Origin of the sequence: Carboxydothermus islandicus (assembly GCF_001950325.1) — a bacterium.
GTDB lineage: Bacteria > Bacillota > Z-2901 > Carboxydothermales > Carboxydothermaceae > Carboxydothermus > Carboxydothermus islandicus.
The window spans coordinates 228-43,134 of sequence record NZ_BDJL01000141.1 but is presented as its reverse complement, the minus strand read 5'-3'; the positions used below and the strand labels follow the sequence as shown (position 1 = coordinate 43,134).

At 43.1% G+C, this 42,907-nt stretch carries 41 protein-coding genes, 8 tRNA genes and 1 other annotated feature; of the genes, 3 read left to right on the top strand and 46 right to left on the bottom strand.

The features are described from left to right. The 12 genes from mrdA to ciss_RS12095 form a co-directional block, all read right to left on the bottom strand. Positions 1-1,304, bottom strand: a 1,304-nt coding sequence (mrdA, locus tag ciss_RS13055) for a penicillin-binding protein 2 (protein WP_201787807.1), incomplete at its 3' end; no start/stop codon positions are given. Next, the gene (gene mreD, locus ciss_RS12145; protein WP_075866553.1) at positions 1,301-1,786 is read right to left on the bottom strand and encodes a rod shape-determining protein MreD; all 486 of its coding nucleotides are present in this window, start codon (positions 1,784-1,786) and stop codon (positions 1,301-1,303) included. The genes mrdA and mreD, both read right to left, overlap by 4 nt. Positions 1,787-1,803: 17 nt before the next feature. Then, positions 1,804-2,625, bottom strand: a complete 822-nt coding sequence (gene mreC / locus ciss_RS12140) for a rod shape-determining protein MreC (RefSeq protein WP_075866552.1) — start codon at positions 2,623-2,625, stop codon at positions 1,804-1,806. Between the two features lie 5 nt (positions 2,626-2,630). Then, a complete protein-coding gene (locus tag ciss_RS12135; RefSeq protein ID WP_075866551.1) occupies positions 2,631-3,677 on the bottom strand; it encodes a rod shape-determining protein in 1,047 nt (348 codons plus the stop codon). Positions 3,678-3,692: 15 nt separating this feature from the next. Further along, positions 3,693-4,373 carry a RadC family protein gene (gene radC, locus ciss_RS12130; RefSeq protein ID WP_075866550.1) on the bottom strand — a complete coding sequence of 227 codons (681 nt, stop codon included), beginning with the start codon at positions 4,371-4,373 and terminating at the stop codon, positions 3,693-3,695. Beyond that, positions 4,373-4,933 (bottom strand): Maf family protein, encoded by a 561-nt coding sequence (locus ciss_RS12125; protein WP_075866549.1) that lies wholly within the window; start codon positions 4,931-4,933, stop codon positions 4,373-4,375. Before ciss_RS12125 ends, radC begins: the two co-directional genes overlap by 1 nt. Positions 4,934-5,028: 95 nt before the next feature. Then, entirely contained in the window at positions 5,029-5,655 is a 627-nt protein-coding gene (locus ciss_RS12120; RefSeq protein ID WP_075866548.1) for a redox-sensing transcriptional repressor Rex, read from the bottom strand. 163 nt (positions 5,656-5,818) lie between these two features. Further along, positions 5,819-6,034, bottom strand: coding sequence for a hypothetical protein (locus tag ciss_RS12115; protein ID WP_075866547.1), 216 nt, complete (start codon positions 6,032-6,034; stop codon positions 5,819-5,821). Between the two features lie 13 nt (positions 6,035-6,047). Beyond that, positions 6,048-7,205 (bottom strand): Ger(x)C family spore germination protein, encoded by a 1,158-nt coding sequence (locus ciss_RS12110; RefSeq protein WP_075866546.1) that lies wholly within the window; start codon positions 7,203-7,205, stop codon positions 6,048-6,050. After that, positions 7,202-8,800, bottom strand: coding sequence for a spore germination protein (locus ciss_RS12105; protein WP_075866545.1), 1,599 nt, complete (start codon positions 8,798-8,800; stop codon positions 7,202-7,204). The genes ciss_RS12110 and ciss_RS12105 overlap by 4 nt, the downstream gene beginning before the upstream one ends. Before the next feature lie 139 nt (positions 8,801-8,939). Then, a complete protein-coding gene (locus ciss_RS12100; RefSeq protein ID WP_075866544.1) occupies positions 8,940-10,238 on the bottom strand; it encodes a bifunctional folylpolyglutamate synthase/dihydrofolate synthase in 1,299 nt (432 codons plus the stop codon). Beyond that, the gene (locus ciss_RS12095; RefSeq protein WP_075866543.1) at positions 10,228-12,858 is read right to left on the bottom strand and encodes a valine--tRNA ligase; all 2,631 of its coding nucleotides are present in this window, start codon (positions 12,856-12,858) and stop codon (positions 10,228-10,230) included. Before ciss_RS12095 ends, ciss_RS12100 begins: the two co-directional genes overlap by 11 nt. Positions 12,859-12,914: 56 nt before the next feature. After that, positions 12,915-13,138, bottom strand: a binding site (T-box leader). A gap of 148 nt (positions 13,139-13,286) precedes the next feature. On the opposite strand from ciss_RS12095, the gene ciss_RS12090 reads away from it, so the two are divergent. Next, positions 13,287-14,135, top strand: coding sequence for a hypothetical protein (locus tag ciss_RS12090; RefSeq protein WP_143298570.1), 849 nt, complete (start codon positions 13,287-13,289; stop codon positions 14,133-14,135). Positions 14,136-14,160: 25 nt separating this feature from the next. On the opposite strand, the gene lon is transcribed toward ciss_RS12090, so the two are convergent. The 25 genes from lon to ciss_RS11970 all read right to left on the bottom strand — a co-directional run bounded on the left by lon (position 14,161) and on the right by ciss_RS11970 (position 33,120). Then, the gene (gene lon, locus ciss_RS12085; protein WP_075866541.1) at positions 14,161-16,545 is read right to left on the bottom strand and encodes an endopeptidase La; all 2,385 of its coding nucleotides are present in this window, start codon (positions 16,543-16,545) and stop codon (positions 14,161-14,163) included. A gap of 61 nt (positions 16,546-16,606) precedes the next feature. Then, positions 16,607-18,250: an ATP-dependent protease LonB gene (gene lonB / locus ciss_RS12080; protein ID WP_075866540.1), complete on the bottom strand. Its 1,644-nt coding sequence runs from the start codon at positions 18,248-18,250 to the stop codon at positions 16,607-16,609. A 44-nt stretch (positions 18,251-18,294) separates the two neighbouring features. Beyond that, entirely contained in the window at positions 18,295-18,435 is a 141-nt protein-coding gene (locus tag ciss_RS13405; protein WP_166504030.1) for a hypothetical protein, read from the bottom strand. A gap of 297 nt (positions 18,436-18,732) precedes the next feature. After that, on the bottom strand, positions 18,733-19,989 hold the full coding sequence (clpX, locus tag ciss_RS12075) for an ATP-dependent Clp protease ATP-binding subunit ClpX (protein ID WP_075866539.1): 1,257 nt from the start codon (positions 19,987-19,989) through the stop codon (positions 18,733-18,735). A 16-nt stretch (positions 19,990-20,005) separates the two neighbouring features. Next, on the bottom strand, positions 20,006-20,593 hold the full coding sequence (clpP, locus tag ciss_RS12070; RefSeq protein ID WP_075866538.1) for an ATP-dependent Clp endopeptidase proteolytic subunit ClpP: 588 nt from the start codon (positions 20,591-20,593) through the stop codon (positions 20,006-20,008). Positions 20,594-20,615: 22 nt separating this feature from the next. Beyond that, complete coding sequence (gene tig, locus ciss_RS12065; RefSeq protein ID WP_075866537.1) at positions 20,616-21,899, bottom strand: trigger factor; 1,284 nt, start codon at positions 21,897-21,899, stop codon at positions 20,616-20,618. A gap of 190 nt (positions 21,900-22,089) precedes the next feature. Further along, positions 22,090-22,164: transfer RNA gene (locus tag ciss_RS12060), tRNA-Gly, on the bottom strand. Positions 22,165-22,178: 14 nt separating this feature from the next. Continuing rightward, positions 22,179-22,261, bottom strand: a tRNA-Leu gene (locus ciss_RS12055). A gap of 118 nt (positions 22,262-22,379) precedes the next feature. Beyond that, a tRNA-Lys gene (locus ciss_RS12050) sits at positions 22,380-22,455 on the bottom strand. A gap of 43 nt (positions 22,456-22,498) precedes the next feature. Continuing rightward, a tRNA-Gln gene (locus ciss_RS12045) sits at positions 22,499-22,573 on the bottom strand. A gap of 117 nt (positions 22,574-22,690) precedes the next feature. Continuing rightward, positions 22,691-22,768, bottom strand: a tRNA-His gene (locus tag ciss_RS12040). Between the two features lie 107 nt (positions 22,769-22,875). Beyond that, positions 22,876-22,951 (bottom strand) — tRNA-Arg (locus ciss_RS12035). 11 nt (positions 22,952-22,962) lie between these two features. After that, positions 22,963-23,036: transfer RNA gene (locus ciss_RS12030), tRNA-Gly, on the bottom strand. A gap of 79 nt (positions 23,037-23,115) precedes the next feature. Then, positions 23,116-23,586 (bottom strand): metallophosphoesterase family protein, encoded by a 471-nt coding sequence (locus ciss_RS12025; RefSeq protein WP_075866536.1) that lies wholly within the window; start codon positions 23,584-23,586, stop codon positions 23,116-23,118. Further along, positions 23,571-24,179 carry an XTP/dITP diphosphatase gene (locus ciss_RS12020; protein ID WP_075866535.1) on the bottom strand — a complete coding sequence of 203 codons (609 nt, stop codon included), beginning with the start codon at positions 24,177-24,179 and terminating at the stop codon, positions 23,571-23,573. The genes ciss_RS12025 and ciss_RS12020 overlap by 16 nt, the downstream gene beginning before the upstream one ends. Beyond that, the gene (rph, locus tag ciss_RS12015; RefSeq protein ID WP_075866534.1) at positions 24,154-24,918 is read right to left on the bottom strand and encodes a ribonuclease PH; all 765 of its coding nucleotides are present in this window, start codon (positions 24,916-24,918) and stop codon (positions 24,154-24,156) included. Before rph ends, ciss_RS12020 begins: the two co-directional genes overlap by 26 nt. Continuing rightward, positions 24,918-25,820 carry an alanine-tRNA synthetase second additional domain-containing protein gene (locus tag ciss_RS12010; protein ID WP_075866533.1) on the bottom strand — a complete coding sequence of 301 codons (903 nt, stop codon included), beginning with the start codon at positions 25,818-25,820 and terminating at the stop codon, positions 24,918-24,920. The genes rph and ciss_RS12010 overlap by 1 nt, the downstream gene beginning before the upstream one ends. Further along, a complete protein-coding gene (locus tag ciss_RS12005; protein ID WP_075866532.1) occupies positions 25,817-26,545 on the bottom strand; it encodes an MBL fold metallo-hydrolase in 729 nt (242 codons plus the stop codon). The genes ciss_RS12010 and ciss_RS12005 overlap by 4 nt, the downstream gene beginning before the upstream one ends. Next, positions 26,545-27,300, bottom strand: a complete 756-nt coding sequence (locus ciss_RS12000) for an acyl-CoA dehydratase activase (protein WP_075866531.1) — start codon at positions 27,298-27,300, stop codon at positions 26,545-26,547. The genes ciss_RS12005 and ciss_RS12000 overlap by 1 nt, the downstream gene beginning before the upstream one ends. 12 nt (positions 27,301-27,312) lie before the next feature. Continuing rightward, a complete protein-coding gene (locus tag ciss_RS11995; protein ID WP_075866530.1) occupies positions 27,313-28,287 on the bottom strand; it encodes a 2-hydroxyacyl-CoA dehydratase family protein in 975 nt (324 codons plus the stop codon). A gap of 8 nt (positions 28,288-28,295) precedes the next feature. Further along, on the bottom strand, positions 28,296-29,744 hold the full coding sequence (locus ciss_RS11990; RefSeq protein WP_075866529.1) for a methylaspartate mutase subunit E: 1,449 nt from the start codon (positions 29,742-29,744) through the stop codon (positions 28,296-28,298). A gap of 21 nt (positions 29,745-29,765) precedes the next feature. Continuing rightward, positions 29,766-31,118, bottom strand: coding sequence for a methylaspartate mutase accessory protein GlmL (gene glmL / locus ciss_RS11985; protein WP_075866528.1), 1,353 nt, complete (start codon positions 31,116-31,118; stop codon positions 29,766-29,768). 12 nt (positions 31,119-31,130) lie between these two features. Further along, on the bottom strand, positions 31,131-31,544 hold the full coding sequence (glmS, locus tag ciss_RS11980; protein WP_075866527.1) for a methylaspartate mutase subunit S: 414 nt from the start codon (positions 31,542-31,544) through the stop codon (positions 31,131-31,133). Next, positions 31,541-32,338 carry a glutamate racemase gene (gene murI, locus ciss_RS11975; RefSeq protein WP_166504029.1) on the bottom strand — a complete coding sequence of 266 codons (798 nt, stop codon included), beginning with the start codon at positions 32,336-32,338 and terminating at the stop codon, positions 31,541-31,543. The genes glmS and murI overlap by 4 nt, the downstream gene beginning before the upstream one ends. 206 nt (positions 32,339-32,544) lie before the next feature. Further along, positions 32,545-33,120: a GerMN domain-containing protein gene (locus tag ciss_RS11970; protein WP_075866526.1), complete on the bottom strand. Its 576-nt coding sequence runs from the start codon at positions 33,118-33,120 to the stop codon at positions 32,545-32,547. Between the two features lie 94 nt (positions 33,121-33,214). Here ciss_RS11970 and ciss_RS11965 point away from each other — a divergent pair, with 94 nt between their 5' ends. After that, complete coding sequence (locus ciss_RS11965) at positions 33,215-33,859, top strand: L,D-transpeptidase family protein (RefSeq protein ID WP_075866525.1); 645 nt, start codon at positions 33,215-33,217, stop codon at positions 33,857-33,859. Here the strand turns inward: ciss_RS11965 and ciss_RS11960 are convergent. From ciss_RS11960 to ciss_RS11920, 9 genes are all read right to left on the bottom strand, one after another. Next, positions 33,856-34,761 (bottom strand): DUF8754 domain-containing protein, encoded by a 906-nt coding sequence (locus ciss_RS11960; protein WP_075866524.1) that lies wholly within the window; start codon positions 34,759-34,761, stop codon positions 33,856-33,858. The two genes, ciss_RS11965 and ciss_RS11960, sit on opposite strands and share 4 nt — an antisense overlap. Before the next feature lie 62 nt (positions 34,762-34,823). After that, a complete protein-coding gene (locus ciss_RS11955; protein WP_075866523.1) occupies positions 34,824-35,201 on the bottom strand; it encodes a hypothetical protein in 378 nt (125 codons plus the stop codon). Next, the gene (locus tag ciss_RS11950; RefSeq protein WP_143298568.1) at positions 35,179-36,876 is read right to left on the bottom strand and encodes a two-component system sensor histidine kinase NtrB; all 1,698 of its coding nucleotides are present in this window, start codon (positions 36,874-36,876) and stop codon (positions 35,179-35,181) included. The genes ciss_RS11955 and ciss_RS11950 overlap by 23 nt, the downstream gene beginning before the upstream one ends. 120 nt (positions 36,877-36,996) lie before the next feature. Then, positions 36,997-37,071, bottom strand: a tRNA-Arg gene (locus tag ciss_RS11945). Between the two features lie 84 nt (positions 37,072-37,155). Then, complete coding sequence (dut, locus tag ciss_RS11940; RefSeq protein WP_075866521.1) at positions 37,156-37,596, bottom strand: dUTP diphosphatase; 441 nt, start codon at positions 37,594-37,596, stop codon at positions 37,156-37,158. 131 nt (positions 37,597-37,727) lie between these two features. Beyond that, positions 37,728-38,579 carry a hypothetical protein gene (locus ciss_RS11935; protein ID WP_075866520.1) on the bottom strand — a complete coding sequence of 284 codons (852 nt, stop codon included), beginning with the start codon at positions 38,577-38,579 and terminating at the stop codon, positions 37,728-37,730. A gap of 263 nt (positions 38,580-38,842) precedes the next feature. Further along, positions 38,843-40,111, bottom strand: a complete 1,269-nt coding sequence (locus tag ciss_RS11930) for an HD domain-containing phosphohydrolase (RefSeq protein WP_075866519.1) — start codon at positions 40,109-40,111, stop codon at positions 38,843-38,845. Between the two features lie 51 nt (positions 40,112-40,162). Further along, positions 40,163-40,471, bottom strand: coding sequence for a helix-turn-helix domain-containing protein (locus ciss_RS11925; RefSeq protein WP_075866518.1), 309 nt, complete (start codon positions 40,469-40,471; stop codon positions 40,163-40,165). A gap of 60 nt (positions 40,472-40,531) precedes the next feature. Next, positions 40,532-41,422, bottom strand: coding sequence for a methyl-accepting chemotaxis protein (locus ciss_RS11920; protein ID WP_075866517.1), 891 nt, complete (start codon positions 41,420-41,422; stop codon positions 40,532-40,534). A gap of 226 nt (positions 41,423-41,648) precedes the next feature. On the opposite strand from ciss_RS11920, the gene ciss_RS11915 reads away from it, so the two are divergent. Further along, positions 41,649-42,500 carry a tyrosine-type recombinase/integrase gene (locus tag ciss_RS11915; protein ID WP_075866516.1) on the top strand — a complete coding sequence of 284 codons (852 nt, stop codon included), beginning with the start codon at positions 41,649-41,651 and terminating at the stop codon, positions 42,498-42,500. Positions 42,501-42,907: the final 407 nt, after the last annotated feature.

Genomic DNA, 42,907 nt, shown 5'->3' with positions numbered 1-42,907 from the left:
GCGGTATTGGTTTCCTTTTTCCACTCGGGAGTCGGTAAAAGTCCCGAACTTTCCCCGGGAAGGTCTATGCCGGTCATCATTCCCAGACCAAATTGTTTACCCACTTCCACAATTTTTTCTACTCCCACCCGCCGGGCCATCGTCCAGAAATAAACGTTGCAAGACTCTTTAATGGCTTTAACAAAGTTTACAACCCCGTGGCCCCTTGGGTTCCAATCTTTAAAAGCACGATTTCCCAGTTTGTAATACCCCGGGTCGAAAATTGTTTCGGAGGGTGTAGTTACCCGATTTAAGAGGGCAGCCATGCCGGTGACCATTTTAAAGGTAGAGCCGGGAGGATAGGTGGCTGAGACCGCGCGATTATAAAGCGGCCGATCGGGATTTCTAATATACTCATCCACCTGTTTTTGGGTTAACCCTTTGGGAAAAGCTGCCGGATCAAAAGTGGGGTAACTGGCCAGGGCCAGTACTTCCCCGTTTCTCACATCAAGGACCACTACCGCACCCGCTTTAGCATCGGGATAACGGTTTTGTAGCGCTGAAATGGTTTTTTGCAAACTTTCTTCCGCAGCTTTTTGCAGGTCGACATCAATTGTTAAAACCAAGGAATTACCCTGCTCCGGTCGGGTTTTTATCCCTAAGTCCCGGACAGGATTACCCCGGGCATCCACTTCGATTTCCCGCCCACCATTTTTTCCGCGTAAAACCGATTCATAAAAACTTTCCAGGCCCGTTTGTCCGAACATATCCCCCAACTTATATCCTTCAGCTTGATGTTCCTTTAACTGGGTATCTTTGATCTCCTGGATATATCCCACCACATGTGCCAATAAAGTACCGTACGGATAATCCCGGGCAGGCTCGATATTTACCGTAACTCCCGGAAGTTCGTATCGTCGCTCTTCAATTTTCGCCACCACTTCCCAGGGTACCTCAGAAGCCAGGCGAATTGGTTCATACGGCCGTGCTTTAGAGTTTTTAATTTTTAACCGTAGTTCCTCTTCGGAAACCTGGAGGATTTGCGCCAGTTTGGGTAAAATTACATCGGCATTTTTTAATCCGGTAAACAATAAAGAAACGGTATAAACGGCTTTATTGGTAACTATTTTTTTGCCATTCCGGTCCAATATTTCTCCCCGGGGGGCTTTGACATCAATTATCCTTATAGCGTTTTTGCGGGCCATAGTCTGATATTTGGCCGTAGCATATACTTGAAGATAAAAAAGCCTTCCCCATAAAATAAACAGGAAAAACGTTACCACCACACCCATCCAGCCCAAATTGGCTTTGCTGTTTTTTTTCAAGGCTTATTCCCCCTGACGGCGCGGTAAAAAAAGAAATAAAAGACAGGCGTTAGGAAAAAGTTGTATAATGCTTCTACGGGCATTATCCTGCCAAAGGCTTCGGTGAAGGTAATACTTATACCCAGGAGATTTAAAAAAGCTACGTAGAGAAAATCCTTTACAAAAGTTAAAACAAAAACAATAACCCCCGGAAACCACCAGTTTTCCGGATATATTTTTCCTTCTAACACCCCCGCCAGAAAACCGGCAACCATTTTTACCAAAGTATTAAGCCCGATAAAGTGGCCGGTAAAGAGGTCTTCAATAAGGCCTCCTTGCATACCGAAAAAGGCCCCCCGGGGGGGACCATATAAAAAGCTTAAAATTACCGTTAAAATTAAAATTAAGTCCGGTTTTACTCCATTTACCGCCAGGCGGCTAAAAACCGTTTGCGCTATTATATAAAAAAATAAAAAATACAGCATAGCCTTTAGATTTGACATACCATTGCCCCCAGGTGTCAACGACTGCCTTTTAAAATAAAAACTTCCTCTAACCGGTCAAAATCCACATAAGGACGAACCTTCGCCACCTGTACCAAACCCGACGGATCTTTGGTTACACTTACAATGTAACCGATAGGTATACCAGCGGGAAATACTCCTCCCTGCCCGGAGGTTAGCACCTTCTCTCCGGTACGAACTTCAAGATTTAGCGGAATGTTATCCATAATAAGCTCGGAGGATAAAGCCGTTCCTTTTATTATCCCCGGAACCCGTCCCTGGTAAGTAACCGCCGCCACACTGCTCCGCGGATCGGTAATTAGCAATACTTCACCGTTTAAAGCGGCCACATTCATCATCCGGCCCACCAGACCGTTTTGGTCCAAAACCGGCATGTCTTTCTTAATTCCGGAACTTTTTCCCTGATTTACCGTAAAAGACTTATACCAGTTGGCCGGATCCCGCTCGATAATTTTGGCCACAATAAGTTCATAATTTGGGTGTTCCTGACTGTAGCCCAGCAGTGCTTTAAGCCGCAGGTTTTCCCTCTCTACTTCCTGTAAACGATTTAACTGGTATTTTAAAGCAGTATTTTCCTGAAGAAGCCTATCTTTTTCCCGCCGCAGCTCATTAATATCTTTAAAGTATTGGGTAACATTGCTAACTCCACCCCAGAGAAAACTAACCGCCCGGGCAAAAGGGTAAGTCAAGTCTTTAAGTCCGGACTTAACTTCGGAAAAAAAAGGAAGCTCCCGGGTGGTATAGCGGGCAAGAGACAGGAGAAGCACCGTCAGCAATACCCCAACTAAAAGAGTCTTGCCCCAGTATCTCTTAGCCAACTATATCACGCCTCTTTTATGGATTTTTTGGGGGTTTTTAAAACATTTCTTAAAACATTGAGGTTTTCCAAAGCTTTTCCGGTACCGTAAGCTACGCAAAACATCGGTTCCTCCGCCACGTGGACCGGCATGTGGGTTTCGGCACTTATTAACTTATCAAGACCTTTTAGCAATGAGCCTCCCCCGGCCAGCATAATCCCGTGGTCCATGATGTCCGCCGCCAGTTCCGGAGGTGTCTTCTCCAAAGTGGCTTTAATGGCCTCCACAATGGCCGAAACCGGTTCTTTTAAAGCCTTATAAATTTCCTCGGAACTCACTTCAATTGTTCGCGGCAGTCCGGTAATTAAATCCCGGCCCTTTACCTCATAAGTGGTAACCGTATCCTGAGGGTAAGCGGAACCAATGTTAATTTTAATTTCTTCCGCTGTACGTTCGCCAATCATTAAATTGTAGGTTTTCTTAATGTGATTAATAATCGCTTCATCCATTTCATCCCCGGCAATCCTTAAGGACTGGCTGGTTACTATCCCCCCAAAAGAAATTACCGCAACTTCGGTGGTACCTCCGCCGATGTCCACAATAAGATTGCCGGTAGGCTCTTCCACCGGTAATCCCGCTCCAATCGCTGCAGCCATGGGCTCTTCAATTAAATACGCTTCCCTGGCCCCTGCGGCCAAAGCTGCATCCCGGATTGCCCTTTCTTCCACCGCTGTAGCTCCTGAGGGTACACACACCACCACGTTGGGCTTAATTAAATAGGTCTTATCGCCCAAAGCCTTGTTAATAAAATGTTTTAACATGTTATATGTAATGTCAAAATCGGCAATAACTCCATCTTTCATCGGCCGGATAGCCACAATATTTCCCGGAGTCCGGCCAATCATCTGCTTGGCTTCGTTGCCTACCGCCAGCACTTGCCCCGTTTCCTTTCTAATCGCCACCACCGAAGGTTCTAATAAAACTACGCCCCGTCCCTTTACGTATACCAAAGAGTTAGCAGTTCCCAGGTCAATGCCTAAATCCTTTGCTACCAATCCAAATTTAAAGGCCATCTTAACTTCCCCTTTCTAAAATAACCGCTCGGCTTTCATACTGATATATTTATTTTCTCCGAGAATTAGATGATCTAAGAGTTTAATCCCTAAAATTTCGGAAGCCTTTTTCACCCGGCCGGTAAAATCTATGTCTTCTTTGCTGGGAGTTGGGTCGCCGCTGGGATGATTATGGGCAATAATTACCGCATAAGCCCCAATTTTTACCGCTTCCCGAAAAATATCTCCCGGCGACACCCCCGCATGATTTACCCCACCAATGGCAACTACATTTTCACCGCAAAGCTGGTTTTTGGTATTTAAATATAACACCACCACTTGTTCCTGCTTTTTGTGGCCAATTTTGTATCTTAAATAATTATAAACATCATCGGGATTTAAAAAATTTAGCTTATCCTCACCGGTAAGCTCGTAATAGCGCCGGGCTAATTCTAAAGCCGCTAAAAGTTTTGCTGCTTTGGCCTGGCCAATTCCTTTAAAGCTTTTTAACTGTTCGGGATGCACCTCTATTAGCCCCTTTAACCCGCCAAAAGTAGTTAAAAGTCGTAACGCCAATTCCAGAGCATTTTCCTGGGGCGTACCGCTTCCAAGAAGCACCGCCAGGAGCTCAGCCGGGTTTAAACTCTCCGGTCCATGGCGTAAAAGCCGCTCCCTCGGTCTGAGCTCCTCTGGCAGGTTTTTGATTTTTTCCCCCATTAATATCCCCACTCTCTAAGTTCACGATACAATCGGGCCACCGGAAGCCCCACCACATTAAAATAACATCCTTCAATTCTTGCCACAAAAAGAGCACCTTTGCCCTGTATGCCGTAAGCCCCCGCTTTATCAAAGGGCTCCCGGGAATCTATGTAATTTTTTATTTCTTCATCGGTTAAAGGGTAAAACCAGACTCTGGTAGCCTCGACAAAACTTTTTTCCCGTTTTTGCGGCTGTTCCATTAAGGTTACTCCGGTATAAACATCGTGTTCCCGCCCGGACAGGGTTTTTAACATGAAATAAGCCTCCTCTTCATCCCGGGGCTTACCCAGTACTTTTCCCTCTACCGCTACCACCGTATCGGCAGCAACGATGACTCCTTCCTTTATTTTTGCAGCCACATTCTCGGCTTTTTGGCGGGAGAGGGTTAGCGCCAATTCCATGGGATTTAACGAATAGCCCTCTTCCTTTACCTCCGGCGGAATTATTTCAAACCGGCTGTAAATTTTTTTTAATAACTCCTGCCGGCGCGGTGATTTTGAAGCCAGGTAGATTTTCAAGAAAAATCCCCCTTCTTTCACAAAAAGTTTATCATCTTTATAAAACCCATGCAATTACTTTTTTCAAACAAAAAACCCCGGTAAACACCGGGGTCTTAGTCGCGGCGAATATTAAAGGATAGAACTTCTAAATTAACCGTTAGGTCCACACTTCTAACGATAATCTTATCGGGAACGTTTAAAACCGTCGGAGCAAAGTTCAAGATCCCCTTCACCCCCGCTTTTACCAAACGGGTAGCAACATCCTGAGCATAAGCTGCCGGAACGGCAATAATTCCAATCTCCACGTTGTTTTCCCTGATCACTTCTTCTAACTTGTCAATCGGTAAAACTTCGTACTCGTTAATTTTTTTACCGATTTTGGTCAAATCGTTATCAAATACCCCTACTATGTAAAAACCCCTCTCTCTAAAGCCCCGGTAAGCACAAAGAGCCGAGCCGAGATTTCCAGCACCCACCACTACCATATTCCAGGTAGTATTTAATCCGAGAATTTTTAAAGTATGGTCTAAAAGCTCCTTAACATTGTACCCAACCCCCCGGGTACCAAACTCGCCAAAATAAGCAAGGTCTTTTCTAACCTGAGCTGAAGTTACCCCTACCCCCTGGGCAATGTCCGCCGAAGACACGGTAGTAATGCCTTTACGGTACAGGTTTTCCAGATAGCGGGAGTATACCGAAAGCCTTGAAATTGTGGCTTCTGGAATTTTAAACCCTTTCATACCGCTCCCCTCCTTATAGGTGAATTATAACACAAAGAAAAAAAAATAAACAATAATCCTTAATAATAAAAGTTTTTTATAGGTAATTTTCCTTGTTCCAAAAAATTTACCTGCATATACTCAAATTTTTTTATTTAAAGAAAAAACCAAAAACTATCGAAAATTATTCAAAGAAACCGCTAATAATTTTACCAATTTTCATGACCGGTAAAGCCGGATTTATTAAGGGCCAGCCTAACACAACCGCTAATACGTAATAAAAGGAAATTAACATTAAAACGGAAAATACGATTAATTCCCGGTACTCCTTTTCCCGCAGGAGGGGATAGCCAAAAACACCCAATATTAAAAAATATAACCCTACCAAAAGATATGCCAAGGAAATCACCACCCTACTGGGGTTTAATTGAAGCGGCTGTCATCCCCGTTCGAACAATTTTAGCCTGAACCTTTACCTCAATCGACAAATTTTTAATTTCCTCCTCCCAGTCATCTTTTATCTCCTGCCAGAGCCCGGGGTTTTCCCGGTAGATAAAACGGCCAAAACCGGCAGGATCTGCACCAATTTCCCTGGTTTTATTAATAAACTCCAAAATATCGCGCCGGACCGACTTGGCATACTCCCGATTTAATTTTTGAAAAGTTTCCTTTTTACTAAAATCAAGGCCGTTTTGGACCTCGGTTATAATCCCTTCTGTTTCCACCTTAAGTCTTATTATAGGCTTATTCTCCACCACCTTTAGTTCCCACTTCGCTTTTGATTTTTCCAATTCTACCGAAAGCTTATCTTCGGGATTAAAGGGGTTAGTAACCTCAGTAATCCCGCCTTTTACTTTGTTGGTAACAATCAACAAACCCCGGGACTGTTTCTCATCAAGCCAGCCCACAAATTTATCTTTTTTAAAAAGAGCCGTTTGAAATACCCGAATATCTTTTCGCCCTTTCTTGAGCAAAATCTTCACCCCAGGTGCGTAAGGATCCACCCCTTCTTCCTCCATAAGCTCAATAAAATCCCCTAACTCAATAATCCCAGCTTCCGCAGTAAGATACGACTTTTGCGCTAAATCATAAATAGCAATTGCCGGAACTTTCACCAGTCCAGGAAAACCATCCCAAACATCAACCGCTTTACCTTTTACTATTAAGACATAATTATCCCGGCGAAACTGCGGGTTTCTCTCAAAAAAATCCAAAAGGTTTTTTAATCCGTCGCGGGCTACTTCTTCGGAGATAAGTATCACCCGGTTGTGGGCATAATACAGGCGCAAAGCCGTTTCCATATTAAGTTCCCGCAAAGAGGTAAAAAAAAGTTCGCCACTAATAAGCCTTATGACGTAAGGCTTTTCTCCACCGCCACCTCCTTTACTGGTAAGAGCACTGGGATTAACCACCTGCACTGAAAATAAGTACCGGTCTTTTTTTAAACCTTTTTTATTTTCATCCACCCCTATGCCCTGTACAATCGCTAAATCTTCCAATTCCATCCGGCTCCAGCAACCTGTAAAGAAAATTTGCCCGATAATTAACAAAGCCGCTAAGACCTTTTTCACCGCCGCTTCTCCCCTTTATGATAGCCCGGTCTTAATCCTTCTTTTACCCGCCGCTCATCCCGGGGACGAAAGTGTTTGGGCCTCTTGACCATAAGCCACCGGGGCAGTCTTACAACAACGTCTCGCTGGTCGGGAATGCTTAAAGGTGCTATCGGGGCCAGGTAAGGAACCCCAAAGGAACGGGTATTGCAAAGCAAGATCACTAAAAAGATAAAGCCCATCATCAGCCCGAACATGCCAAAAGTTGCCGCCAAAATCATCATCCCAAAGCGGTAAATCCGGGCCGCTACGGCCATGTTAAAAGCCGGAATGGCAAAGGAAGCAATTCCGGTAATGGCAACGGTAATAACCATGGAAGTAGATACAATTCCCGCTTCAACCGCCGCCTGCCCGATTATTAATGCTCCAACGATACTCACCGCCTGACCAACGGGACGCGGCAGGCGCACCCCCGCTTCCCTGAGAGCTTCAAAGGCAATCTCCATGATTAACGCTTCGACAAAAGCGGGAAAAGGTACTCCCGAGCGGGAAGCCCAGATATTTATTAAAAGCTCCGTTGGAATCATTTCCTGGTGATAGGTAATAATCGCAATGTAAAGGGAAGGTAAAAACATAGCAATAAAAAAAGCTAAAAGGCGAATTAAGCGTAAAAAGTTTCCGATGAAATATTTTTCATAATAATCTTCCGCTGCTTGAAAGAACTCGGGAAAGGTAGCCGGTACTATCAAGGCTAAAGGAGTTCCGTCGGTTAAAATTACCACCTTTCCCTCTAACAAATCCGCTACCGCTTTATCCGGTCGCTCGGTATGTTTAATCTGGGGAAAGATATTAAATGGATCGTCTTCTATAAACTCTTCAAGATAACCGCTCTCTAAAATAGCATCCACATCAATCCGGGAAAGCCTGTTTCGTACTTCCTCCACAATTTGGGGATTAGCAATGTCTTCGAGATACGCTATTACCACATCGGTCTGAGAAATCCGCCCGATTTTTAAAGCTTCAAACCGGAGGTAGGGCGAACGGACCCGCCGCCGGATTAAGGTTGTATTTACCCGGATGGTTTCGGTAAAACCTTCCTGTGGACCCCGCACCACCACTTCATTCATCGGTTCGGTTACCGATCGGGTTGCCCAGCCCTTGGCGCTGGCCAAAAGTGCCACCGGACAATTTTCCAGAAGAAGCCCAACTTCACCGGACAGCACCGCCAGCAGAAACTCATCCAGGGTTTGCACCTCTTTAATTTCCGCAATAGCCAGCATTTCTTCTTTCAAACTTTTATAAGGGTCAGCGGGCTTTTCCCTGGCAATTTTGGCCTCAACCATTAAAGGCTTTAAAATCCCATCGATAACCACCATTTTATCTACCAAACCATCAATCATTACCGCCGCCGCCGCAACCCCGTAATAGCTGAATTCTCTGATAACAAGGTCCGAAGGATCCCCTAAAATTTTTCTTATTTCCGAAGCGTCAACCGTAACCTTCCCGGAAAATCTTTTTTCTTTATACTCCGAAAGCCTGGTTGGCTTTTCTTCGTTAAAAGATGAATTTTTTCCTTTACCCTTAAAAATTTTTGTAATTTTTCCCCATAAGCCCATTTTGCCCCTCCTTTCCTCTTTATAGTATTGAAGAAAGGAGGAAAAAATATGCATTAACTGTCGTAAGTCGTCGGTGGTCAGTGGTCGGAAAAACATCTATACCTACACAATAAAAAAGAAAAAACGGGCAAAAGCCCGTCTAATCTCTATCCTGCAAAAGTAAAGGGCGGATTTCGCCAATCATATAAAGGGAACCGGTAATTAATAAGAGGGTTTGGTGTTCTTGCGCAATTTCCAGGCCGTAAGATAAAGCTTTGGTCGGTTCTTCAATAACCTTCACCTTAACCCCTTTTTCTTTAAAAAGTCGTGCTAAGACGGTGATATCTCCCGCCCGGGGAGTTGGAGGTCGGGTCACTACCACTTCCAAGGGTAAATCCAAAAGCTCCGCCACCACTTTTTCCCGCTCTTTATCGGCTAAAACTCCCAGGAGCAGTACCGGCTTTACCCCGGGAAAATAGTCAGCAAAAGCTTTCCTTAAAGCTCTAACTCCATCGTGATTGTGCGCCCCATCGATAAGTACCGGCGGATTTCCCGGAATATACTCAAAACGCCCCGGCCAAATGGCCTTGCTAAATCCCCGGTAAATTGCTTCCACCGGTATGTTGTATTTTTCCCGCAGGATATTAAGAATACCAAAAGAAATTTTGGCGTTTAGAAGCTGATGAGCTCCTAAAAGGCGAATTTTAACCTCGGGATAGGTTTCACCCCGGTAAATAAGGTCAAAAATCTGCCCTTTTAAGCTTTTTTCTTTTAAATTCAAAACGATTTCCTCATTAACATCCAAAAGAGGGCTGTTTTTCTCTTTTGCTACCTCTTTGATAACTTCCAGAGCCTCCCCTGTTGCCGCCGTTACCACCGGCACTCCCGGCTTTATTATCCCCGCCTTAACCCGGGCAATTTCGGTAATGGTATTTCCCAGATAATCCATGTGATCCATTCCCACATTGGTAATGGCGACAACTTCCGGACGGGAAACCACATTGGTAGAATCAATTAAGCCTCCCAGTCCTACTTCTAAAACCACAAAATCAACTTCCTCTTCGGCAAAATACTTAAAAGCCATCGCCGTGGACACTTCAAACTCGGTGGGATGTTCAAAACCCTCATCGACCATCGCCAGAAGCACCGGTTTTATTTCCGTTACTAACTTAGAAACCCTTTCCGGCGAAATTTCCTTACCGTTTATTTGATAGCGCTCGGTATACCGGGAAAGGTGGGGCGAGGTAAAAAGCCCCGTTTTATACCCCGCCTCCTTTAACACCGTAGCCGTTAACGAACAAACCGACCCCTTACCGTTTGTTCCCCCGATGTGAACTACCTTTACCTTTTCCTGCGGATTGCCAAGCCTTCTTAAAAGTTCGGAAATCCTCCCCAACCCCAAATTAATTCCAAACTTGGTAAGGTTACTTAAAAATTCCAGTGCTTCACTATAGTTCATGGGAAAGCATCCCTATCCTTTGTTCTAAGATTTCCTTTTCCCGGTAAAAGCTTGTTAGCTTCTCCCGTTCTTTATTGACCACTTCTGCAGGAGCTTTAGCTAAAAATCCAGGATTATTTAATTTCTGATTAAGCCGTTCGATTTCCGCCAGAACTTTTTTGAGCTCTTTATTGAGTCGCTCTTTTTCTTTTTCCAGGTCAATTAAATCCTTAAGCGGTAAATAAACAGTTACTCCTGCCGCAACTCCGGTTAAAGCTCCCTCCGGCGCCTCCATCTCCGGAACGACCCGCGGTTCGCTTTGGGCTAAAGCTGCTATTGCCCAGGCGTTTTCGTTAAGTAAGCGGGTTAATTCCTGGTCCGCAGTCACTAAAATAACTTCACCGCGCTTTCCTGGCGGAACGTTAACCTCGGCCCTGAGCCTTCTTATTTCCCGGATAACCTCCATTAAGCTGCTCATTTGTTTAACGGCCTCGGGGTCTTCATAATCCCCCCGCCCTTTTGGCCAGGGCGCCAGCATTATCGTCTTTCCTTCGTGGGGAAGTCTTTGCCAGATTTCTTCGGTAATAAACGGCATAAAGGGATGGAGTAACTCCAGGGTAGTCTTTAAAACCACATACAGCACTTCCCGGGCAGTATCCCCTCCGGGCATTTTCCCGTATAAACGGGGCTTGGTAAGCTCCACATACCAATCGCAAAACTCATCCCAGATAAACTCGTACAGTTCCCGGGCCGCTTCCCCTAACTCATACTCGTCCAGATACGAAGTTACTTTCGAAATTACAGCGTTTAACCGTGCTAAAATCCAGCGGTCCGCTAAGGTAAGCTCTTCTTGCTTAATTCCCTGAGGAGCAAATCCTTCGAAATTCATTAACACAAAGCGGGAAGCATTCCAGAGTTTATTGGCAAAATTCCGGGCCCCATCCAGGCGTTCAAAGTGAAATCTTAAATCATTCCCGGGAGTATTGCCGGTTACCAGCATAAACCTCAAGCTATCGGCTCCGTGGCTTTCAATAACCTCTACCGGATCAACTCCGTTACCCAGGGACTTACTCATTTTTCTCCCCTGGGCATCCAGGACAAGGCCGTGGATTAAAACTTCCTTAAAGGGTACTTCTTTCATGAATTCCAGGCCCATAAAAAGCATCCGGGCTACCCAGAAAAAGATTATATCCCGGCCGGTAACCAAAACCGAAGTTGGATAGTAGTACTTCAGGTCTTCGGTATTTTGGGGCCAGCCCAGGGTGGAAAAAGGCCAGAGAGCCGAAGAAAACCAGGTATCTAACACATCGGGGTCCTGATGGACCCTGGTACTCTGGCATTCAGGACAGCTTTTTACCTCTTCCCGGGAAGGGATAACCTCACCGCACTCGTCGCAGTACCATACGGGAATCCGGTGACCCCACCAGAGCTGCCGGGAAATACACCAGTCCCGGATGTTATACAGCCAGTTAAGATAAATTTTGGTAAAGCGTTCCGGCACAAACTTCACCTTTCCCGTTAAAGCCGCTTCTATGGCCGGCTCCGCCAGAGGCTTCATTTTTACAAACCACTGTTTGGAAAGCCGCGGTTCGATAACCGTATCGCAACGGTAACAATGACCAACCGAGTGGGTTATCTCTTCCTCCTTCACGAGAAGGCCTAAATTTTTTAAATCCTCAACTATTTTCTTCCGCGCTTCATACCGGTCAAGCCCCCGGTACTTGCCAGCGTTTTCGTTCATTACCGCATTATCATCTAAAACTACTACCTGTGGCAGCTTGTGCCGAAGCCCCACTTCAAAATCGTTGGGGTCGTGAGCCGGAGTAATCTTTACCGCTCCGGTGCCAAACTCCTTATCCACATACTCATCGGCAATAACCGGTATCGGCCGGTTTACCAGGGGTAAAATCACGTTTTTGCCGATAAATCCCCGGTACCTTTCGTCTTCCGGATGAACCGCCACCGCCGTATCGCCTAACATGGTCTCCGGCCGGGTAGTTGCCACGGTAAGATAACCGCTACCATCTTCTAAAGGATACTTAATATAGTATAGCTTGCCATCTTTTTCTATATGCTCCACTTCAATATCGGAAATAGTGGTTTTACAGTGGGGACACCAGTTGGTAATGTAGTAGTCCCGGTAAATAAGTCCCTTTTCATAAAGCCGTAAAAACACCTCTTTAACTGCTTCGGAGCAGCCTTCATCCAGGGTAAAACGCTCCCGTTGCCAGTCGCACGAAGCCCCAAGAGTTCTCAACTGCTCGGTTATGCGGTTACCGTATTTTTCCTTCCAGGCCCAAACCCTTTCTAAAAACTTTTCCCGGCCCAAATCGTCCTTGGTAAGTCCCTCTTTGCGCAGTTCTTCCTCTACTTTAGCCTGGGTAGCAATCCCCGCATGGTCGGTTCCCGGAAGCCAGAGGGTATTAAAGCCCTGCATTCTTTTGTAACGGGTAAGTATGTCCTGCAGAGTGTTATCCAGTGCGTGCCCCATGTGAAGCTGACCGGTAACATTGGGCGGTGGCATAACAATACAAAAAGGCTTCCGTTGATCGGGTTCGGTATGGAAAAAGCCGTTTTCCTCCCAGTATTTATACCATTTTCTTTCCACTTCCCGGGGAGAATAAACCGAAGGCAAGGTCATTGTATATTCCTCCTTTTCTTAAGGTATAACTCTATCATATAAAAAAGCCCCTTCCACCCAAGGGCGAAAGAGGCACTTTCCGCGGTACCACCTTGCTTCCGGGAAATAACGCTCCCGGCACTTTGTAGCTATAACGGGCATAACCCGGTGAAAGGTACTGGCTTCCCCTTCACAATCTTAGGGGCGACGTTCCCGAAGCCTGCCAGGAAAGCCTTTCAGCCCAGGGGCTTTCCTCTCTGCATGGAGGCATTTCGGTACTCCTCCCCGGCATCATTTTTTCCTTTTCACTTGGAAATTATTTTATATTTTTCCCGGGAAACTGTCAACTTTAAACAAGTTGCTGCATAACAGTTTTTAAGGGTGATATTATGAAAAAAATTATTGGGAGCGTTTTTTTGCTGGTTTTAATTACCACAGGAGTTTTTCTTATGCAAATCTTAAATAAGCAAATCACCTATGGACTTTACTTGCCGAAAAACTCCCCCCATTTTTGGCTTTTATACTATTTAACCGACAAAGGTTACTGGGATTTTTACGGAACCAGAGTTAAAATCGTAGACAAATTAGTTAAGGCTGATCTCATCGCGGTAAAAGCCTCGGAAAAAATCCCTCCCGGCTATAAAATACTTATAAAATTGTCAAATTTCGAACCGTACTCAATTTATCTAAGAAATCCTGCGCAAAATTTTTCTTTCAAAAATAAAGCGATAATCCTTCCCTCCAAGGGGAGTAAGCAGTACCGGGATTTAGTAGATTTTTTATCCCGGCAGGGTCTAAAACCTTATAAAGACTACACCCCTTATTTTGATTTACCGGAAGAAATAAAAGAAGAAGCATTTATGGCCGGCATCGGAAATCTCTACATTACTTCTTCCTTAACTCCCCTGAAAAAATTAAACCCCTTTGCGGTTATTAAAGCCCCGGACCTTGCTGTTTTAGCAGTAAAAGACGATATCAAATTCAAGGAATTACAAAAAATTATTTCCGCCCTTTATCACGGACAAAAAGCTTTTTACCAGAACCCTGAAACCACCGGTTTTTTATCCCTTGCCCCCGCAACCCAGCAAAAGCTTTTTCTTTTCCTGAATAATGAGGGGTTTTTCTCAAAAAACCTTTCCTTTAACCCGGTTACCGTAGCCTTAGCTCAGCAATACTACAATAACCCCCAGGGCCCTTTTTTCCCTGAATCTTTTTACCAAAAACTTTTTAACCAAATCAGGGAAAAAGTTAGTTTTACCGACCTTCTCCTTTTTGTTTTTAACAAAATCTTTTCATAAAAAGACCACCGAATAACGGTGGTCTTTAATGCACGGAAAGTTCCGATGGTTCGGTGACTTCCTTTTCTTCCGCCGGCACCGGCGGTTCAATTTCAGGTTTTTCTTCCCGAATTAAGGCTGCCTCCAAAACCTCATCCATATGCTTTACCAGGATAAATTTTAGGCCTCTTTTTACCTGCGGGGAAATTTCCTCTAATTCTTTCCGGTTTTCATGGGGAATAATGATGGTTTTTATTCCTGCCCGCTTGGCCGCTAAAATTTTTTCTTTAAGGCCGCCAATAGGCAGCACCTTTCCTCGCAGAGTAATTTCTCCGGTCATGGCTACGTCCTTACGCACCTTTTGTCCCGATAAAGCCGAAACCATAGCCGTTGCCATCGTTATCCCTGCCGATGGGCCGTCCTTGGGAATTGCCCCCTCGGGGACGTGGATGTGCAAATCGTATTTTTCGTGGAAGTTTTCTTCAATACCCAGCTCTTTTGCCCGGGAGCGAATGTAGGAAAAACCTGCTTGCGCCGATTCCTTCATTACTTCCCCTAATTTACCGGTAAGGTAGAGCTTGCCGCTCCCCTTAAGTACCGAAACTTCAATAAACATTACATCGCCGCCCACTTCCGTCCAGGCAAGGCCTGTAGCAACCCCAACCTCATCCTCCGCTTCCGCAATACCGTACCGGAACTTGGGTATGCCCAGATACCTCTCCAGGTTGCTTACGGTAATTTTTACTTCCTCTACGTTGTCGGTAACGATTTCTTTAGCAGCTTTCCGGCAAAGGGAGGCAATTTGCCGTTCTAAATTTCTAACTCCCGATTCCCGGGTATATTCCCGAATAATTTTTAAAAAAGTATTGGTAGAAATTTTGAGATTTTTCGGTTTTAAACCGTGTTCCTTTAGCTGCTTGGGCAAAAGATACTTTTCCGCGATGACTAACTTCTCTTCCTCGGTATAGCCAGGAATATGGATGACTTCCATCCGGTCTAAAAGCGGACGGGGTATGTTGTATAAATTATTAGCAGTCGTAATAAACAGGACATGGGATAAATCAAAAGGCAGTTCAATATAGTGGTCCGAAAAACTGTTATTTTGTTCCGGGTCCAGAACTTCTAAAAGAGCCGCCGAGGGGTCACCTCTAAAATCCATACTCATTTTATCAATCTCATCCAGGAGAAATACCGGGTTCTGACTTCCGGCATTGCGCATTCCCTGAATTATGCGTCCCGGTAAGGCACCAACATAAGTCCGCCGGTGTCCCCGGATTTCCGCTTCATCCCGTACGCCCCCCAGAGAAATACGCACAAACTTCCTTTCCATTGCCCGGGCTATAGATTTAGCCAGGGAGGTTTTACCCACCCCAGGCGGTCCCACAAAGCAGAGAATGGGCCCCTTCATTTTCCTGGTAAGCTTTCGTACCGCCAAATATTCCAAAATTCGTTCTTTAACCTTTTCCAACCCGTAATGGTCTTCCTCCAGTATTTGCTCCGCAAGTTTAATATCCAGGCGGTCCTTGGTGCGACGATTCCATGGAAGGGCCAATATCCAATCAAGATAGTTTCGCACCACCGTTGCTTCAGCCGCCATCGGTGGCATTTTTTCTAACTTTTCCACTTCTTTTAAGGCCTTTTCCTCAACTTCTTTTGGAAGCTTAGCTTCTTTAATTTTTTCCCGGTACTCTTCCCCTTCGGCAACCCTTTCATCTTTTTCCCCTAATTCCCGCTGAATGGCTTTAAGCTGTTCCCGCAGATAGTACTCCTTCTGGGTTTTTTCCATTTGCTTTCTAACCCGCAAATTGATCCGCCGCTCTATTTCTACTATTTCCAGTTCCCGGGCTAAAATTTCCAGCAAAATTTCCAACCGTTTCTTTACGTCCAACGCTTCGAGGATTCTTTGTTTATCTTCAATTTTTAAAGGCAAATGGCTTGCCACTACATCCGCCAGGCGTCCCGGTTCCTCCAAATTGACAACGGTTATGGCCGTTTCCGGCGGTATTCTTTTGGAAAGTTTAACGTACTGCTCAAACTGGTAAATTAAGCTGCGGGTTAACGCCTGGATTTCCGGGGTTTTACTTACCTCTTCCTGGGTCACCTCCACTTCCACCCGGAAAAAAGGTTCCATTTCTATGTACTTTTTAATTTTAGCCCGCTGGATACCTTCAACTAAAACCCTTAACGTTCCTCCTGGAAGTTTTAAAAGCTGCTTTATTTCGGCGATAGTGCCTACCGTAAATATATCGTCCGGAGCTGGCTCATCTATTTGGGCATCTTTTTGGGTAGCCAGACAAATAATGCGGTCGGAAATCATTGCTTGATCTATAGCAGCAATTGATTTTTCCCGGCCCACATCTAAATGTATAACCATATAGGGAAAAACCAAAAGGCCCCGTAAAGGCAAAAGCGGTAATTCCCGTGTTTCCACCTCTAACCACCTCCCTTTTTGAGTATCATTATTCTACCATAAAATAATCTAAAAAGTAAGTTCAAGCTAAGGAGGAAGGAAGGGTTTGGTCCTTTTCTGCAAATAAATAATTTAACGCTTCATCAACACTTTTTACGGGAACCAGGTTTATTTTTTTATTTCCTTCTACTTCGGGGTAATTACCCCGGGGCAAAAAAACAGTTTTAACTCCGGCCCGGACTGCAGCTTCAATTTTATCGGGAATTCCGCCTACGGGACAAATTTCACCTAAAAGGGAGATTTCCCCGGTAAAAGCGGTTTTGGCCGGAATTAAACAGCGGAAAATTGCCGAATAAAGGGCCACTAATAAGGCAAGCCCGGCCGACGGACCATCCACCGGCCAGGGAGCCGGAAAGTTAAAATAAATATCGTATTTTTGGGGATTAATTCCCGTTTGGCTGCGAAAAACCGCAAAAACATTATCAAGCGCCCCGCGAATTTTACTGCGGGCAATGAGTTCGGTATGACTTTGGGAAAATTTTTCTTCTTCAATTATACCGGAAACGTTGATACTTCCGGGCAGGTTTTCGGCGGGTTCGGCCAATGCTTCTACGGCTAAAACCGCACCGTTTTTGGGTCCCGTCACCGCAAGACCCAGAGCCCTTCCTATCGCCGGTTCATCGGGTAAAACAATCTGGGGTTTGGGATGATAATTACCCGCCCGGGCCACAAACAGCACATCTCTTGCCAGAATTCTTTTTCTTCCCTCCCCTATCGCCAGCCCCGCCGCCAGCTGGACGATATTAACCGCTTCGCGCCCGGAGTTGGCGTATTTAACAATTGTTTGTAAGGCATGCTTTCCCAGGGAAATTCCTATTTTTTGGGCAGCATTTTGAACAATTTTCCGGATTTCTTCATCTCCAAGGGGTTTAAAAAATATTTCCACGCACCGGGATCTTAAAGCCGGTGGCAGTTCTTCCGGATTTCGGGTGGTTGCCCCAATTAAACGAAAATCCGCAGGTAAACCTTTTTGGAAAATTTCATGAATGTGTTTGGGAATTTCCGGGTTTTCGGAAAAGTAATAAGCGCTTTCTAAAAAAACCTTCCGGTCTTCTAAAACCTTTAAAAGCTTATTCATCTGTACCGGATGAAGTTCCCCGATTTCATCGATAAATAAAATCCCCCCATGGGCTTTGGTTACCGCCCCGGGCTTGGGCTGGGGAATTCCGGCAATTCCTAAAGGGCCTGCCCCCTGATAGATAGGATCGTGAACGGAGCCCAGAAGAGGATCGGCTATTCCCCGCTCGTCAAACCGGGTACAGGTGGCATCCACCTCAACAAAGGCGGCCCCTTCTTTAAAAGGAGAAGCGGAACTTTTAATTGCTTCCTTTAACACCAGCCGGGCAGCAGCCGTTTTCCCTACTCCCGGTGGTCCGTATAAAATTACGTGCTGGGGATTGGGACCGCATAATGCGGCTTTTAAAGCTTCAATCCCTTCTTCCTGACCGACAATTTCCGAAAACTTTTCCGGCCGTGTCTTTTCCGCTAAGGGTTCCGTTAAAGAAATTTTGCGTAAATGATTTAATTTAGCCAGCTCCTTTTCACTTTCCCGTTCTAGATAACTCTTATTTACCTGCTGGGCTTTTCCCTGAGAAAAGAGAAGGGCCAAAATTGCTATTAAAAGAATAATTTGGCCCACCGCTAAAATTCCGCTAAACCCGTCCATTTCACTCACCTCTTTCCTATTATTACCGGAAAGAGGCAGTTTATTTAAAGGTCTAACTCATTTTCGTCACGAAAGACCAGATACGTTAGGATTCCCGTTAATGTCAGTCCCGTTAAATGTACAATCCACCAGCCCGGCTCTAAAAAACGAAATTTTTGGGGAAGATTCTTCTTTAAGTGGTGCATTAAAAATCATCTCCCTGTCCAAGTTTTTTTAATAAGCTTTAAAAAATAAATACACTAACAATCCAATCCCAACCAAATGAACCACCCACCAGCCCGGTTGAAAAAAACGCAGCGTTTCCGGAAGTTTTTCCACACTAACACCTCCTCGCTAAATTTACTCTTAGTTTTCCCCATCTTTTTTATTTTACTTGCCAACCCTATTCCGATATCTGCTTTTAAACAATAAAAAAAGAAGTGGTCCTTGCTTAAACACCAAGAACCACTTCCAACTTCCAAACTCTAATCTCCAACATCCAATTAGGCTGTTTCCTCTTTTTTGCCCTTTTTCCGCTTTTCCGAAGTTCCCACTAAAATGGGTTTTGCTTTATTTTCAATAACATCCCGCGTTATTATGCATTTTATAATGTCTTTGCGGGAGGGTATTTCGTACATAACATCGAGCATAACTTCTTCTAAAATAGCTCTAAGGCCCCGAGCCCCGGTATTTCTTTTAATAGCTTTCTGGGCAATAGCTCTTAAAGCATCTTCTTCAAATTCTAAAGTTACCCCATCTAATTCAAACAGTTTCTGATACTGCTTTATTAATGCATTCCTGGGCTCGGTGAGGATTCTAACCAGAGCATCTTCATCCAGTGCATCTAAAGTCACAATAATTGGCAGACGGCCAACAAACTCGGGAATTAAGCCAAATTTCAGTAAATCTTCCGGCATAATATGTTTTAAAATTTCGCCAACATTTTGCTCTTTCCTGGGTTTTATTTCCGCTCCAAACCCCAGACCTTTCTTCCCGATTCGGTTCTGAATTATTTTCTCTATCCCTTCAAAAGCTCCACCAACGATAAAGAGGATGTTGGTAGTATCAATTTGAATGAACTCCTGATGCGGATGCTTCCGCCCTCCCTGGGGCGGTACGGAAGCAATGGTCCCTTCTAAGATTTTTAAAAGAGCTTGCTGGACCCCTTCTCCGGATACGTCCCGGGTAATGGAAGGATTTTCCGACTTCCGGGCTATTTTATCTATCTCGTCAATGTAAACAATTCCCTTTTCGGCCCGCTCAATATCATAGTCGGCGTTTTGAATTAGTTTTAAAAGAATATTCTCCACATCTTCGCCTACGTAACCGGCTTCCGTTAAGGCAGTCGCATCAGCAATGGCAAAAGGTACATTTAAAAATCTGGCTAAAGTTTGAGCCAATAAAGTCTTTCCGGAACCGGTAGGCCCTAACATAATGATGTTACTTTTGGATAACTCTACATCATCAATTTTCCCACCAAGGTTAATCCGTTTGTAGTGATTGTAAACTGCTACCGCCAATACTTTCTTGGCTTCTTCCTGACCAATAACATACTGGTCAAGATAAGCTTTGATCTCCTGGGGTTTGGGGAGTTCTTCCAGGGAAATTTCCAGGTCGTCAGCTAATTCTTCTTCTATAATTTCGTTACACAGTTCAATGCATTCATCACATATATAAACTCCTGGTCCAGCCACAAGCTTTCGCACCTGATCCTGATGCTTACCGCAAAAGGAACACTTTAGCTGATTTTTATCAAACATTTCATCACCTCAAAGATTATTTCCGAACGGTAATCACCTCATCGATGATTCCGTATTCTTTAGCTTCGGCAGCCGACATAAAGAAGTCCCGCTCGGTATCCCGTTCAATCTTCTCTTTCGGTTGTCCGGTATGTTTGGTCAATAATTCATTAAGTATATCTTTCATTCTTAAGATCTCCCGGGCATGAATATCGATATCGGTTGCTTGCCCCTGTACTCCCCCCAAAGGCTGGTGAATCATAATCCGGGCATAGGGCAGAGAAAAACGCTTACCCTTGGCCCCGGCCGCTAAGAGAAAAGCACCCATGCTTGCCGCCTGACCTATGCAAATAGTAGAAACATCCGGTTTAATATACTGCATGGTATCGTAGATGGCCATTCCAGCGGTTATTACTCCTCCGGGAGAATTAATATATAAGTGAATATCTTTTTCCGGGTCTTCCGCTTCCAAGAAAAGCATTTGCGCTATTACTAAATTGGCAACGTGGTCATCTATAGGTCCTCCAATAAATATTATGCGGTCTTTTAATAACCTTGACCAAATGTCGTAACTTCTTTCTCCCCGGCTGGTTTGTTCTACTACAATGGGAACAAGATAGCTCATAACCACACCCCCTTATGCTAATTTAAACGGCTTTGGCATTTTCCACCAAAAAGTCAATAGTTTTTCGGCGAACAATGGAATAGGCAATATCATCCATTCGCTGAGCAAAAAGCTTTTTAATTTCCTCTACCGGTTGCTGGTAAAGTTCGGCGATTTTACCAAGCTCCTTATCTAATTCTTCATCGGTAGCGGTAATTCCTTCTTTTTTGGCAATAGCTTCTAACACTAATTCGGTTTTAACATTGCGTTCGGCTCTTGGTTTTAATTCTTCCTTTAATTCATCCAGGGTTTTCTTCTGGTATTCCAGGTACTGTTCCAAGGTTAACCGCCGGTACTTAAGCTCTTCCTCAAAATGATGAAGAATATGATCAACTTCGTGGTTTACCATGCTTACGGGAATTTCCACATTAGCATTATCTACCACTTTTTCAATTACTTCTGCTTCCATTTTTTCCCGGGAAATATTTTCCTTGGCTTGAGCAATCTTTTTCTTGAGGTCTTCTTTTAACTCCGCCAGAGTTGAAAATTCGGAAACATCTTTGGCAAACTCATCATCAAGGGGCGCTAACTCTTTCCGTTTAATTTCTTTTAAAGTTACGGTAAAGACTGCCGGTTTTCCAGCAAGGTCTTCTTTCTGGTAATCCTCAGGAAAGGTAACATTAATATCCCTGGTTTCTCCCGGTTTCATACCCACAATTTGCTCTTCAAATCCAGGAATAAAAACCTTTGAGCCCAGTTCTAACCGGTAATTGTCCGCACTTCCCCCTTCAATGGGTTCCCCATTCATTTTCCCGGCAAAATCAATTACCACCATATCACCAAGTTTTGCTTCACCATCTTCAACGGTAATAAGTTTCGCATACCGATTCTGGAGATAGGTCAGTTCTTTTTCTACTTCTTCATCGGTAACTTCAACGGGCATTTTGGTTACTTCCAGGCCGGTATATTGACCCAGCTCAACCTCGGGTTTTACATCTACAACCGCTTTATAAACCAGCGGTTCATTAATCCCGTAGGAAACCAAAGATACTTCCGGTTTATCTACCGGTTCGATTCCTGCCTCATTAACCGCTTTAACATAGCTCTCCGGCAACAGTTCCTCCAGGGCTTCTTCTAAAATATACTCTTTACCCACATGTCTTTCCACTAAAACCCTGGGAGCCTTTCCTTTTCTAAAACCAGGGATAACTACTTTTTGGGCAATTTTTTTATAAGCTTTTTCGTAAGCTTTAGAAACTTCCTCCGCCTCTACCTCAACGGTTAATTCCACCCGACTCTTTTCTAAAGTTTCTTTGGTAACTTTCATCTTGATCCTCCTTGCAATATGTATTTAATCTCTTGTTGCCTTTTTTTGGCATATTCCGCTAAAAACAACATATTCAATTACTATTATATTCTACACAGAATCTAAACAATGTGCAACTAAAAACTGTCTTTAAGAAACAGCCCGGCCAAAAAACAAATAACCCTGCACGCTAACTGCAGGGCTTACTTTCTGGAGCGGAAGACGGGATTCGAACCCGCGACCCTCGCCTTGGCAAGGCGATGCTCTACCACTGAGCCACTTCCGCAGCTAAAGTTAAAATGGTGCGGGTGGAGGGACTTGAACCCCCACGGTTACCCACTGGATCCTAAGTCCAGCGCGTCTGCCAGTTCCGCCACACCCGCCCTTTTGGAAGTTAGATGTTGGAGGTTAGAAGTTAGAAATAAAAAAAAACAAAACATAAATAAAAAGTTAAAGGTTTTTCCAAAATCTAACCTCTAACTTCTAAATTTCCAAATAAAATGGTGAGCCATGAAGGACTCGAACCTTCGACACCCTGATTAAAAGTCAGGTGCTCTACCAACTGAGCTAATGGCTCACAACAAAACTTTATTGTAACAGCTTTTGCTGTTTTTATCAAATGGCTGGGGCGGCTGGATTCGAACCAACGAATGGCGGTTCCAAAGACCGCTGCCTTACCGCTTGGCGACGCCCCAATTTAGAAATTAGATGTCGGAAGTTGGAGATTGGACAAACAAAAGATAAAATTCTTTATTTTTATTTTAGGGTTAGAAGTTCTCCAATTTCTAACTTCTAACCTCTAACTTCTAAAATGGGGTGGGTGATGGGATTTGAACCCACACTGTCATGATCCACAGTCATGCGCCTCCTAACCGTTGGGCTACACCCACCATATTGGAAATTGGATATTGGAGATTGGAGGTTGGAAAATAATTTATTAATTAACTGAAGTTAGATGTAATCTAACCTCTAACTTCCAACTTCTGACCTCCAGAAATGGCGTCCCCGGAGGGACTCGAACCCCCAACCTACGGATTAGAAGTCCGTTGCTCTATCCATTGAGCTACAGGGACACAGGAATAAATGGAGCGGGTGATGGGAATCGAACCCACGCGACTGGCTTGGAAGGCCAGGGCTCTACCATTGAGCTACACCCGCTCGTTCCTCCGTGCATCAAATAGTATAAATAATTAAACGACTTTTGTCAATAAATAATTTGATGGTGAATTTTGGTTTTTTAGAGATAAATTAGATCTGCTGTAAAATTTCTTTCCTCCATTTTTATAACCGCCAAACTTCCCCCTTGCTCCTCCCGGGGTCTTTCCGGACTTCCGGGATTTAACAACCAGACACCATTAAGCTTGGTAAAAGTCGGCACGTGACTGTGTCCAAAAACTGCCAGATCTACTTTTAGTTGGGCAGCCTTTTCGGCTATCTGTTTTAAATCGTGCTTTACATAGTATAAGTGACCGTGGGTTAAAAATATCTTTATTCCGTTTAATTCCAATAATTCTTCTTCTATCCCATTCCAAACCCCATCACAATTTCCGTGAACCGCAAACACCGGAATACCGAGCTCCGTCCCCAGGGCTATACCATCCCGGTAGTAGTCCCCGGCATGGATTATCCCGGCAAAATTCCGGCCCCGCGCATATTTTATCACCTTTTCAATGCGTCCGTGAGTATCGCTAACTACCAGGTACTCCACCTATAATCCTCCTTTAGCTTCCTTAAAAGCTCCTCTAATGCCCGGGCTCGGTGACTTATTTTGTTTTTTACCTCTAAAGGAAGTTCCGCCATGGTTTTACCGTAATCCGGAAGATAAAAGACCGGGTCATAGCCAAAACCACCGCTACCCCGCATTTCCTCTAAAATATAGCCCTCACATTCCCCCCGGGCCGTAATAAAAGAGCCGTCAGGGAAATAAAGGCAAAGTACCGCTACAAAGCGAGCCGTTCTCTTTTCCCAGGGGACACCTTCTAATTCTTTTAGCAGTTTTTGGATATTTTTAAAATCATCTTTGGGCTCACCGGCATAACGAGCAGAAAACACCCCCGGTCTTCCATCCAGGGCATCCACCACGAGGCCCGAATCATCCGCCAGGGCCGGCAAACCGGTAAACTTGGAAACCGTAGAAGCTTTTTGCCAGGCGTTTTCTTCGAAGGTTGTCCCCTCTTCGGGTATTTCCCCTATTTCCGGGAAATCCAAAAGACTAACTAAAGAAAAACCCGGAAAACTTAAAAGCGACGAAAATTCTTTAAGCTTTCCTTGATTTTTACTGGCTATTACTATCCGCTGCATTTTCCATCCCTATCCTTCGGGCAATATCTCCCAGAGCCTGTTTTTGAAGCTCTATTAACTCCCTGATCCCCTTCTGGGCCAGTGTTAATAGCCTTTGCAGTTCTTCCATGGAAAAAGTTGCTTCTTCACCGGTCCCCTGCACTTCCACAAAACGGTTAGAACCGGTCATCACCACGTTCATATCCACTAAAGCCTTCGAATCTTCCTCAAAATTTAAGTCCAAAACTTCCTCGCCTTCAACTATTCCCACACTTACCGCCGCCACAAAATCCTTTAAGGGAATTACCGGTAAAATTCCGTCCTCAACGAGCTTATTTAACGCTAATGCTAAAGCCACAAACGAACCGGTAATCGCTGCAGTTCTGGTACCTCCATCCGCCTGAATTACGTCACAATCAATCCACAAAGTTCGCTCCCCCAAAGCTTTTAAATCAACCACTCCCCTTAAGGCTCGACCAATTAGCCGTTGAATTTCCAGGGTCCGACCCGATTGCCGACCTTTGGTCGCTTCCCGGACATTGCGCGTTTCGGTGCTCCGGGGAAGCATCCCGTATTCCGCAGTAATCCATCCTTTGCCTTCGCCCTTGGCAAAGGGAGGCACCTTATCTTCTACGGTGGCGGTACAAACTACCCGGGTATCACCCATTTCAATTAAAACCGAACCTTCAGCATGTTTTATGTAGTTTGTGGTTATTTTAACCGTTCGTAACTGGTCTTTTTCCCTGCCATCAATCCGCATTAAATCACCTCATTTTCGTTATCCTGCTGACCAACAACCCCGGCAATTATATAAAGTTTTTCAATAGGATCGTATTTTAATTCTTTAAGTATTTTAAAACCTTTTATCTCACCGGTTCTGGAAACGTGAATCCTTGGGCCGGTACATTCAACCTTTTCCTGGCCAAGCTTGATATGTTCTTCATCATAATAGCAAATTGAAAGATTTTGAGCAATTAATTCTTTTACCCTTTTTTCCAAATCCTCTAAATCTATTTCTGGCTTTTCTTTAAACTCCAGTAAGAAACCGTTACGGATATCGCTGTGAACCTCCGGCTTGATAATCCCCATTTCTTTTAAAACATAACCGGTCAGGTCTTCCGCCGAATGGGCCATTTTCCGGTAAACCAAAGAGGGAAACACTTCATCGGCCACCTCCTGGGGAAAGGGGCCAAAAACATTGGGGCGAAATAAAATCACCTCAGCACCAATCCCGATTAAAAGCTCGGCGTTAATATTTAAATAGGGATACAGCAAATCAAAATGTTCAATTACTACCCGCCGCCCTTTATCGATAGCTTTTTTAACCGCCTCGGCTAAACGGTACGCCGGAGTAAAAGCCATTTCAAAGCGCATATCCATGTGATACGAATGGTGGCGAAAATTTTCCCGTTCATAATCTTCCAGTAACGGTAATGGCCGCAAATTTATCCCTTCATCATCATTGGTAAGTTCTAATCCCGGAAACATCCCGCGAATTAATAAAGATTTGCCGGCCCCAGCATCACCAATTAGCCCCACCAATTTATCCTTGGGACTTAAATATCTCTCGGCCAAAACCGAACCTAAAGCCATAAGCCGGTGTTTGCCCCGGGGAGCAAAATAAACTGCTTTTAAAAGATATTCATGGGGATAAATGCTCATACAATACTCATTCCTTCCCGCACGGCAAAGGCCCCGGGGTAAATAGCGCGGACTTCATCTAAAAGCATTAAAACATTGTAAAAGGGCCAGAAGTGGGTAACCGCAAGGTTTTTGACCCTAGCGTTTTTCGCTAAAAGCGCACAATCTTCGGTAGTTAAATGGTTATTTTGCGTATAATCTCTATCTTTTTTAAAACCGGTACACTCCGCCAGTAACAAATCTACCCCGGAAAAAAACTCGGCGTGCTTTGGTAAGTAGCCGGTATCACCGGTATAACCAAAGGTTTTAATTCCGTTGGTAAATTTAAAGCCGTAAGATAAAGTCTGGTGCGAATTGGTTACGGCCCACCCTTGAAGTTCTTTAATTTGTAAAAACTCTCCTTCTTTAATCGGTATTAACTCAAAAAACTCCTGATATTTACTCATATCCGGCTTTTCCGGGGATTCCGGATAAAAAAGTTTTACTTTTTCGGTTCGTTTTCCGGTAAAAAATAAGCTTCTGACAAGATAACGTAAAATGGGCAGGTCTGCAGTATGGTCTTCATGCCAGTGGGAAAGCACCACCGCATCAAGTTTTTCCGGCTGCCCCCATTTCAACAGGTTCGTTACTGCCCCGCTCCCCGCATCAATTAAAATCGCTGCCTTTTCCGTTTCTAAAAGATATGACGACGTAGCTCCCCCCGGTGCCGGAAAAGGCGCCCAGCACCCCAAAACCGTTAGCCGCATTATATCCCTCCCCCGTATCTTAAACAACCAAGAGCACCGTTAAATTGCGGTTCCCGGGGTATTACTACCTCGACCCCAAGCTCCTTTTCAATGATCTTTCTTAAAGCGCGACTGTATGCCACTCCCCCGGTAAACACCACCTGAGGAGAAAAAAGTTTTTTAAGCATCGGAGCAATTCTTTTATAAATGGTATAGTTTACCCCGGCCGCCAACCGTTCCAAAGGATAACCTTCCACCACCTTGCCTAAAAGCTCCGTCTCCCCAAATATAGCGCAGGTACTTGAAAGTTCCACCGGATCTTCATAAAAGTTTCCCAATTCCTCTAAAGAAATCTTTAAAACCGCAGCCATGTTTTCGAGATACCTTCCGGTAGAAGCAGCACATTTATCGTTGGTTAAAAAATCTACCACCTTGCCTTTTCTAACCAAGACAACTTTACTGTCCTGTCCCCCTAAATCCAACAGGGTAAAATCCATAAGCCCGGTCTGGTAAACCGCCCCCAACGCATGGGCCCGGATTTCCGGGAGATCAATGCCGCCTTTTATTTTCACCGCCTGGCGTCCGTATCCGGTGGAAACAATTTTTTCAATGGAATTTAACCCCAGAGCCGAAAAATCAACCACCAGCTCGCCTGCTACAAGCTTTCCGTATTCCCGGTAAAAACTCACCGTATCAAAAAGTAAAAACCTTATTTCTCCATCTTCTTTAACTGCCATTTTGACATTTCTACTGCCAAGGTCAATTCCTACATACATCTTCATCACCTTTTAACGAATCATATCCAAGAAAGCATCCACCCGCATCCGGGTGCGAGCATCCATTCTTCCCGGCTTATCTCCTTCCAAAGTTAAAATCGGAAGCTTAATTTCCCGCCGGATAATTAAATCTTCTATTTGCCGGTAGCAAAAACTTTGCGCATAGTGAATTACCGCATCCACTTCCCTTAGTTCAAGTTGCTCTTTAATATCTTTAAGGCGAGCAAAAATGCCGTAGGGATAGGTGTATAACTGGTACTGCCGCACGATGTCTTCCTCCAAATACGGCATGGAAAACTGCCGCTGGACCTCGTTAAAAACTACCCGGGCGCCCCTCTCTTCCAGGTAATCGTAAAGGTCGGGAATTATCGGCGGCACACCAATATACGCTATGCGCAGCTTTTCTTTCTCTCCGGGCCTTTTTCTTGCTTCCTCTAAAAATTCCAGGAGTTCTTTTTGAAACTTTTTGGGGTCCTGATTAAAATCACTTGATGATACAAGCCACAGGTGATTTTCAAAACCCGTGACTTTTCCTTCGGCATACGTTAAATAATCAAGCTCCACCAAAAATTTTCTTATTTCATCCAACTGTTTTTTAACTTGAACCGTTTCCTCCCAGGTAGTCCCCAGAGCAGCAATTAATTTTTCTAACTGGTGGGCTAAAAGGTCGTAATCCCGGTCAAAGGGATAAGCAAAAGGTATAATTTCTTTTCCCACCAGCATTAGTGTTTCCATTAACGCATGGGTATTACTGCAATCCCCCTGGGTTACGGCAATAATCGTTCCAATTTCCGGATCATTCTTGGCAACGGTATACAGCCCCTTAATCCAGGCACAGATGTTTCTGGGGTAACCTTCTTCTTCCGCTTCTTCCACTAAAGCCTGAGGCGAGGGAGCGGTAATGAAAATATTATTCAAATCAACCGGCGTCTTGCCCGCCGCAAAAACCGCTTCTACCGGTATGGTTGTTGTTATGCCAACTTTCATCGCTCCACCTACTTTGTCCTCGGTTTTCCTACTAACATTCCTTTACCAATAGCGTATATATCGTCAATCACCATTTGAAAGCTGGGCTCCCGTCCTTCCTTTTCCCCTCTCCGTTTTAGCCGTTCCCTATGAAATTCCCGGATTTCGCTATCAAAGGGAAGATTTCCAAACTCTAAAATCCGCACCGCTCCGGTATCATCCCGTGCCGGCAGGATTTTCCCCAGGTTAAAACGACTGGGGGCAAAAGGCACATCGATAACCCCTGCGGCAAACGCCCGCTCAATTCCCGCAACCAAGTCCCCTTCTCCCAGTTCCAGAGTACGTTCCACAATGGCCCGGGCTTCTTTTTTCATCATTTCTTTTTCTAAAAGGTATTCCTCATTGACCATAAACCGCTGGTCTTTTAGCATATTGACAATCTGCCGGGTGGTTTTTAAACCCTGGGCATTGGCTTCTTTGGTGGGTACTCCCAAAGCTTCATGGGGTGTTTTAACAACAACCTTGTTAGCCTTGGCTAAAGCGGCAGCTACCGCTCCCCAGGCAATTACCGCAAAAGCCCGGGCTTCATCCTGCGGAAAACCACCCATCCACTGGTGAAATACGGTGGTTAAATCCACATCCTGAAAACCAAAGCGCTTTAAGTACTCCTCCGCCAGTTCCACCATCCCGTGTAAAGCCGCTACGTCCTGGTTTAAATTGCCGCACTGCCCGAGTCCCAGGGTAAAGCTTTTTACTCCCTGCTCGACGGCTAAGAGAAGCTCTAAAATATTAATGGCAATGGTAATGGACGGCGGTACCAAAGTACCGGTAAGGGGTCCAAACGATTCCCGGTTTATTAAAACCCCGTGTTCCGCATAGTAACCGATCAACCGGTCCACATACTGCCAGTCTTCAATAGATTTTCTCAACGGGACTTCCTTGGCATAGGGAATGTTGTAGGTAATACCTCCTCCTTCAAAGCTTGAAAAACCCCCGGCCAGGGTTATTTCTGCTAAAAGCCGGGCATCGGGAGTCCCGTGACGTACCTGCACCGGCACGTTAACCTCTTCAATTATCTTGCGGCAAGGATACACCCCGTAATTTACCGCCGGAAAGCCGTTTAACATTGAGCGACCTTCCGCCAGGCTTTCTTCGATACCCCGCTGGGCTTCCTGATAGCGGTTTTGCCTGGTGTAACTGTCAATGGTGGTGGGAAGAAAGTCCGCTTCCCCTTCTTTTTCTAAATATTTCAAAAGAGCTATATGCTCGTTTAATAAAGCAACCCCCGCCCGGGGTTGAATGGCAGTAATTCCTTCTTCCTTAACTTTTTTAAGCTTAACGGCAAAGTTTTTTTCCGGCGGTAAAGCTTTATGGTAGTTTATTCCATCTTCCAATGACACTTCCGCTCCCGTAGGCCAGGCAGCCAGAACTTCTTTCCGAGTTTGCAAAAACTTCTCCAGATCAATTTTCCCTTTCATTCCCCGTTGCCTCCCGCTTGTTTAAAGTTTTTTAACGGAATTTAATAGTTTTAAACCTGCTTCCCGATTATTTTCCGCCAGTAAGCCCGCAGCAAACAAGACATACTCGGTGTCTAAATAAAGTTCAGGTTTCTTGGGCTTTAAGATATGAGGACTATTTTCTTCAAAAAAACCCGCCGCTAAAACTTTTTCCGGTTCCTCGGCATAAACTAAAGGTCCTCCGGTTCCAACCAAAGCTTCTACCCCGGTTAAATCCTTACCGTACTGAACAAAACTTTTTCCGGCAGGAGTCCAGATTTCCTCCAATCTTCCCGCATGCCGATTCATTGCTGTTTTGACACAAATTCGGGTAAGCGCTTTTTCAATTTCCTTTTCCCGGGGGGTTTGGGGAAGATACGTCGGATTTCTATAAATTTTTTCCAGGTAACCGTTTAATTGCTCGGAAGTAATCCCAGAATTGTAAAATTCTTCTTGTCCGTATTCAACAACATTTTTCACCGTTCTCCTTAACCCCAAATCCCCTTCCACAGTTCTTTTAGCGTAGGGCTCCGGAAGTCCTTTTAAACTCACCCCCGACGAGGTGGGTAGCCCCTTTGCTACCGAATGTACATCGGTAGTAGCTCCTCCGACATCAATTAATATAAGCTCCCCGATTTTTTGGGCTAAAAGTTCCGCCCCTTTTAAAACCGCCAGGGGCGTTGGCATCATTACCTTGTCCACGATTTTTTCGGCTTTTTTTAACCCTTTGGCTTCAACTATTTTTTCTAAAAATATCTGGCGAATCAGGTTTTGGACCGGTTCAATGTTTAGGGTATTGAGGTCCGGTAAGACATTGGGAGCAATCCTGAAGTCTACCTTGCCTTCTAATATTCCGGCAACCTCGGTAGCCGCCGAGCGGTTGCCGGCAACCAAAATCGTGCCTTTAATTTTTAGCCGTGATAATTTCTTAGCATTTTCTAAAAGGTATTTTTTGTTCCCGCCGTCAGTTCCTCCGGCCAGCAAAATGATGTCCGGATTCAGGGCCAAAATTTCGTCCAAATCTTCCGGGGTAAGCTCATAGCTATAGGTCTTTTCTACCCGCGCCCCGGCGGTCAAAGCTGCCTTTTTTGCCGCCTCGGTGGTTAAATCCCGTACCAGCCCTACCGCCACCATCCTGAGTCCGCCGGCAGCCGAAGAAGAGGCAAGTTTTATATCATATTTCTCTTTAATTCCCTGCCGTGATAACTCTAAAAGGCAATCGTTTATCCCAAGGGTTACATCGGTTTCTACGGTAGTATAAGCTTTAGCCGAAGCTACAAGCTCCCCCCGTTCTAACTCCACCACTCGTCCTTTGGTATATGTACTGCCTATGTCCAAAAAAAGCCCTAACGTCACCTTAAAAGCCCCCTACATTAGCCCAAGGTCTTCTTTAAGGGCTTGTATTGCTTCTTCCGGCATCGTTCCCGGGGGAAATACCCGGTCAAATCCCATTGCTTTAAACTTTCTCTCTACTTCGGTAAAATCCTGTTTCCCCACCACTAAGTTACCTCCTACATACAGGAGAACATCATCCAGACCAGCTTCAATAAACTTTTCCTTGAGACCACGACAGTCAATTTCCCCGTGACCGTAAAGGGAAGAAACCAATACCGCTTTGGCATCGGTCTCCAAAGCAGCTTTCACAAATTCTTCCTGGCTCACCATTACCCCTAAATTGTGTACCTTAAAACCGGCATTGGTGAGGGCATACTCTAAAATTTTATTGCCAATAGCGTGAACATCAGCCCCAATCACCCCGAGCACTAAATTTACCTCTTTCATACTATTACCTCCAGGTCAATTTTTTGGACCTTATCTATGTTATAGCCTAAGTACAAGCTTCCAAGATTTTTTAGACTTTTTTCATCGCCGGTAACAAAAAACTGGACTTTTCCGCCATTCTCACCTAAAAGCTTGTTTTCCTCTAATTTTCGATAAACCTCCCGGGCAACATAGGCCGCCGGGTCAATTACCTGAATTTTGGGGTAAAGTTTCTGAATAGTTTCGGTTAAAAAAGGATAATGGGTACAACCCAGGACCACATCTCTAATTTCTTCTTCTACAAGTGGCTCAAAGTATTCCCGGGTAGCTTCTTCCACTTCTTTCCCCGAAACAATCCCCTTTTCAATCAAGGGCACATACCGGGGACAAGCTACCATATAAACTTCTTGAAACTTGTTAGTTTCCATAAGTTTTTTTTGATAAAGCCCACTTTTCACCGTCGCCTCGGTGGCCAGCACCCCGACCTTGGCTTTGGCCGGCATATTTTTCCTTAAGGGCTCCAGCATTCCTTCCATTAAAACCGGGTATTTTTCTTTTAAGATGGGTAAGGTTATGGCCGAACTGGTATTGCAGGCAAAGACTACCATCTTAACCCCTAACTTAAGAAAAAAGCGAATTATGGCATCGCCCAAAACTAATAATTCCTCTTTGGATTTCGAGCCGTAAGGTACATGAGCAGTATCTCCCAAATAGTAAAAGTTTTCTTGGGGGAGCAAATTTATTAATTCCTTTAGCACCGTTACTCCGCCAACTCCCGAATCAAATATTCCGATACCCAGTGATGCTTTGTCCAAAATGCTAAACCTCCTGTAAACGGTTAAAGTTTTACCAAAATATTATTCTGCCAGAACTGTTTCTTGATACCCTTCTTAATATTATCCCACACAAAAATCCTTTTTTCCATCTGCTACCCTTTTAAGAAAAACTCTATTTGGCAAAAAAGTCAAGGGATTTTAAGAAAAAAACCTTTTTTGGCCTAAAAGCCAAAAAAGGTTTGTGGTTAATTTTTTATTTTAATCATCGCCTCATTTTTCTCCACCGGTACCGTTAGGTCCATGTGACCTTTTAAGCTTTCCACTTTTTCCCCCTCAACCCGAAACTCTACTTTTTTTATCGTAGGAAATTGGCATAACGTGTCCACAATAGCATATACGGTTAACGCTTCCGCCGCCGATCCTCCCGGGTGGTTATCTATCACTTCCCGGCTGAGATCAACAATGCACAAGCCATCGGGTTTCACATTAATATCCCGTAAAACCGTACCGGAAGGAACCACCGGCTTTAAATTAGAAGTTTGGGGGCCGGCAAAAAGTTCGTTTAACGTTTCTCGCGCAATAGCTGGAACTTTGGCAATCATCCGCTTTTCCGGAACCAAATATTCGCCGGTTTCATCGGCAAAATATAAAACTACTTCAACCATCTCGCCTTTTTGACCTACTTCTACGCTTTCCTCTTTAACCTCGGTTTTATCCGGAACTACCGCTTTACGCTCAAAAATCTTATTCCACCAGCTGCAGCCGGCAACCCCACTTATTAAAAAAACCACCAAAATACCTGCCATAATTTTCCTGACCAAATTTTTTCACCTCCCGAAATAAACCTGTCCTGATGTATCACACTAATAAATAACTATTCGATAAAGGACAAGTTTATTACCGGAGGTAGATAAAATGGTAAAAAAACTTTTTTCTCTTGTTTTCCTTATGATATTTTTAACTCCCCTTACCGTTTTAGCCAACGAAAAAAATATCATTATCATTGAAACGCGGACCCGCCTCCTTTATCTTTTCCGGGAAGATAAGCTTGTAAAAAAATACCCGGTTGCCCTGGGTGACCTGAAAACTCCCACCCCGATTGGTTGCTTTAAAATCATCTTTATGCGCAAAAACTGGGGCAGCGGTTTTGGCAGCCGCTTTCTAGGTTTAAACGTACCCTGGGGTATGTACGGCATTCACGGGACCAACAAACCCGGTTCCATTGGCAGTTACGCCAGTCACGGCTGTATCCGGATGTTAAACCGGCATGTAGAAGAACTGTACGAAAAGGTTAACCTTCAAGATCAAGTAATTATTCTCGGTAATCCTTTTACCTATCAGGAAACCCCGTGGCGAACATTGGTTGTAGGTTCTAAAGGAAGTGATGTTCTTATTCTGCAGGAGCTTTTAAAGCTTAAAGGTTATTATTCCGGTCCCATCGACGGTATTTTTGGCCGAAAAATGGAAAAAGCCGTAGTGCAATTTCGTGCCGACCACGGCCTTCCCTCTGATAATCGGATAAACATGGAAATGTACAAACTTTTAAGGATCTATGATTAATTTAACTCAATTATATTGGGCTTAAAGCCCAGTTCCTTTAAAAGTTTTAAATAATCCTCGGAAGTTACTTCTTCCCACTTCTTGTTTAGAAGAGTTAATAAAACCCCTTCCATAACGTTGGTTCCAAAAGAGCGTCCGTTTAAAACCGGAGTGGTTGTAACTAACATTTTGGCCCCCCTGTTTTTTAACTCCTCCACATCTTCCCGGGTAGTAGTATTGGTTAAAATTATCTTGCCATCAATCCGCTCCGGTAAGTGTTTCTTTATATAGAGGTAATCCCCGGCAATAATATCCGCCCAGTGGTAATACCGGTCATTCTTGCTTTTCTTTTCTCTAACTTCCTGTTCCTTGCCCGTAGGATAAAGAATCTGAAACGGCAGCTTGGTAATAATGGGCAGCAGTATAGCCGCTAAGAAATTCAAAGTGCTGATTTTCCTAATAGGAATGGGAATTCCCAGGGCAAAAATTAAATCGCCAAAAATTACTTCCGCACCGGTTTCGACTAACGCTTCCGCCATACCGAAACGATCCACGCCGGAAACCAGCAGCACCTTGCTTTTAGGAGTGATAATTCCCATACGGGCAAGCTCCCGCACCACTTCCCGCTCTAAAGTATTTTTGAGGCCACTTCCATCCACCGCCGGAGTAATTTTAACCGCCTGCAAAAGCCGAAGCCCATCTTTTATAGCATACCGGCGTCCTCCGGCATAAAGATAGACATCTATCCCGCCAAGTCCAATAGCATCTACTTTGCCGTCCAACTCTTTTAAAACCTGCAACGCTTTATTATAATCCCCATCGGTACCCCGGCGCTCGATAATAAATTTTTCTCCCAAAAATTCCGCCTCGGTTGCTTTGTCTCGCTTGGAAGAACCCAGGCTTACGCTGACTACCCTTTTCACAGCATCCGCTCCTTTTTTCGGTCTTTATATAATTTTACCACCAAAAAAGGAGTTGTGCATTACTACCGAAAGCTTTTGCCAAGAGCAATACCTAAAAAAAATGCTCCCACCGATTCTGCCGGTAGTCTCTCCTGCCAGATAAGCTCGGGCAAAGGTAAATTTAAATAATGAACAAAAAAGGGAAGCCAGGCTAAAATCAGGGCAGGAAGCCCGAGAATTAAAAGGGTTACCCAATCAAAAGTTATTTTCGAAGTTTTGGATATCCGTTCCCATTCTAAAGAAAATCCCGCTAACATAAGTCCCATTCCCATTAAAAGCCGCACAGCCATGTAAACTGCGGTACTTTTGACGTTTAGTCTACCTAAAGCCCAGTTGAACATCAACAGTCCCAAAATTACCAAAGCTACACTTACCACTTCATACCACCTGGATTTTTTCATAGCTACCCTCCCCTACCGGTAAAGTAATTATCACCCACGTTCCTTTGCCCACTTCGCTTTTAATCATTAAATTTCCCAAGTGAAATTCCACTACCCTCTTGGTAAAAGGTAAACCCAGGCCGGTCCCCTTTTCCTTGGTAGTAAAGAAAGGCTGGCAAATTTTTTGCAAAATTTCCGGCGGTATACCGGGACCGCTATCGGCCACGGTTAAAACTATTTCCCGGCTTTTAACGTTGTAGTCCAGATAAATCTTAAGAACTCCACCCCCTTCCATTGCTTCTACGGCGTTTAATAAAACATTTAAGAGCGCTTGTTTTAAAAGGTTTCGGTCCCCCTTTAAATAAGGGGGGTAATGAAGAAAAGTCTCAATTTTCACCTTTTGTTTTCGAGCTTCTCTGTCAACAAGGGCCAATACTTCCACCACTAATTTTTGAAAATCAAAACGTTCTTTTTTAGCCCGGTAAGCTTTGTTTAAATTAAGAAAATCAGTAGTTAAGCGGTACAGCCGATTTATTTCCTCATCGAGCATTTTCAACTCGGGCCGCCCATCCTGACAAAGTTTTGATAAACCGGTTAACACCGTAAAGGCATTTTTTAATTCGTGGGTGAGTTCCGAAATAATTTCACCCGCCGCTGCTAACTGCAGGGTTTTGGCAGCTAACTCTTCTTTCTGCCTTTTGTCGGTTATGTCCTGGATAAATAAAAAAGCTCCGTCAATTTGTCCCAAATTATTTTGGATAATTCCCGTACAAACTTCCCCCAAACGCATTTCTCCCAGAACTTGAAAAGTTATCGTTTTTCTATAAACGGTATTTCCGGTTTTTAAAGTATGTACTAAAAATGATGACTTTTTCTCTTCCTCGGTTATAATATAGCTTTTGATAAACTCATCGTACTGTTTTCCCACAGCTTCTACAAAAGAAACCTTAAAAAACTCTTCCGCCGAGGGATTTATGTAGGTAATAGTTAAATCCCTGTCAACTAAAACAATCCCCGTTTGTGCATTTTCCAAAACGGCATTTAATTTTCGCTGCAAATCCCAGTTAGATTTTGTAAGGGCAAGAGTCCTCCGGTCGTTTAAAAAAACATAATGTAAACTATATCCTATTCCCACCAGGAGCACTAAAAATAACACCGTTCCGCTAAGCCTCAAAATTTCGCCAACCACTACCGATAAGTAATTTCGGTTTTGCTGGGTAAGAACAAAACCCACCAGCTCTTTCTTCACGTAAACCGGGTGGAGGTAAACATAGGCTTTCCCGTCGGCTAAGCTTAACTTACCAAAATAAGGATAGCGTTTTTTAATGATAATATCTTTAATTTCTCCGGTAAGTATCCCTCCGATTAATTCGCTATCTTTAGCTAATTTGCCATTTACATTGGCATAGCGAGCTATAATTTCCAAATTTGGACATTTTATAAAACTTATCATCATATCGGGAAAATGAGTTAAAATTAAATTTATTTCGTTTTGCTCAGAAATTTCCAAATCGTTAATATCCGTTAGGTCTTTTTCAATTTCCTTCGCCATATGTACCGCAACATAGGTTAAATTTTTTTTCGATAACTCCGGTATTTCCAGGTATAAAAAATAATACATGACCGTTCCCACTATCACTAATGGCAGCACTAACAAAAGGGTCAGGTAAAAATACCTGCCTTTAATACCCCTCACTCCCTGTTGGTAAAATTTTCTGATTATTTTTCACTATTCTCTTCTACATTAGTTTAATTTTTCCTGCTTTAGTTAAAAAAATAAACCGGGCCCTATAGAACCCGGTTTTTGTGCAATTTATGGTGCGCCCGGCAGGAATCGAACCTACGCACCCGGCTCCGGAGGCCGGCGCTCTATCCGCTGAGCTACGGGCGCATTTCTTTATTCCTCGCTCTTACTATTATACACATTTTTCGCTTGAAGGCAAGTTGTTAAGAAAGAAATTTTACTGTTATTTTTTTACTGACCGGTAGATCCAAACCCTCCCGTTCTTTGGCCTTCTGCCTGGTCATCCTCGGTCTTTAAATATTTTGTAAAAATCCCCTGGGCTATCCGTTCCCCTTTCCTGATCGTTACCGGTTCTTTCCCGGGGTTAAACAAAGGTACCATGATATGGCCTTCGTTTTCCGGATTATCGTAATAATCCGCATCTACTACCCCTACGCCGTTGGCGAGAATCAAGCCTTTTTTCACCGCAAGGCTACTTCTAATGTAAATGAGAAGCACTTCATCTTCGGGCATATAAGCTTTAACACCGGTAGGCACCAGTTTTACCTCACCCGGGTTTAAAACCACATCCTCCGCTGCTTCCAGATCATAACCGGCACTGGCTTTGGTCTTACGCCGGGGGATGTTGATTCCTTTGTCCTCAAAAAAACTTACAATCTTAAATCCGCGCATTGTCTCCTCCATATTCACCTGTTTAGTTTCTCCCTTTTTATAATTATAAAGGCTTTTCGTTTTTACAAAAACTTTTTAATTGTAAACATGGGGCTAGAGTTTGCCCTTTTTAAATAGGTTTTTATTTTTACTTATCTATCATTTAATTTTTGTAAAGCAAAATAATCATGAAACACAATGCCACCAAAAGAAAGATAGTCGCGAAAACTTTTTTCTAACTTCGATACAGCCGTAAATAATACTTGGTTGCTATTTTGAAAATATTTTACTTCAATCCCCACCCGCACCTTCTTACCATATTTTTCTCCTAAAGCTAATTCTTCCTTACAAACCACCGGTATTTCCTCGTAGTTTTCCCGGTAAGCCATTACCGAAATCCCCGCTACCAGCTCTAAAATATGTCCGGATAAATAGTTTTCCCTTCCCTGATAGGTTAGGCGAAAGGACTTCTCTCCCTCATCAAACCAAAAAGGTACCACCACTTCAAAGGAAAGCCCCGATCCGGAAAGTTTCTCTTTAACAAGCTTAAGAATATCTAAATATTCTACCGCTACTGCCTGCCAGTTTCTTTCCCAATCGGGCAGTAAGTAAGGCTCTATATCAAGCTGAATCCCGGCAAATTTTACCGGAAGTTTCTGATTTAAGTCGATAACTTTATCAATAAAAGCTAATACTTCCTCCTGGTTTTCTTTTAGTCCCCAGCTTGGTTCTCCCCCCAGGGCATAAACTTCTTTTTCCAATTTTTTAGCTTCCGTTAAAATTTTAGCCATTTGCTCGGAATTAATTTTGGGCGGTATTTGCAGGTACAACGTTTTTATTTTATATTCCGTTAATATTTCCCAAAAGTCTTGCTCTTTCGTCAATGAAATATCCCATGTCCACACCCCTCGGGGCAGTACTTTAATAGGAAAAATAAAAACAATAAAAAGCAAAGCCACTGTTAAAGTAAGGACTCCCAGCAAAAAATACCGACGCATATTCATATCATCTCTCCTTAATGCCAAAAAAGGCCTGCATGGTTTGCAGGCCATCTTTTACACTATTTATCATAGTGGAGGGGGACCGTACCATACAAAAGTAACAGTTATTAAGTGTTTCAGTAAAAATTTTTTTGATTTTATTTTATCCCTTTAATATTTTACTACAAATATGTACCTTTTTAGTTATTTACCCAAAAAACTGTCGACAGTTGGCACTAACAATAATGACAGTGCTTTTTCTGCGATAACGCCAATTAAACAGATTCTCAACGCATCTTTGTTTGATAGACTGCCGGATTTTTACCCCCAATTTCTTTTTCGGTAATATTTTGAATTTCTAAGTTTGCATTATTTATAAAGTAGTCTATGTTTTCTTTAAGCAAATTTACTATCTTTCTATCAACGATTTCTTTTGCTGTCATATCGGTTAAAATTTCTAAAGCATCTTTCGTATTTAAAGCATCCCGGTAAGGGCGTTTCTCCGTTAAAGCTACCCACTTGTCCGCCACGGCAATAATTCTTGAAGGAACACATAACTGCTCGCCGGAAGCTTTAAAAGGATAGCCCTGTCCGTTTGGCTGCTCGTGGTGGTATCCTGCCCACCGAGCTATATCTTCAAAGCCTGAAACTTTGTTTAGCAAATGGTACGAAAAGTAGGGATGAGCTTTTATTATTGCAAATTCGCTTTCAGTTAAAGGCCCGTTTTTTTCGAGAATTTTATTTGGAACACCAAGTTTTCCTATGTCATGGACGAGCCCTGCTATTTCTATCAACGCTCTTTGTTCTGTAAGTCCGGCAGTTTCAGCAAGCTGGCCGCTTAAAACGGCAACATTTAAGGAGTGCGTTTTGGTGAAATGGCTTTTAGCGTCAATTATGTAAGCAAAAGGTACTGACAAAAGTTTTAATTCCTTTTCGCCGGCCATAATTTTTGTTTTTGGCCTTAATTCCGAAAGCCTTTCCTCGATATAGTAATGGCTAAGGTCTATCCAGAAGCTTTCCTGCTTCGAAAGTTCTAAAAATGCTTCTACGATTAAATCGTTAAAAAGAATTTTAGTATTTTTACTAAAGTAACGTTCGATTTCTCTACGTTGCAATAAAGCCAATTTTCTAGGAGCAAGAAGTAACTCAATCTGGTCAGCAGCAAAGATAATTTGACTTAAAAGAGAAACAGTTTTGTACCGATCTTCCAATGGATAATCCATAAACCTTCGGTGGTGAAGCTTAATTACTTCGGCTACCTCCCGAAAAAAAGGCACATCTTTTAAAAGTTCATAGCCCAATTCAGCATGTTTGGAATCGTATTTATCGAGTAAAGATATATCGTCTAGATTCATCAATCTTGCTCCTGCACCTAAATCGTGGAGGTAAGCTGCCCAAAACAGTGTTTCGTAATCTTTCGCTGGAAGCTTTAGCTTATTCCCGATAGATGCAGCAATATATGCTACCCTTTCATGGTGATGTGCAAAATCGCCTTTAGTAAACTCCAAAGCCTTTGTTAATGCAACTACTACGTCAGTCAAATCGACTGTGTACATTAAGTTTCCACTCCTATTGTCAGTATTGAAAAATTAATCATAAACCGCTCTTCAGGCTTTATACTTGAACAGCAAAAAATCCAGAAAAAGGTTAACTTCTTCTATAGCTTCATCAGGTAATTGGTAAATTTTTTTAATTACATCATTATAAGGATTTTCTTCTTCCACAAGCCCGGCAAGGTATTCGAGACTCACTTTTAATTCCTTTGCTATTTTCCAAAGAATTTCGATACTTGGTTCCCGTTCATGGATTTCATACTTGTTTAATGCCCAATAAGAAATCCCTACCAGCTCAGCTAGTTCTCTACTCTTAATTTTTCTTTTCTTTCGAATTAACCTGATTCTGTTCTTAACGGCCAAAGAAAATCACCCATATCACCAGTCCTAGAAGAACAAGTTTTCTAATTAACGCAAAATTTTTTAGAAAAATTCAACATTCAACAGTTCAGCATCTAAAGTACTTTGGTGAATTCTTCGCTCTTCTTCAGAATTATAAAGCGCTTTAATTTTACTCAATAATTCCCCTTGTTCCTTACCTTCCAAGTGTTCTTCAATAACTCTCAACCCTTGAATAACATTATTTAGCCTTTGAGCAATAATATCTTGAAATTGAAAATTAATAACTCCTCGAGAAATTACTTCTTCTAAATCCTTTAAAGCTGTATCAGCCTTAGAAAAAATGTCACTGACCTTCTGGCCCCACTCCCGGCTTATCTTCCCGCTTTCCTTAATCTTTTCATTGGCAGCTCTCAATTGACTTAAAAAATAGTTTTCAAGTTCTTCTAAGCTTCCACTTAATTCTTCCACTTTTCCCTTAAAAGTTTTATTATGCTCCGCTAAGTTTCCAATAGCCTCAGACGTTTGACTTACCAAACCTTGGATCTCTTTGGCTACAACAGCAAAATTTCGACCGGCAGCTCCCAGACGGGCAGCTTCTATCGAAGCATTTAACGCTACTACCCTGGTTTTTCGGTTAATTTTTTCTAAAATCTCTACCAATGCTGCCTGCTCCTCTTTATCCCATAATTGAAAGACATCGTTAATCTTTGTAACTAACTGGCGAATATAATCCTCCACTTCCTGCAGTACTCTAGCATTTTCCTCTACCACTTCATTAATTGCCGCAATACTTTTTCGATTTAGCTCCAATACCTCCAGCATAGAACTGGCAATTAAATCTTTGCTATTTTTTAGCACAGTCATGCTGTTTTCTACAGATTGAACTATTTCTAATACCGCACTTTCACTTGTTTTTATCACTTTTTCAATTTGTTTTTCCAAAATCAAAAGTACTTCTATCAACTCAATCATCCAAATTCCTCTTTTCCAACTTGCCTCAAAGGCAAAAAATTTCATTGGTGGTTAATTATTTGATTATTCAATGCTGGCTAATTATTTAATTGTTTATATAAGTCAATATTTTAATTTAAATATTGACTCTTAATCCAAAAGTGTTAGTCTAAGAAAAGATAAGTTATAATTTTTTGCAGACCTTGTTTTTTTGAAAACTTAAGAAAAGGAGAATGGCGTTACTGATATGAGAAAAGAACAAAAGGGTCAAGATCCATATTTTGAAAAATTTTTGATTTGGGCCCTGGAAGAGAATTTGAATAAAAGAACAATTGAAGGATACTGGAGGGCTTGGAAAATCTGGAAAGAGTTCTTGTGGGAAAGAGGTATAGACGTTGAAAAAGCAAATGTAGTCGATGCCCAGGAATTTTATTATTCTTTGCTCAAAAAAAATGAAATCTCCACCGCCAACTACAGGTTGGTACTCCTGGGCAAGATATACGAAGTTATTGGCCTGAAAAAAGATTTATGGAAAAAAGTGAAGGCAGCAGTAGTTCCTGTTCAACAGCCAAAGTCTTTAAGTGATTTTGAACGTAAAAGACTTTTAACGATCTGCGATGCGCTGAAATTAAAAGACCGAGTTATAATTTATCTTGGGCTTCTAGCAGGACTTAGGGTATCAGAAATGGCTGAATTAAAATGGGATAATATCAAAGATAAAAAATTACAGGTTATAGGTAAGATGGGACGGGTTCGGGAAGTGCCACTGCACCCGCTTTTAAGGGATACCTTAAATGAGTTAAAAAGAAAGTCCAAATATGAGTATGTTCTTCCTGGTTGGAAGGGCAAACCGATGAATCCGTCATCTATTTACAAAAGGGTGAAAGCGGCAGGAGAACTTGCAGGAATAGAAAACCTGCATCCTCACCAGCTTAGGCATACTTTCGCCAAAAACCTGATTAAAAGCGGGGCCAGCCTGGATAAAGTAGCCAAGTTGCTTGGACACTTTAAATCTGACGGTTCCGTGTCACTGCAAACTGTGGCAAGATATACTGTTTCAACTACCGAAGAATTAGCAGAGTACATCGATTTGCTTTAAAAAATACCTTATAACTGAAATGCAAATTAAATTAATTACCAATAAAATGGTTACATAAAGATAAAAAGAGCCTTAATGTCAAGCTTTCCAACAATCTTTATGATGTGTTTTATTTTACTTTTTTTACTCTATCATACTAAAGAAACAGGAATTAGCATCATTTGACAAATTTTAAAATTTTTATTGACTTTTCATTCAATTTTTTTAATACTTAGATGTAGGTAAACTCGTTAAAAAGCAACAATGCAAATTAAATGGGCTAAGGTCGTAAGGCTATGTCAGCCAACTGCTGAAAAGTTAAAGGAAATGATAAAAAAGTTAGAAACATCCTTAACGGTAGAAAGGTGTTTGTTTTATAAAACTGAAGTATAAATGAGCGAAGAAAAAGATATTAAAACATAAAAAAA

Excerpts from the sequence above, each read along its gene's own strand:
- radC (WP_075866550.1), bottom strand. The coding sequence starts at position 4,373 with ATGGGGGAAAAAATCAAAAACCTGCCAGAGGAGCTCAGACCGAGGGAG.
- rph (WP_075866534.1), bottom strand. The coding sequence starts at position 24,918 with ATGCGGATTGATGGCAGGGAAAAAGACCAGTTACGAACGGTTAAAATA.
- ciss_RS11990 (WP_075866529.1), bottom strand. The coding sequence starts at position 29,744 with ATGAAAGGGAAAATTGATCTGGAGAAGTTTTTGCAAACTCGGAAAGAA.
- ciss_RS11920 (WP_075866517.1), bottom strand. The coding sequence starts at position 41,422 with ATGATTGAGTTGATAGAAGTACTTTTGATTTTGGAAAAACAAATTGAA.
- ciss_RS13405 (WP_166504030.1), bottom strand. The coding sequence starts at position 18,435 with ATGCACCACTTAAAGAAGAATCTTCCCCAAAAATTTCGTTTTTTAGAG.
- ciss_RS12100 (WP_075866544.1), bottom strand. The coding sequence starts at position 10,238 with ATGAACTATAGTGAAGCACTGGAATTTTTAAGTAACCTTACCAAGTTT.
- ciss_RS12020 (WP_075866535.1), bottom strand. The coding sequence starts at position 24,179 with ATGCAGCGGATAGTAATAGCCAGTAAAAATCAAGGAAAGCTTAAAGAA.
- ciss_RS12120 (WP_075866548.1), bottom strand. The coding sequence starts at position 5,655 with ATGAAAGGGTTTAAAATTCCAGAAGCCACAATTTCAAGGCTTTCGGTA.
- mreD (WP_075866553.1), bottom strand. The coding sequence starts at position 1,786 with ATGTCAAATCTAAAGGCTATGCTGTATTTTTTATTTTTTTATATAATA.
- dut (WP_075866521.1), bottom strand. The coding sequence starts at position 37,596 with ATGCGCGGATTTAAGATTGTAAGTTTTTTTGAGGACAAAGGAATCAAC.
- lonB (WP_075866540.1), bottom strand. The coding sequence starts at position 18,250 with ATGGACGGGTTTAGCGGAATTTTAGCGGTGGGCCAAATTATTCTTTTA.
- ciss_RS11955 (WP_075866523.1), bottom strand. The coding sequence starts at position 35,201 with ATGAAAAAATCCAGGTGGTATGAAGTGGTAAGTGTAGCTTTGGTAATT.
- tig (WP_075866537.1), bottom strand. The coding sequence starts at position 21,899 with ATGAAAGTTACCAAAGAAACTTTAGAAAAGAGTCGGGTGGAATTAACC.
- ciss_RS12105 (WP_075866545.1), bottom strand. The coding sequence starts at position 8,800 with ATGGGCTTATGGGGAAAAATTACAAAAATTTTTAAGGGTAAAGGAAAA.
- ciss_RS12005 (WP_075866532.1), bottom strand. The coding sequence starts at position 26,545 with ATGCGGCTAACGGTTTTGGGGTGCTGGGCGCCTTTTCCGGCACCGGGG.
- ciss_RS11965 (WP_075866525.1), top strand. The coding sequence starts at position 33,215 with ATGGTAAAAAAACTTTTTTCTCTTGTTTTCCTTATGATATTTTTAACT.
- ciss_RS11995 (WP_075866530.1), bottom strand. The coding sequence starts at position 28,287 with ATGAAAGTTGGCATAACAACAACCATACCGGTAGAAGCGGTTTTTGCG.
- ciss_RS11930 (WP_075866519.1), bottom strand. The coding sequence starts at position 40,111 with ATGTACACAGTCGATTTGACTGACGTAGTAGTTGCATTAACAAAGGCT.
- ciss_RS12135 (WP_075866551.1), bottom strand. The coding sequence starts at position 3,677 with ATGGCCTTTAAATTTGGATTGGTAGCAAAGGATTTAGGCATTGACCTG.
- glmS (WP_075866527.1), bottom strand. The coding sequence starts at position 31,544 with ATGAAAGAGGTAAATTTAGTGCTCGGGGTGATTGGGGCTGATGTTCAC.
- clpP (WP_075866538.1), bottom strand. The coding sequence starts at position 20,593 with ATGAGCTATCTTGTTCCCATTGTAGTAGAACAAACCAGCCGGGGAGAA.
- ciss_RS12000 (WP_075866531.1), bottom strand. The coding sequence starts at position 27,300 with ATGTATGTAGGAATTGACCTTGGCAGTAGAAATGTCAAAATGGCAGTT.
- ciss_RS12095 (WP_075866543.1), bottom strand. The coding sequence starts at position 12,858 with ATGACCTTGCCTTCGGTTTATTCTCCCCGGGAAGTGGAAAGAAAATGG.
- ciss_RS12090 (WP_143298570.1), top strand. The coding sequence starts at position 13,287 with ATGCAAATCTTAAATAAGCAAATCACCTATGGACTTTACTTGCCGAAA.
- ciss_RS11915 (WP_075866516.1), top strand. The coding sequence starts at position 41,649 with ATGAGAAAAGAACAAAAGGGTCAAGATCCATATTTTGAAAAATTTTTG.
- ciss_RS12010 (WP_075866533.1), bottom strand. The coding sequence starts at position 25,820 with ATGAGCATTTATCCCCATGAATATCTTTTAAAAGCAGTTTATTTTGCT.
- ciss_RS11935 (WP_075866520.1), bottom strand. The coding sequence starts at position 38,579 with ATGAATATGCGTCGGTATTTTTTGCTGGGAGTCCTTACTTTAACAGTG.
- clpX (WP_075866539.1), bottom strand. The coding sequence starts at position 19,989 with ATGTTTGATAAAAATCAGCTAAAGTGTTCCTTTTGCGGTAAGCATCAG.